Source organism: Rubrivirga marina, from assembly GCF_002283365.1.
GTDB classification, from domain to species: domain Bacteria; phylum Bacteroidota; class Rhodothermia; order Rhodothermales; family Rubricoccaceae; genus Rubrivirga; species Rubrivirga marina.
On record NZ_MQWD01000001.1, the window covers coordinates 236,634 to 292,508 of the forward strand.

52 protein-coding genes and 4 tRNA genes (2 of these 56 running past the window's edge) are annotated in these 55,875 nt (G+C 72.3%); 30 read left to right on the forward strand and 26 right to left on the reverse strand.

Annotation, left to right across the window (positions count from 1 at the left end; translation table 11 throughout):
• The 11 genes from BSZ37_RS22750 to BSZ37_RS00905 form a co-directional block, all read left to right on the forward strand.
• Positions 1–157, forward strand: partial view of a rhodanese-like domain-containing protein gene (locus BSZ37_RS22750; protein ID WP_425442612.1) — the 3' end only. Its footprint begins 269 nt before the window's first position; only the last 157 of its 426 coding nucleotides appear in the window; its start codon lies off the left edge, out of view; the stop codon is at positions 155–157.
• 27 nt (positions 158–184) lie between these two features.
• Positions 185–526, forward strand: a complete 342-nt coding sequence (locus BSZ37_RS00860; RefSeq protein ID WP_095508728.1) for a rhodanese-like domain-containing protein — start codon at positions 185–187, stop codon at positions 524–526.
• A gap of 12 nt (positions 527–538) precedes the next feature.
• Entirely contained in the window at positions 539–853 is a 315-nt protein-coding gene (locus BSZ37_RS00865; RefSeq protein WP_095508729.1) for a thioredoxin family protein, read from the forward strand.
• Positions 850–1,713, forward strand: a complete 864-nt coding sequence (locus BSZ37_RS00870; protein ID WP_095508730.1) for a sterol desaturase family protein — start codon at positions 850–852, stop codon at positions 1,711–1,713. The genes BSZ37_RS00865 and BSZ37_RS00870 overlap by 4 nt, the downstream gene beginning before the upstream one ends.
• Before the next feature lie 4 nt (positions 1,714–1,717).
• Positions 1,718–2,119, forward strand: coding sequence for a hypothetical protein (locus BSZ37_RS00875; protein ID WP_095508731.1), 402 nt, complete (start codon positions 1,718–1,720; stop codon positions 2,117–2,119).
• Positions 2,120–2,195: 76 nt separating this feature from the next.
• A complete protein-coding gene (locus BSZ37_RS00880; RefSeq protein WP_095508732.1) occupies positions 2,196–2,753 on the forward strand; it encodes a TlpA disulfide reductase family protein in 558 nt (185 codons plus the stop codon).
• Complete coding sequence (locus tag BSZ37_RS00885; protein WP_095508733.1) at positions 2,750–3,286, forward strand: TlpA family protein disulfide reductase; 537 nt, start codon at positions 2,750–2,752, stop codon at positions 3,284–3,286. The genes BSZ37_RS00880 and BSZ37_RS00885 overlap by 4 nt, the downstream gene beginning before the upstream one ends.
• A 2-nt stretch (positions 3,287–3,288) precedes the next feature.
• Positions 3,289–5,322, forward strand: coding sequence for a protein-disulfide reductase DsbD family protein (locus BSZ37_RS00890; RefSeq protein WP_095508734.1), 2,034 nt, complete (start codon positions 3,289–3,291; stop codon positions 5,320–5,322).
• A 46-nt stretch (positions 5,323–5,368) separates the two neighbouring features.
• On the forward strand, positions 5,369–5,821 hold the full coding sequence (locus BSZ37_RS00895) for a DsrE family protein (RefSeq protein WP_095508735.1): 453 nt from the start codon (positions 5,369–5,371) through the stop codon (positions 5,819–5,821).
• A gap of 29 nt (positions 5,822–5,850) precedes the next feature.
• Positions 5,851–6,285: a DoxX family membrane protein gene (locus tag BSZ37_RS00900; RefSeq protein WP_095508736.1), complete on the forward strand. Its 435-nt coding sequence runs from the start codon at positions 5,851–5,853 to the stop codon at positions 6,283–6,285.
• Positions 6,282–7,184, forward strand: a complete 903-nt coding sequence (locus BSZ37_RS00905) for a L,D-transpeptidase family protein (protein ID WP_095508737.1) — start codon at positions 6,282–6,284, stop codon at positions 7,182–7,184. Before BSZ37_RS00900 ends, BSZ37_RS00905 begins: the two co-directional genes overlap by 4 nt.
• A gap of 521 nt (positions 7,185–7,705) precedes the next feature.
• Here the strand turns inward: BSZ37_RS00905 and BSZ37_RS00910 are convergent.
• The 4 genes from BSZ37_RS00910 to BSZ37_RS00925 all read right to left on the reverse strand — a co-directional run bounded on the left by BSZ37_RS00910 (position 7,706) and on the right by BSZ37_RS00925 (position 10,194).
• A tRNA-Val gene (locus BSZ37_RS00910) sits at positions 7,706–7,779 on the reverse strand.
• 194 nt (positions 7,780–7,973) lie between these two features.
• Positions 7,974–8,549 carry an RNA polymerase sigma factor gene (locus tag BSZ37_RS00915; protein ID WP_179299778.1) on the reverse strand — a complete coding sequence of 192 codons (576 nt, stop codon included), beginning with the start codon at positions 8,547–8,549 and terminating at the stop codon, positions 7,974–7,976.
• Between the two features lie 214 nt (positions 8,550–8,763).
• Entirely contained in the window at positions 8,764–9,801 is a 1,038-nt protein-coding gene (gene holA / locus BSZ37_RS00920; RefSeq protein ID WP_095508739.1) for a DNA polymerase III subunit delta, read from the reverse strand.
• Between the two features lie 171 nt (positions 9,802–9,972).
• Entirely contained in the window at positions 9,973–10,194 is a 222-nt protein-coding gene (locus BSZ37_RS00925; protein WP_095508740.1) for a hypothetical protein, read from the reverse strand.
• A gap of 203 nt (positions 10,195–10,397) precedes the next feature.
• On the opposite strand from BSZ37_RS00925, the gene BSZ37_RS00930 reads away from it, so the two are divergent.
• From BSZ37_RS00930 to BSZ37_RS00965, 8 genes are all read left to right on the forward strand, one after another.
• A complete protein-coding gene (locus tag BSZ37_RS00930; protein ID WP_095508741.1) occupies positions 10,398–10,688 on the forward strand; it encodes an aquaporin in 291 nt (96 codons plus the stop codon).
• Between the two features lie 93 nt (positions 10,689–10,781).
• Entirely contained in the window at positions 10,782–11,723 is a 942-nt protein-coding gene (locus tag BSZ37_RS00935) for an aldo/keto reductase (protein ID WP_095508742.1), read from the forward strand.
• A gap of 126 nt (positions 11,724–11,849) precedes the next feature.
• Positions 11,850–13,835 (forward strand): acetate--CoA ligase, encoded by a 1,986-nt coding sequence (gene acs / locus BSZ37_RS00940; RefSeq protein ID WP_095508743.1) that lies wholly within the window; start codon positions 11,850–11,852, stop codon positions 13,833–13,835.
• A 133-nt stretch (positions 13,836–13,968) separates the two neighbouring features.
• Positions 13,969–14,745 carry an SDR family oxidoreductase gene (locus BSZ37_RS00945; protein ID WP_095508744.1) on the forward strand — a complete coding sequence of 259 codons (777 nt, stop codon included), beginning with the start codon at positions 13,969–13,971 and terminating at the stop codon, positions 14,743–14,745.
• 99 nt (positions 14,746–14,844) lie between these two features.
• Positions 14,845–15,126: a DUF4212 domain-containing protein gene (locus BSZ37_RS00950; protein ID WP_095508745.1), complete on the forward strand. Its 282-nt coding sequence runs from the start codon at positions 14,845–14,847 to the stop codon at positions 15,124–15,126.
• 1 nt (position 15,127) lies between these two features.
• Entirely contained in the window at positions 15,128–16,813 is a 1,686-nt protein-coding gene (locus tag BSZ37_RS00955; protein WP_095508746.1) for a sodium:solute symporter family protein, read from the forward strand.
• Complete coding sequence (locus tag BSZ37_RS00960; protein WP_095508747.1) at positions 16,813–17,874, forward strand: hypothetical protein; 1,062 nt, start codon at positions 16,813–16,815, stop codon at positions 17,872–17,874. The genes BSZ37_RS00955 and BSZ37_RS00960 overlap by 1 nt, the downstream gene beginning before the upstream one ends.
• Before the next feature lie 136 nt (positions 17,875–18,010).
• Positions 18,011–19,234, forward strand: coding sequence for a multidrug effflux MFS transporter (locus BSZ37_RS00965; RefSeq protein WP_179299411.1), 1,224 nt, complete (start codon positions 18,011–18,013; stop codon positions 19,232–19,234).
• Here BSZ37_RS00965 and BSZ37_RS00970 read toward each other — a convergent pair.
• Both BSZ37_RS00970 and BSZ37_RS00975 read right to left on the reverse strand, forming a co-directional pair.
• On the reverse strand, positions 19,224–20,036 hold the full coding sequence (locus BSZ37_RS00970) for a M48 family metallopeptidase (protein WP_095508749.1): 813 nt from the start codon (positions 20,034–20,036) through the stop codon (positions 19,224–19,226). The genes BSZ37_RS00965 and BSZ37_RS00970 overlap by 11 nt on opposite strands.
• Before the next feature lie 97 nt (positions 20,037–20,133).
• A complete protein-coding gene (locus BSZ37_RS00975; protein WP_095508750.1) occupies positions 20,134–21,138 on the reverse strand; it encodes an SDR family oxidoreductase in 1,005 nt (334 codons plus the stop codon).
• Between the two features lie 202 nt (positions 21,139–21,340).
• Here BSZ37_RS00975 and typA point away from each other — a divergent pair, with 202 nt between their 5' ends.
• The gene (typA, locus tag BSZ37_RS00980) at positions 21,341–23,188 is read left to right on the forward strand and encodes a translational GTPase TypA (RefSeq protein ID WP_095508751.1); all 1,848 of its coding nucleotides are present in this window, start codon (positions 21,341–21,343) and stop codon (positions 23,186–23,188) included.
• Between the two features lie 92 nt (positions 23,189–23,280).
• Positions 23,281–24,453: an esterase/lipase family protein gene (locus BSZ37_RS00985; protein WP_095508752.1), complete on the forward strand. Its 1,173-nt coding sequence runs from the start codon at positions 23,281–23,283 to the stop codon at positions 24,451–24,453.
• 32 nt (positions 24,454–24,485) lie between these two features.
• On the opposite strand, the gene BSZ37_RS00990 is transcribed toward BSZ37_RS00985, so the two are convergent.
• Complete coding sequence (locus BSZ37_RS00990; protein ID WP_095508753.1) at positions 24,486–24,845, reverse strand: hypothetical protein; 360 nt, start codon at positions 24,843–24,845, stop codon at positions 24,486–24,488.
• 45 nt (positions 24,846–24,890) lie between these two features.
• Positions 24,891–25,781: an alpha/beta hydrolase gene (locus BSZ37_RS00995; RefSeq protein ID WP_095508754.1), complete on the reverse strand. Its 891-nt coding sequence runs from the start codon at positions 25,779–25,781 to the stop codon at positions 24,891–24,893.
• Between the two features lie 108 nt (positions 25,782–25,889).
• On the opposite strand from BSZ37_RS00995, the gene BSZ37_RS01000 reads away from it, so the two are divergent.
• From BSZ37_RS01000 to BSZ37_RS01005, 3 genes are all read left to right on the forward strand, one after another.
• Positions 25,890–28,445, forward strand: coding sequence for a cation:proton antiporter (locus BSZ37_RS01000; protein ID WP_095508755.1), 2,556 nt, complete (start codon positions 25,890–25,892; stop codon positions 28,443–28,445).
• Positions 28,446–28,639: 194 nt separating this feature from the next.
• Entirely contained in the window at positions 28,640–28,786 is a 147-nt protein-coding gene (locus BSZ37_RS21730) for a hypothetical protein (protein ID WP_179299412.1), read from the forward strand.
• Positions 28,787–28,880: 94 nt separating this feature from the next.
• Positions 28,881–29,363 carry a VOC family protein gene (locus tag BSZ37_RS01005; protein WP_095508756.1) on the forward strand — a complete coding sequence of 161 codons (483 nt, stop codon included), beginning with the start codon at positions 28,881–28,883 and terminating at the stop codon, positions 29,361–29,363.
• Between the two features lie 32 nt (positions 29,364–29,395).
• On the opposite strand, the gene BSZ37_RS01010 is transcribed toward BSZ37_RS01005, so the two are convergent.
• From BSZ37_RS01010 to BSZ37_RS01020, 3 genes are all read right to left on the reverse strand, one after another.
• The gene (locus BSZ37_RS01010; RefSeq protein ID WP_095508757.1) at positions 29,396–30,127 is read right to left on the reverse strand and encodes a glycosyltransferase family 2 protein; all 732 of its coding nucleotides are present in this window, start codon (positions 30,125–30,127) and stop codon (positions 29,396–29,398) included.
• Between the two features lie 174 nt (positions 30,128–30,301).
• A complete protein-coding gene (locus tag BSZ37_RS01015) occupies positions 30,302–32,026 on the reverse strand; it encodes a dipeptidyl-peptidase 3 family protein (RefSeq protein WP_095508758.1) in 1,725 nt (574 codons plus the stop codon).
• A 110-nt stretch (positions 32,027–32,136) separates the two neighbouring features.
• A tRNA-Pro gene (locus BSZ37_RS01020) sits at positions 32,137–32,211 on the reverse strand.
• A 68-nt stretch (positions 32,212–32,279) separates the two neighbouring features.
• Here BSZ37_RS01020 and BSZ37_RS01025 point away from each other — a divergent pair.
• On the forward strand, positions 32,280–32,726 hold the full coding sequence (locus BSZ37_RS01025; protein WP_095508759.1) for a hypothetical protein: 447 nt from the start codon (positions 32,280–32,282) through the stop codon (positions 32,724–32,726).
• 101 nt (positions 32,727–32,827) lie between these two features.
• Here the strand turns inward: BSZ37_RS01025 and BSZ37_RS21735 are convergent, their stop codons facing one another.
• The 14 genes from BSZ37_RS21735 to clpX all read right to left on the reverse strand — a co-directional run bounded on the left by BSZ37_RS21735 (position 32,828) and on the right by clpX (position 51,485).
• Positions 32,828–33,004, reverse strand: coding sequence for a hypothetical protein (locus tag BSZ37_RS21735; RefSeq protein WP_179299413.1), 177 nt, complete (start codon positions 33,002–33,004; stop codon positions 32,828–32,830).
• Positions 33,005–33,066: 62 nt separating this feature from the next.
• Complete coding sequence (gene rpmG, locus BSZ37_RS01030) at positions 33,067–33,237, reverse strand: 50S ribosomal protein L33 (protein ID WP_095508760.1); 171 nt, start codon at positions 33,235–33,237, stop codon at positions 33,067–33,069.
• Positions 33,238–33,286: 49 nt separating this feature from the next.
• On the reverse strand, positions 33,287–33,526 hold the full coding sequence (rpmB, locus tag BSZ37_RS01035) for a 50S ribosomal protein L28 (protein WP_095508761.1): 240 nt from the start codon (positions 33,524–33,526) through the stop codon (positions 33,287–33,289).
• 251 nt (positions 33,527–33,777) lie between these two features.
• Complete coding sequence (locus BSZ37_RS21740; RefSeq protein ID WP_095508762.1) at positions 33,778–35,019, reverse strand: hypothetical protein; 1,242 nt, start codon at positions 35,017–35,019, stop codon at positions 33,778–33,780.
• Between the two features lie 146 nt (positions 35,020–35,165).
• Complete coding sequence (locus BSZ37_RS01045; protein ID WP_143537522.1) at positions 35,166–36,059, reverse strand: tetratricopeptide repeat protein; 894 nt, start codon at positions 36,057–36,059, stop codon at positions 35,166–35,168.
• A gap of 139 nt (positions 36,060–36,198) precedes the next feature.
• Positions 36,199–37,503 carry an FtsX-like permease family protein gene (locus BSZ37_RS01050; RefSeq protein ID WP_095508764.1) on the reverse strand — a complete coding sequence of 435 codons (1,305 nt, stop codon included), beginning with the start codon at positions 37,501–37,503 and terminating at the stop codon, positions 36,199–36,201.
• A gap of 52 nt (positions 37,504–37,555) precedes the next feature.
• Positions 37,556–38,713, reverse strand: coding sequence for an MlaD family protein (locus BSZ37_RS01055; RefSeq protein WP_095508765.1), 1,158 nt, complete (start codon positions 38,711–38,713; stop codon positions 37,556–37,558).
• Positions 38,714–38,777: 64 nt separating this feature from the next.
• Positions 38,778–39,749: an ABC transporter ATP-binding protein gene (locus tag BSZ37_RS01060; protein WP_095508766.1), complete on the reverse strand. Its 972-nt coding sequence runs from the start codon at positions 39,747–39,749 to the stop codon at positions 38,778–38,780.
• 69 nt (positions 39,750–39,818) lie between these two features.
• Positions 39,819–40,730, reverse strand: a complete 912-nt coding sequence (locus BSZ37_RS01065) for an MlaE family ABC transporter permease (protein ID WP_095508767.1) — start codon at positions 40,728–40,730, stop codon at positions 39,819–39,821.
• A 79-nt stretch (positions 40,731–40,809) separates the two neighbouring features.
• Positions 40,810–46,125, reverse strand: a complete 5,316-nt coding sequence (locus BSZ37_RS01070) for a translocation/assembly module TamB domain-containing protein (RefSeq protein WP_095508768.1) — start codon at positions 46,123–46,125, stop codon at positions 40,810–40,812.
• An 89-nt stretch (positions 46,126–46,214) separates the two neighbouring features.
• Positions 46,215–48,506 (reverse strand): BamA/OMP85 family outer membrane protein, encoded by a 2,292-nt coding sequence (locus BSZ37_RS21340; RefSeq protein WP_179299414.1) that lies wholly within the window; start codon positions 48,504–48,506, stop codon positions 46,215–46,217.
• A 47-nt stretch (positions 48,507–48,553) separates the two neighbouring features.
• Positions 48,554–49,708 (reverse strand): YihY/virulence factor BrkB family protein, encoded by a 1,155-nt coding sequence (locus BSZ37_RS01090; protein ID WP_095508771.1) that lies wholly within the window; start codon positions 49,706–49,708, stop codon positions 48,554–48,556.
• Positions 49,709–49,829: 121 nt separating this feature from the next.
• Positions 49,830–50,189, reverse strand: coding sequence for a nuclear transport factor 2 family protein (locus BSZ37_RS01095; RefSeq protein WP_095508772.1), 360 nt, complete (start codon positions 50,187–50,189; stop codon positions 49,830–49,832).
• 18 nt (positions 50,190–50,207) lie between these two features.
• Positions 50,208–51,485 (reverse strand): ATP-dependent Clp protease ATP-binding subunit ClpX, encoded by a 1,278-nt coding sequence (gene clpX, locus BSZ37_RS01100; protein WP_095508773.1) that lies wholly within the window; start codon positions 51,483–51,485, stop codon positions 50,208–50,210.
• A gap of 157 nt (positions 51,486–51,642) precedes the next feature.
• Between clpX and BSZ37_RS01105 the strand changes: the two genes are divergently transcribed.
• From BSZ37_RS01105 to BSZ37_RS01115, 3 genes are all read left to right on the forward strand, one after another.
• Positions 51,643–51,716: transfer RNA gene (locus BSZ37_RS01105), tRNA-Arg, on the forward strand.
• A gap of 21 nt (positions 51,717–51,737) precedes the next feature.
• On the forward strand, positions 51,738–52,073 hold the full coding sequence (locus BSZ37_RS01110) for a cupin domain-containing protein (RefSeq protein ID WP_095508774.1): 336 nt from the start codon (positions 51,738–51,740) through the stop codon (positions 52,071–52,073).
• Positions 52,074–52,720: 647 nt separating this feature from the next.
• Positions 52,721–52,791 (forward strand) — tRNA-Cys (locus BSZ37_RS01115).
• Between the two features lie 92 nt (positions 52,792–52,883).
• On the opposite strand, the gene BSZ37_RS01120 is transcribed toward BSZ37_RS01115, so the two are convergent.
• Positions 52,884–53,183: a hypothetical protein gene (locus BSZ37_RS01120; RefSeq protein ID WP_095508775.1), complete on the reverse strand. Its 300-nt coding sequence runs from the start codon at positions 53,181–53,183 to the stop codon at positions 52,884–52,886.
• A 156-nt stretch (positions 53,184–53,339) separates the two neighbouring features.
• Between BSZ37_RS01120 and BSZ37_RS01125 the strand changes: the two genes are divergently transcribed.
• Together BSZ37_RS01125 and BSZ37_RS01130 are read left to right on the forward strand one after the other, a co-directional pair.
• Complete coding sequence (locus BSZ37_RS01125) at positions 53,340–54,788, forward strand: M16 family metallopeptidase (RefSeq protein ID WP_095508776.1); 1,449 nt, start codon at positions 53,340–53,342, stop codon at positions 54,786–54,788.
• Between the two features lie 87 nt (positions 54,789–54,875).
• Positions 54,876–55,875, forward strand: partial view of a M16 family metallopeptidase gene (locus BSZ37_RS01130; RefSeq protein ID WP_095508777.1) — the 5' portion only. Its footprint extends 401 nt past the window's final position; only the first 1,000 of its 1,401 coding nucleotides appear in the window; its start codon is at positions 54,876–54,878; its stop codon lies off the right edge, out of view.

The following is a 55,875-nucleotide window of genomic DNA, read 5'->3' on the forward strand; positions in this document are numbered from 1 at the left end:
CCCCGCCCGCCCGGTCGTCGTGTACTGCCGGTCGGGGCAGCGTGCCGAGCGCGCGGCCCAGGTCCTGGCCGGCCTCGGCTTCGCCGACCTGTACAACGCGGGCGGCTACGAGGCGCTCGCCGCGGCCGGCCTCCCCGTGCGTCCCGGCGCCCGGTGACCCCCGCCTCCCCTGACTCCCCTTGCCATGTCCTTCCTCTCCCGACTCATGGGCTCCTCCTCTGACCTCTCACCCGCCGACTTCGTCGCCCAGCGCGACGCGTCCGCCCCCGTCCTCGACGTCCGCACGCCCGGTGAGTTCGCCGAGGGTCACCTCGCCGACGCCGTCAACGTGGACGTGATGGCCCCGGACTTCCGCCAGAAAGTGGAGGCCCTGGGCCTCCCCAACGAGGGGCCGGTCTACCTCTACTGCCGCTCGGGCAACCGCTCGGGCCAGGCGGCCGGGATCCTCCGCGAGATGGGTCACGAGGGCGCCGTCAACGTCGGTGGCTTCGACGCCCTCGCCCGCGCCGGTGCCGAGACGGCCTAGACCCCTCCCCCCATGGCCGACAAGTTCCAGACCGAGGTCCTCGACAAGAGCCACGACAAGCCCGTCGTGGTCGACTTCTGGGCCCCGTGGTGCGGGCCGTGCCGCGTGCTCGGGCCGACCATCGAGAAGCTCGCGCGCGTGAGCGGCGGGGCCTGGCGCCTCGTCAAGATCAACGCCGACGCGCACCCGGCGCTGACGCGGCGGTACGGCGTGCGGGGCATCCCGGCGGTCAAGCTGTTCGTCGACGGCGCCGTGGCGGCCGAGTTCACCGGCGCCCTCCCCGAGCCCGAGATCCGCCGTTGGCTCGACGCCCACCTCCCGGCGTGATCGACCTGGCCGCCCTCCAGACGACGCAGGCCGTCGCCGCTCTCGCCGGGCTGGCGGCCCTCCTGCTGCTCGAGAGCGCCCACCCGTTCTTCGAGCTGTTCCGGGCCCGCCGCGAGCGGAGCCGCCACCTCGTGCGCAACCTCGTGTTGGGGGCGATCAACAGCGTGATCGTGGCCGTCGTGTTCGCGGGCCTCTGGGTGGCCGCGGCGGTCTGGGCCGAGGCCCGGGGCCTCGGGCTCTTGAACGCCGTGGGGCTTCCGCCGTGGGCCCACGCGCTCGGGGCCGTCCTCGCCCTCGACGCGTGGACGTACGCGTGGCACCGGATGAACCACCGGGTCCCGTTCCTGTGGCGGTTCCACCGGGTCCACCACTCGGACGCCCAGATGGACGTGACGACCGCCAGCCGCTTCCACACGGGTGAGATCGTGCTGTCATCGCTCCTCCGCCTCCCGCTCATCGTGGCGCTCGGGGTCTACGCCTGGGAGCTGGTGCTGTACGAGACGCTGATGTTCGCCGTCGTCCAGTTCCACCACGCCAACGTGGCACTCCCTCCGCGCGTCGAGGCCGTCGTCAACAAGGTGATCGTGACGCCGACGATGCACAAGGTCCACCACAGCCGGTGGCAGCCCGAGACGGACTCGAACTACAGCGCCATGCTCTCGGTGTGGGACCGGCTGTTCCGGTCGTTCCGCCAGCGCGAGCGGCCCGACGAGATCCGCCTCGGCCTCGACGCCTGCGACGACGACGCCTTTCAGTCGGTGGCCGGCATGCTCCGGACGCCATTTGCTCACGCGACGCCCCCGGCTCCACCCCGCCGGACGCCTCACCGCAATAACCCTCACACCGGCGACGTAGCTTGACCCCGTGACGACGCCCCGCCCCCGCCCCGCCCGATCGGCCCGCGCCCTCGCGGCCCTGCTGGTCCCCCTGGTCGCGCTCCCCGCGCTGGCCGGGCTCGTGGTGTGCCAGGGGCCCGACGGGCCGACGACGTCGTGGGGCGAGCGCCCCTGCCCGAAGCGGCAGTCGGCGACGCCGGTGGCCGTGGCCGACGACGGCGCGCTCGTCGCGTGCGTCGTCGTCCCCGACGCCGACCCCGCGCCGCTCGCGACCGCGCCCGACCTCCGGGCGCCCGGGCCGCTGGCGGTGGCCGCCGTGGCGACGCACGTCCCCCGGCCAGCGGAGGCGCCGGTCGCCCTCCCGAGCGGGCCGCGGGGCCCGCCCCCCGGCGCCCTCCGCGCCCTCCGCACCGTCGTCCTGCGGGTCTAGACGGACCGACGCCGACCGCCCTCATGGGTGGCCGGCCGCTCGTGTTCGCCGTCTACCGACCCAACCCGCAGGACCCATGGACCGCTTTACCGTCACCGCGTCGGCCGTCGCCGGCGTGGGCCTCCTCGCCGTCGTCGCCGCCGCGGCGATGACGCCCGCCCCCTCTACCCCTCCGCCCCCCGTCGCCAGCGCACCGGCGCCCGACTTCGCCCTCGCGACCGCGTCCGGCGCCACGTTCCGGCTCTCCGAGCACCGCGGCGAGGTCGTCGTCCTCAACCTCTGGGCCACGTGGTGCCCCCCGTGCCGCCACGAGATCCCGGACTTCGTCGAGCTCTACGACGAGTACCGGGACGACGGGCTGACCGTCGTCGGCGTGTCGCTCGACGAGGACGGCTGGGACGCCGTCCGCCCGTTCGCCGAGGAGATGGGGGTGACGTACCCCGTCGCCGTCGACGACGGGACCGTCGACGGGCTCTACGGCCCGACCGTCTCGCTCCCGACGACGTTCGTGATCGACCGCGAGGGGAACGTGGCCCACTACGTCCCGGGGATGATCCTCCGCGACGACCTGGAGCCGCTCCTCCGGCCGCTCCTCGACGCCGACCCGACGCCGTCTGAGACCGCGTCGTCATGACCGCGCGCCGCCTCACGCCGGGGCGGCGGTGGCGGCGGGTCGGCGACGGGCTCCTCTGGGGCCTCGTCATCGTCATCGCCGTCGTCGCCGTCCGCCGGCTCGTCCCCGACCTCGACCTCCCCGACCTCGGGCCCGCGCCGGACGTGACGGTCGCCGCCCTCGACGGGACGCCCCACGGCCCGGCCGACTACCGCGGCCAGGTCGTCGTGCTCAACGTGTGGGCCACGTGGTGCCCGCCGTGCGTCGTCGAGACGCAGGGGTTCGTCGACCTCCAGGCCGAGTTCGCGGGCGACGTCCAGTTCCTCGGGCTCTCGCAGGACGAGGACCCCGGGGCCGTCCGCGCCTTCGCGGAGCGGCACGGGGTGGACTACCCGCTCCTCGTCGGGGCGCCGCTCGACGGGAGGCTGCCGCCGACGGCCGTCCTCCCCACGACCTACGTCATCGACCGCGACGGGCGGGTCCGGATGCGCCACGAGGGGCTCCTCCTCGAGCCTGCGCTCCGGTCGGCTCTCCGCGACCTCGTCTCCGAATAGCCATGCGACCCCTCCTCCTTCTGTCGGCGTTGGCGGCCCTCGCCACGGCGCCCTCCGCCCAGCCCGCCTTCATGGGCGGGGCCCCGCCGCCCGACCCCGACGACCTCGTGGTCTGGACCGGCCCGTCCGACCCCGTCCGCCTCGCGCGCGGCGGGACGGCGACGGCGACGCTCACGCTCTCGGTCGCCGAGGGCTGGCACGTCTACGCGCTCGACTCGCCGCTCGGCATCCCGCTCCGCGTCGAGGCCACCGTCCTCCCCCGGGGCGTCCGCGCCGTCGGCCTCCGCCAGTCGCCCCCGGTCGATGCCGTCGACCCGTCGCTCGGCGAGCCCGTCCGGTGGTTCGACGGGCCGGCCACGGTCGGTGTCGACCTCGCCGTGACGGCGGACGCTCCGCTGGGCGCGCACACCGCCTCGGTGGAGGTGCGGTACGGCGTGTGCGACGACCAGATCTGCCTGCCGCCGCAGACGCGGACGGTGGAGGTCTCCCTCGTCGTCGCGGGGGGGGCGTCGGCCGTGGCCTCCGGGCCGTCGGCCCCCGCGCCCCCGCCCGGCGACGCCCCCTCCGGGCCCGACCCGGCGGAGGCCGGGCTCGAGACGGGCCCCGTCGAAAAGGCTCCCGTCGAGATGGAGCCGGTCGATCCCGCGACCGCCGGGGTCCCCGAAGCGAGCGCCGCCGCGCCCGCCCGGGGCGGCGGCGGCGAGGGCCTCGCGGGGTTCTTCCTGCTCGCCGTCGGAGCCGGGCTGGCGGCGCTCCTGACCCCGTGCGTGTTCCCGCTCGTCCCGCTCACCGTCGGCGCGTTCTCGCACGACACGTCGCGGGGGCGGGCCCTCGGGCGGGCGCTCGGGTTCGGCGTGGCCGTCGTCGCCGTGTTCACCGCGCTCGGGGCCGCGGCGAGCGCGGTTCTCGGGGCGGCGGGGGCGCAGCGGGTGGCCGCCGACCCCGTCGTCAACCTCGTGCTCGGCGTCGCGTTCGTCGTCTTCGCCCTGTCGCTGCTTGGGCTCGTCGAGCTCCGGCTCCCGGCATCGTGGGCGAACCGCGTCGAGGGCGCCTCGCGGCGTCGGGGCGGCGTGCTCGGTACGCTGCTCGCGGCCGTGGCCCTCGCCGTCGTCTCGTTCTCGTGCACGGCCCCGTTCGTGGGCGGGCTGCTGGCGACGGCGGCGGCCGACGGCGGGGGCGCCGCGGCGTGGGCCCGGCCCCTCCTCGGGATGGCCGCGTTCTCGGCCGCCTTCGCGGCCCCGTTCGTCGTCCTCGCCGCGGCGCCCGGCCTCCTCTCGCGGCTCCCGCGCTCGGGGTCGTGGATGGCGACACTCAAGGGGACGCTCGGCTTCGTCGAGCTCGCCGCCGCCCTGAAGTTCCTGTCGAATGCCGACCTCGTGTGGGGCGTCGGGGTCCTCACACGGCCGGTCGTCGTCGCGCTGACGATGGCCGTGGCCGCACTCGCCGCGCTGTTCCTGCTAGGCCGGCTCCGCCTCGGCGAGCCCGCGGGCGAGCCCGCCCCGCGCGTCGGGGCCGGCCGGCTCCTCGGCGCCGTCGCCGCCCTCGGCGCCGTCCTCGTGCTGGCGCCGGGCCTGGGCGGCGGGGCGGTCCCCCTCGCCGACGCGCTCCTCCCGCCGCTCGTGCCGCCCGCCAGCGGGGCCGAGGCCGAGGGCCGGCTCGCCTGGCACACCGACGACCTCGACGCCGCACGCGCCGAGGCGGCCGCCGTCGGCGCCCCGCTCTTCGTCGACTTCACCGGCTACACCTGCACGAACTGCCGGGCCATGGAGGCCCGCGTGTTCCCGGCCCCCGAGGTCGCCCCGCTCCTCGGCGGCGACGTCGTCCGGGCCAAGCTGTTCACCGACGGCCGCCCGCACGGGCCGGTGTTCCAGGAGGTCCAGCGCAGGCTGACCGGGACCGTCGCCATGCCGACCTACGCCGTCCTCTCGCCCACGGGAGAGGTCGTCGGCGTGTGGAGCGGGATGGCCTCGCCCGACGAGTTCGCCTCCTTCCTCCGCACCGCCTTCGACGCCGCGGTCGGCCCCGCCGACGCCTGACGGACCGGACCAACACCCCCGACTCGCCCCCCTGACTCACCACCCCATGCCCCGCTTCCTCCTGCTCCTCCTCGTCATGGTCGCCGCCCCGGCGGCCCTCGCCCAGCCCGACACGACTGCCGCGCCCTCCGACCCCGTCGGACGGCCCACTTACGCCGCTCCTGAAGGCGTCGTCTTCCTCGTCCGCGAGCCCCAGCACGCGCGGGCGGCCATCCGGACCGCCGCCGAACTCCGCGAACGGCCGGCGTACGCCGAGGTCCCCGTCGAGCTCGTCGTCTGCGGCGGCGGGAGCCGGGCGCTCCTGGCCGACGCCCCGGACGCCGCCGCGCTGGTCGAGTCCGCCGCCGCCGGTGGCGTCCGGCTGCTTGCCTGCGGGATGTCGCTCGACAACCTCGGCATTGACCCGGCCGCCCTCGCGCCCGGCGTCGACGTCGTCCCGAACGGGCTCCTCTATGCCCTCGACCGTCAAGCCGAGGGGTTTCTCTCGGTCGAGCTCTAGCCCTTCATCCTTCTTCACACGCTCCCACCGTGACCACCCGTCCTCTCCCGGAGGCTGCCTTCCGCGTGCTCCTCAGCCTCATCTTCCTTGTCTCCGGCGCGACCCACCTCCTCCGGCCGGAGGCCGTCGCGGCCCGGCTCGACGGGGCCCCGTTCGCCCACGTCGCGACGGCCCTCGCGCCGTCAACGTCTCTCGTGCTGCTGGCCGGCGTCGCCCTCCTGGCCGGCGGCCTCGCCCTCCTCGTCGGGTACCGGACGCGGGCCGCCGCGCTCGGGCTCATCGCCGTCCTCGTCCCGATCACGCTGACGGTCCAACTCGCGCCGGAGGCCCTGGGGCCCCTCTTCAAGAACGTCGCCATCCTAGGCGGCCTCGTGTTCTTCGCGGCCCACGGCTCGGAGGGGTACAGCGCGGACCGGGCCCTCCGGCTCCGCCGCGCCCGCCGGCTCGTCCCCGCCCTGTCATGAACCGCCTCGGACTCTTCCTCGCTGTCGTCGCCGGGCTCGCGCCGGCCGCCGCGGCCCAGAGCTACGACCAGTCCGTGCTCGGTGCGCTCCTCGAGCGGGAGGGCCGTCTCCCGGACGCGCCGCCTGAGTACGCCGTGTGGCGCGTCGAGCACGAGACGGGCAACTCGGTCTACGCTCGGCACGACCTGTACCTCCGGGTCGGCGAGGGCGACGCGCGACGCGGCCGCCAGCGGCTCGTGCTCGCCCAACTCCTCGGCCAGCCCGCACCCACGGCCCTCGCCGTCGGGGACTCGCTCGTGCTCCCGGCCCGACCCGCCGACTTCGACCTCTCCCCACTCGCCTACGCGCCGTACCCCCGGACATGGTCCGGCGCGGCCGGCATCGACAAGGCCGTCGTCGTCGACAAGACGACGCAGACGTGGGCGGCCTACGAGGCCGGCCGACTCGTCCGGTGGGGCCCGGCCTCGACGGGCGCGGCCGAGACCCCGACGCCGTCCGGCCGGTTCACGATGAACTGGCGCGCGCTCGAGCGTTACTCGTCGGAGGCCCCGCCGGGCGAGGAGTGGTTCATGCGGTACGTCATGAACATCCACGCCGCTCGCGGCATCCACCTCCACCAGTACGACGTCGTGCCGACGGGACCACCCCAGGGCCACGGCTGCGTCCGGATGGTGACCTCCGACGCCGAGTGGCTCTACGAGTGGTCGAGCGGGTGGCAGACGACGGCTGGGGAGGGCGCGCTCGGGGGCCGGGTCACCGGCGAGGGTACGCTCGTCGTCGTCCAGGGCGACGAGCCCGAGGGCGCGCCTGAGCGGTTCGTGATGCGGCGGGATGCCCCCGTCCGCGTCGCCGTCCTCCTCCCGCCTGATCCGATGGCCGTCCCCCGTGGGGACCGATGATGGGGCGCCTCGTCCACGGAGCCCATGCCACCGACGCCTGCGACTGCCACGAGTGGCCTGCGGGTGGACGTCCAGCGGGGTGACGATCGCTGCGGCCTCGTGGAGCGGCGTCTCCGCCCGTGCCCGCCGCCGAGGTCCGACGGGGGCCAGGAACCGTCAATATGCGCCGTTATGGAGAGTGAGAAGCGGAAGGCGCATTCCTGTCACGCCTCTTTCTGAGCGGGCGCCAGGGTGTCGCCCGCTGGCGGGAATACCGGTCGGCTCCCCTCTCACCGTGCGTCCAGCGCACCCCGAGGGCCTCCGCGTCTGGGTCACCCGAGCCGGTCAGCCCCAGACGCGACTTCGAGTCCGAGGAGTCAAGATCCCCGTCTCCGCTCGATGGTCCCCCGTAGACCCGTCAGGCCACAACCGTTGGCGTAGCTCCACACTACCGAGCAAGCCTCGAGCGCCGATTGTTGTACCCATGTTGTACCCCTAAACCGCAAGTCCGGTCTCCTACAACAGGATACCGGGCTTCGGAGTGGGCCCTGTTGGATTTGAACCAACGACCTCTCGCGTGTGAGGCGAGCGCTCTAAACCCCTGAGCTAAGGGCCCGACAGGCGTCGAAAGTAGCCCGGGGCCGCGCAGCACGGCAAGGCGCCCGCGTGGAGAGACCGCGAGGACGACCGCCTCGGCGCGGAGTTCGCCCACCGACGTCTCGAGGCGGACGGACACGCACAAGGGCGACCCTCCGAAGAAGGCCGCCCTTGTGGTGGCTCGGGGCCACGAGGACCAGATCAGAGGAGCGCCTAGGCCTCTTCCGGCGTGTAGACCTCCTTGAGGATCCCCTGGAGCTTGGTCCGGCCGCGGTTGATCCGGCTCTTGACCGTGCCCATCGGGAGGCCCGTGATATCGGCGATCTCCTCGTAGGCCAGCTGTTGCACGTCGCGGAGGACGACGACCTCACGGAACTCCTCCGGGATCTGGGCGAGCGCGTCCTGGATGTACTTGTCCTGGATCGTGCCCTCGGCGTGCTTGTCCGGGAGGAACGTCTCGTCTGGGATCTCGACCTCGTACTCCTCGTCGTCGCGGTTCACCGACTGGAGGCTGTAGAGCCGACGGCGCTTCCGCTTGCGGTATTCGCTCCGCGCGAGGTTGCCGGCAATCGTGTAGAGCCACGTCGAGAACTTGGCAATTCGGCGGTAGCTGTGCCGGTTGCGGTAGACCCGGAGGAACGTCTCCTGGAGGAGGTCCTCGCACTCTTTGAGGTCGCCGAGAAACCGGTAGATGTAGTTCGTCAGCGGGTCGTGGTAACGACTGACGAGGATGTCGAACGCTTCGACCGTGCCCATCTGGAACTGGGACATCAGGTCCTCGTCGTTCATCTGCGACAGGACGCCGTGGTTCTTAGAGGCCGGGGTGACCGTCTTGTTGGCCTTGGCGAACGTCTGCTTTTTCAGGGTCGGCATATGCGAGGCGGAGAGAAGGGAGGTGGTGGGGGCGCCGGTTTGTCAGCGACCTAGAGATGCGCAAGGAGCGTGCCCGGGAAGGTTGTGACAACAGGGATCACGGCCCTTTCGTGGAATCCCCCGTGGCGCGCTAGGGAGTCGTCGCGGCGGCGCGGCGGAGGGCGAGCGTCAGGATGAGCCGCTCGTCGCGGTGGGAGCCGCCTTTGAGTTCCAGATCGGCCGCCAAGAGCGCCTCGAAGGCCCGGCGGAGGCCCCTCGGACCGTAGCGCTTGGCGGGTGGCACGTAGTCACGAAGGAAGAAGGGCGGCACGCCGATCTGTCCGGCCCACTCGCGTTCAGGCACACCCGCTTCGAGACAACCTGTCAGCTTCCACAGCTTCGTCATGTGCGACGAGAGGAGCGCGACGATCCGGATCGCCTCGCCGGCCCTGTTGCCGGCCTGGGCGAGGAGCGCGTCGGCGATGGCGAGCGCCTTGGGCACGTCGCCCCGGCCGAGGGCGGCCTGGAGTTCGAACGGGTTCTGCTCGGCCGAATGGCCCGCGGCCCGCAGCACGTCATCGCGCGTGACCCGCTTCCGGTCGCCGACGTACGTCACCAGCTTGTCGACCTCGGCGTCGAGGCCGCGGAGGTCGGAGCCCGACATCTCGGCGAGCATCGCGGCCGCGCCCGCCTCGGTCTCGACGCGGCGCGCCTTGAACCGCTTCTCGACCCAGCTCGGGAGCGCGGCCGGCTTGAGCGGCTCGAAGTTCGACCACACGGCGTTCTCGCGAAGCGCGCGGTACGGGTGGGCCGAGACGTTCGGCTTCGCGTTGCAGAGGAGGACCACGACGGCGTGCGGGTTGGTCGCCTCGGCGTAGCTCTTGAACAGCCCGTTGTCGGCCAGCTTCTCGAACCCGCGCACCACGACGAGCCGACGGGCGGCCATCATCGGGAACTGGGCGCACTGCGCGAGCACCTGCTGCGCCGTCGCCTCCGGCCCGAACACGACGTCGAGGTTGAAGTCGCGCTCGTGGGGCTCGACGGCGTGCTCGACGGCGAGTCGCTGGAGCTCGTCCATGAACCAGCCCTCCTCCCCGTAGAAGAAGTAGAGCGGGGCGAACTGGCCGTGCCGAAAGCCGGTCGCGAGGTCGTCGAACGAGGCGCCAGTCTTGGAGCGGCCTTTCGCCATGGGCGGTCGGGAGGGAGTCGAGAAGGTCGGCCGCGGGGGTGCCGAGGTCGTGACACCGAAGGTAGGCCGGGGCCGACGCCATCCGGGGACCTCGGCCGATCCTCAGGCACGATCTCACCGGACGCCCAGGCTCACCGGACGCTCAGGGACCGGACCTCCGCGAGCGCGCCCTCACCCGGCGGGCCGGTACGTGCAGCCGCACCGCCACCCGGGACCGACCTCGTGTGGGATGGGGCGGAGCGCCATCGCCTCGTCGACCGTCATCACGAACCCGTCGGTCTCGTGACACTCGGGTGCCGAGTCGGGCGCCTGACTCGCTCGCAAGCGGATCCGCTCGACGCCGGCCTCGGCCAGGATGAACAGCTGGTAGGCCTCGTTCTCCGACGGCGACATGCGGCCGGGCCGCGCGAACGCGCGGGGGTCGCGGGTCGCGGTCGTGGAGGAACGGAGGGGGTGTGAGGAGCTGTACACGTCCCTAGTAAACGGCACTCTGTCTCAGTTCTGGAACTGCCGGCCCTATTCGGTGCCCGCCCGTTCCCACTTGTCGGCGTGGACGCTCGGCCTAGCTTCGTGGCACGCCCTCTCCCCCTCCGAACTTGGCTGCCAAGACGATGATCGAGTTCCTCGGCACCTTCCTCGTCCTCACGATCGGGCTGACGGTCCTGATCGGGAGCACGTACGCGCCGTTCGCCATCGCGGCCGTGCTCATCGGGGCGATCTACATGGGCGGCCATGTTTCGGCGGCGCATTACAACCCGGCCGTCACGCTCGCCTACTGGCTGCGGGGCCGGCTGCCGGCCGTCGGGATCGTCCCATACGTGCTGGCCCAACCGGCCGGCGCGGCGCTGGCGGCGCTCGCCTTCCGGGTCCAGGTCCCCGAGGCGTAAGGGCCCGCCCGAAGAGCGGGCGGAGACGCGGATCGGGCGGAACGGTGCTTGTTGCGACAGGTAACGAGCCGCGACACTCCTCTCCCTCCCCTCATGGACACCCGCCGCATCGGCTCGCTCGAGGTCTCAACCGTCGGCCTCGGCTGCAACAACTTCGGCTGGCACATCGAGGAGTCCGCCTCCCAACGGGTCGTGGACACCGCCCTCGACGCCGGCATCACCCACTTCGACACCGCGGAGAGCTACGGCGAGGGCGCCTCGGAGGCGTTCCTGGGCCGCGCCCTCGGCGACCGTCGCGACGACGTCGTGATCGCCACCAAGTTCGGCCACCGCCCGGCCGACGGACCGACGGGGCAGGCCCGCCCCGGGACGGTCCGCACGTCGGCCGAGGCGAGCCTCCGCCGGCTCGGGACCGACCGCATCGACCTGTACTACCTCCACCGGCCCGACCCCGACACGCCCATCGCCGACACGCTCGGCGCCATGGCGCGACTGGTCGAGGAGGGGAAGGTCCGCGAGATCGCGTGCTCTGGGTTCTCCTCGAGTCAGCTCCGCGAGGCGGAGGCCGTCGCCCAAGACGTGCGCTTCGTCGCCGTCCAGAACGAGTTCAGCCTCCTCCACCGGGAGCCGACGCAGGACGGCGTGCTCGACACGTGCGATGTCCTGGGCCTCGCCTTCGTCCCCTACTTCCCCCTCAAGAGCGGCCTGCTCACCGGCAAGTACCGGGCAGGCGACGCCGACGCCGCCGACGGCCGGCTCACCGCCACCGAGGGCAAGTTCAAGGGCATGGGCGATGGGCTGCTGACCGACGACAACCTCGAGACGGTCGAGCGCTTGATCGCCTTCGCCGAGGAGCGCGGCCGCACGATCCTCGAGCTGGCGTTCTCGTGGCTCCTCGCCCACGACCCGGTGGCGTCGGTCATCGCCGGGGCGACGAAGCCGGAGCAGGTGCGTGCGAACGTCGGCGCCGCGGGCTGGCGGCTCTCGCAGGACGAGCTCGATGCCGTCGACGAGATCCTCGCTCAGCCGGCCTGACCTCGTCCGCCTCGGTGCCTCCGTCGGTGCGCCGAGGCGGGGGGCTCGGCCCGCAGGGTAAGGGCCTGCTGGCACCGCGGCGGGGACGGTGCGTAGGCTCCGGCCCCCGTCCACTGCCCCTCCCTCATGAGCGCCCCCGACCTCTACCCCGCCTCCGACGCCTTCCGCCAGAATGCCCGTGTCGGCTCGCGCGAGGCCTACGACGAGATGTACCGCCGGTCCGTCGAGGACAACGAGGGCTTCTGGGCCGAGCAGGCCGACCGCCTCGACTGGATCGAGCCCTTCGACACGGTCAAGGACGTGAGCTTCGACGCCGACGACCTCCACATCCGGTGGTACGTCGGTGGCAAGCTCAACGCGTGCTACAACGCCCTCGACCGCCACGTCGAGGAGGGACGGGGCGACCGCGTCGCGTTCTATTTCGAGCCTGACGATCCGAAGAAGGAAGAGCGCAGACAGATCACCTACGCCGAGGCACTGGCGGAGACCCAGCGGATGGCGAGCGTCCTGAAGGACCTCGGCGTCCAGAAAGGCGACCGCGTCACGATCTACATGCCGATGATCCCGGAGGCCGTCTACGCCATGCAGGCGTGCGCACGGATCGGGGCCATCTTCTCGGTCATCTTCGGCGGGTTCAGCCCGGAGGCCATCGCCGGCCGGATCCGCGACGCCGCGTCCGACTTCGTCATCACGGCCGACCAGGGGCGCCGAGGCGGCAAGACCATCGCCCTCAAGGCCAACGTCGACGCCGCCCTCAAGCGGCTGGGCGAAGACAGCGAGGTCCGCCACGTCCTCGTGGTCCGGAACACGGGCGGCAACGTGACCTGGGACGACCGTGACGTGTGGTACCACGAGGCCACCCGGTCCGCCTCGGGCGCGTGCCCGTGCGAGCCGATGGACGCCGAGGACCCCCTCTTCATCCTCTACACCTCGGGCTCGACCGGCACGCCGAAGGGCGTCGTCCACACCACCGCGGGCTACTGCGTCTACACGTCGCTCACGCACGAGATCACGTTCGACTGGCGAGAGGACGACGTCTTCTGGTGCTCCGCCGACGTCGGCTGGATCACCGGCCACAGCTACATCGCCTTCGGGCCGATGATCAACGGGGCGACGCAGGTCCTCTTCGAGGGCGTCCCCACGTTCCCCGACGCCGGCCGCGTGTGGGACGTCGTGGAGCAGTACGGGGTCACCCTCTTTTACACGGCGCCGACGCTCATCCGCGCGCTCATGGCGCAGGGCGACGACTTCGTGACGAGGCACGACCGGAGCAGCCTCCGCGTGCTCGGCACAGTCGGTGAGCCGATCAACCCCGAGGCGTGGCGGTGGTACCACGAGGTCGTCGGCGAGGGCCGGTGCCCGATCGTCGACACGTGGTGGCAGACGGAGACGGGCGGCCACATGCTGACGCCGCTCCCGGGCGCCATCGACCAGAAGCCGGGCGCCGCGACGGTCCCGTTCTTCGGCATCCAGCCGCAGGTGCTCGACGCCGAGGGCAAAGTCCTCGAAGGCGAGGCCGAGGGCCTGCTCGTCATCGCCGACAGCTGGCCGGGCCAGGCGCGGACGGTCTACGAGAACCACGAGCGGTTCAAGAACACGTACTTCACGGCCTACCCGGGCACCTACTTCACCGGCGACGGCTGCCGGCGCGACGCCGACGGCTACTACTGGATCACGGGCCGCGTCGACGACGTGATCAACGTGAGCGGCCACCGGATGGGGACGGCCGAGGTCGAGAGCGCGCTCGTGCTCCACGACGCGGTCGCCGAGGCCGCCGTGGTCGGCGTCCCGCACCCCATCAAGGGCCAGACGATCTACGCCTACGTCACGCTCGCCGCCGACGCGACGCCGAACGAGGACCTCCGCGCCGAGCTCCGCCAGCACGTCCGCAAGGTGATCGGGCCGATCGCGACGCCGGAGTTCCTCCAGTTCGCCATCGCCGGCCTGCCGAAGACGCGCTCGGGCAAGATCATGCGCCGGATCCTCCGCAAGGTGGCCACCGGCGAGCACGACAGCATCGGCGACACGTCGACGCTGGCCGACCCGGAGGTCGTGGACAAGCTGATCACCGGCCGCCGCGGCCGGCCCGAAGACGACGCGGCGTACGAGTAGAGGGAGGCGGGACGGCCGTCCCCCTCCCCCGCCTCGGTGCCACCGTCGGGAGACCGAGGCAGGACGAGCCGGCGACTAGTTGTTAGAACAGGAAACGAGGCCAAGGGGTCTCTGCCCCGTCCCCTCTGTCGCCATGCTCGCCGTCACCGGAGCCACCGGCCACCTCGCCGACCGGGGGGGCGTCGTCCGCGAAGGTGGCTACGGCTGGCCGGAGACACTCGGCCCGGCTCTCGACGGCGTCGACCGGCTGCTGCTCATCTCGGGGAACGAGACTGGAAGGCGGGTTGCCCAGCACCAGCTCGTGATCGACGCCGCCCAAGAGGCCGGCGTCGGGCTCGTCGCCTACACGAGCATCCTCCACGCCGACACGTCCGAGATCGGGCTGGCGGAGGAGCACCGCCAGACGGAGGCCCTGCTCGACGCCAGCGGGATCCCGCACGTCGTCCTCCGCAACGGGTGGTACACCGAGAACTACACGGGCTCGATCGGCGCGGCGCTCGAGCACGGCGCCGTCCTCGGCAGCGCGGGCGACGCCCGGATCTCCGCCGCCTCGCGGAAGGACTTCGCCGAGGCAGCCGCCGTGGTCCTCACCTCCGACGAGGACCAGGCGGGGCGGACCTACGAACTCGCCGGCCCGTCGTTCACCATGACGGAGTACGCCGCCGAGCTCACGCGGCAGTCCGGCACCCCGGTGAACTACGTCGACATGACGGAGGAGGGCTACCGCGACGCCCTGATCCAGGCGGGCCTGCCCGAGCCCGTCGCCGCCATGCTCGCGCAGTCGGACGCCGCCGCGCGCCAAGGCGCGTTGGAGGGATCGCCCGACGACCTCGAGGGGCTCCTCAATCGGACGCCGACGCCGATGCCGGACGTCGTGGCCGAGGCGCTGGCCGCGCGCGGCGACGGGTAGGCCCGCCTCGGCGTCGAGGCAGGGGGAGCTGGAGAGATAAGACGAGTCAGCGCAGCCGGTGCAAACGGCCGTAGACTCCGGCCTTCACCCTCCCTCCGCATGACCAAGGAGCAGCACTGGCAGGCCCAGATCCGCCGCATCGCGATCCTCCTCGCCGTCTGGGCCGTCGTCGCCTTCGGGATGTCCATCTTCGGCGCGCCGTTCCTCAACCGGTTCTCGTTCGGGGGCATCCCGTTCGGGTTCTGGATGGCGCAGCAGGGGTCGATCTACGTGTTCGTCGCCCTCATCTGGATCTACGCCCGCACGAGCGACAAGGCCGACGCCGAGGCGGGGCTGGCCGAGACCGACGCGACCACGGCCACCGGCGGCGAGGGACACTAGCATGGGGATCCAAGAGTGGACCTGGGTGACCGTCGGCCTGACGTTCGCCGCGTACCTCTACATCGGCTACCGGAGCCGCGTTGCCAACACGGAGGGGTTCTACGTCGCCGGCCAGGGCGTGCCGGCGATCGCCAACGGCGCGGCCACGGCGGCCGACTGGATGAGCGCGGCGTCGTTCATCTCGATGGCCGGGATCATCGCGTTCCAGGGGTACGACGGGAGCGTCTACCTCATGGGCTGGACCGGCGGCTACGTCCTGCTGGCCCTCCTCCTCGCCCCGTTCCTCCGCAAGTTCGGCCAGTACACCGTGCCCGACTTCGTGGCCGAGCGCTACGACTCCCAGACGGCACGCCTGGTGGCCGCCGTCGCCGCCATCTTCGTCTCGTTCACCTACGTCGCCGGGCAGATGGGCGGCGTCGGCGTCGCGTTCAGCCGGTTCCTCCAGGTCCCGTTCGAGTGGGGCGTCGTGATCGGGATGGCCATCGTGGCCTTCTTCGCCGTCCTCGGCGGGATGAAGGGGATCACGTACACGCAGGTGGCTCAGTACTGCGTGCTCATCGTGGCCTACACGATCCCGGCCGTCGCCATCGCCGTGACGCTCTTCGGCAACCCGATCCCGCAGGTCGCCATCGGCGAAGCGCTGCCGTTGCTGGACGGGCTCCAGACCGACCTCGGGCTCGACCCGTACAGCAGCCCGTTCGTCAACAACGACCTGCTCAACGTCGTCTGCATCACGCTCTGCCTGATGGTGGGCACGGCCGGGCTGCCGCACGTGATCGTCCGGTTCTACACCGTCAAGTCGGTCCGCGACGCGCGGTGGTCGGCGTTCTGGGCGCTCCTGTTCATCGCGCTCCTCTACACGACGGCGCCGGCGATCGCCATCTTCGCCAAGACGGCGATCCTGCAGCAGTACACGGACCTCGGGACGGCCGGCTTCCTCGACCAGGCTTGGGTCCAGAACTGGGCCGCGACCGGCCTGATCGACACCGGCGCCATCGCCGCCAGCGGCGACGTGTCGACGTTCCTTGGCGCCATCAACCGCGACATCATCGTGCTGGCGACGCCCGAGATCGCCGGCCTCGGCGCGTTCATCGTGGCCCTCGTGGCGGCCGGCGGGCTGGCGGCCGCGCTCTCGACGGCCTCGGGCCTGCTCCTCGTGATCTCGTCGTCGCTGGCGCACGACATCTACGGCAAGGTCCTCAACCCCGGCGCCGACGACGCCAAACGGCTCCGCGTAGGCCGCGCGATGATCTTCCTGGCCGTCCTCCTCGCCGGGCTCCTGGGGATCTACCCGCTCGGGTTCGTGGCCGAGGTCGTGGCGTTCGCGTTCGGCCTCGCGGCCGCCTCGTTCTTCCCGACGATCGTGCTCGGCATCTTCTGGAAGCGGGCCAACCGGCAGGGCGCGATCGCCGGGATGGCCGTCGGCCTCGCGTTCACGTTCGTCATGATCGTGCTGATGCGGGCGAGCGTCGTCGCGCCGAACACGTTCCCGGAGCCGATCATCGAGAGCTTCCTGGGCATCAAGGCGCAGGGGATCGGCGTGGTCGGGATGCTGCTCAACTTCGCGCTGACGGTCGGCGTGAGCCTGGCGACGGCGCCGCCGCCGGAGCGCGTCCAGCGGCTCGTCGAGCAGATCCGGTACCCCCGCGTGATGACCGAGGCGGAGTTGGACGGGCCGACGGCGTAGTGCCCGTCGCTCCGCTCGACCGGGTCGCCCGCCTCGGGTGTGCCCGGCACGCGCTCCTGATCGCCGGGCTGCTCGTGCTCGCGATCGGGATCGCCGTGGCCCGGAACTGGGGCGCCGTCTCGCGCGCCCTCGGCGACGCGTCGGCGATGGCGGAGGGCGCCGACGAGGCCCGCGCCCTGGAGACGCCGGACGACCTCCTCGACTGGATCCGCCGGCACCCCGACCGCGGCACGCTCGTCGTGTGGGATCTGAAGGCCGACTCGGCGGTGATGACTGTTGGGAACGCGGGCGCCCTCCGCCCCGCCGTCGCGCTCCCGCTCGTCGGGCCGATGGCCGACCTCCTCGTGCACGGCGACACGGCGGCGGTCCCGGCATCGGCGCTCCGCACACTGCCCGGCGTCGAGCGGCCGTCGTCCGACTCGGCGGCCGTCCCGTTCGCGACGCTAGCGCGTCGCGCCCTCCGGGGCGACCGTGCAGCCGGCGACGCGATCCTCCTCCGGGCCCGCACGGCCGAGGTGGCGTGGGAGGGCGGGGTCCCGCTCGACGGTCTGTTCGTCGCCTGGGCCCAGTCGGCGCGGGCCGACACGCTCGACACGTTCCTCGCCAGCGGCCAAGCGGATCGTGCGGCGTGGGCCCTCAGCCGCCGGCTCCGCACCGACGACGTCTTCCGCGACGCGACCGAGGCGGACCTCGCCGCGCACGGCCTCGGGCTCTCGCTCGACGCCCAGCGCCGGGCCGCAGCTGCGACGTTCCCCCGGCTCCGAGCCACCATCCTCACCCGCGAGGTGGCCGACCTGGCCCGCGGCGACTCGGCCGCGCTCGCGATCCTGACTGAGCCCGCCACCGACTCGCTGCACGCGCGCGGCGGTGCGCGCCTCGGCGTGTTCGGCGGCGGCTTCCCCGGTCTCCAGTCGACGGCCGGCGTCCTCACGCGAGCGGACGGCCGCGGCCGCGTCGTGGTCCTCCTGCTCGACGGCCTCCCGCACGCCGTCTTTTATCACCTCGCGCAGACCGGGCTCGATGTCGGCCTCGTGCTCGACCAGCTCGGCCTCGACGAGTAGGCCCGCCTCGGTCCGCCCGCGGAGGCCCCGAGGCGGAGGGCGTCGGAATCCTCCGTGCAGGAAGCGCTTTTGCGCTCCGGGCCCGGGAAGGACCCGAGGGCGAGAGCCGTTCGGCACACAAACGATGACGCTCCTGATGTCCGACGCCCTCCGCCGCCAGTCGCTCACGCTCACCGCGTTCCTGGCCGGCCTCTCCGCCCTCGCCTCGCTCTCCATCGACATGGGGCTGCCGGGGATCCCGGCGCTCGAAGCCGCGCTGCCGTCCGCCGCCGGGCAGGGCGCGCTGACGCTCAGCCTGTTCATGGTCGGGTTCGCGATCTCGCCGCTCGTGGCCGGGCCCTTCTCCGACCGCTTCGGGCGCCGGCAGTCGCTGCTCATCGGCCTCGTCGCGTTCACCGGGTCGGCCCTCGTCTGCGCCGCCGCGCCGACGTTCGAGACGCTCCTCGCGGCGCGGCTCGTGCAGGGCGCCGTGGCCGGGCTGTGCGTCACGCAGCCGCTCGCGATCGTCCGCGACCTGCTCGACGGACCGGACGCCCGGAAGCAGATCGCGCAGGTCGCCGTCGTCCTCGGCCTTTCCCCGCTGGCGGCCCCCGTGCTCGGCGGGGTCGTCCTCGCCTGGGGCGACTGGCGGACCATCTACTTCGTGCAGGCCGCCATCAGCGCGGCGCTGTTCGTGTGGACGCTCGTCGCCTTCCCGGAGTCGCTCCCGCTGCGCCGCCGCCAGCGGCTCGATGTCCGGCAGGTGTCTCGGAGCTACCGCGCCGTGTTCGGCAACCGGACGTTCCTGGGCTACGCGCTCGTCTACGCCGTCGGGTTCGGGGCCCTCTTCACCTACGTCGCCGGCTCGCCCGACGTGTTCATCGGCGAGTTCGGGCTGAGCGAGGGCGCCTACTCCGGCGCGTTCGCGCTGACGGCGTTCGGGCTCGTCCTCGGCTCGTTCCTCAACTCGCGGCTGACGACGACCCCGGGGCGACGCGTGCTCCAGGTCGGGCTGGCGGTCGGCCTCGCGTGCTCCGTGGTCGCGCTCGGGTTGGCCGCCACCGGCCACCTCTCGGCGGGCCTCCTCGTCGGGCTCGTGTTCGCCCTCATGATCGCGTTCGGGGCGATCTCGCCGACGGCCAACCACGAGGCCATCCAGCCGCTCCCGCACGTGGCCGGGGCCGCCTCGGGCTCCATCCGGAGCGTGCAGATGGTCATGGGCGCGAGCGCCAGCGCCGCGTTCACCGTGCTCGCTGGCGGCCTGTTTCCGGACCCTGTACTCGCGATGACCGTCCAGATGACGGTCCTTATGCTGGCGACGGTTGGCGTCTACGCCCTCCTCGTCCGCGGCACGCCCGAGGCGGACGGGGCTACGACGTGACCGCGGCCGGCACCTCGGCCCGGACCCGCTGACGGATCCCGTCGAACGCCTTTGGGTCCGTGGCCGGCGGGCCCGACGCCTCGACGCCCTCGGCGGCCTGGCGGGCGGCCTCGATCCGGTCCTCCTCGAGGGGGTGCGTCGCGAACCACCGCTCCAGCGGTCCGGGCGCGCGCTGGCGGAGCGCCGTGAGCGTCTCGAACATGGCCGCCATGCCGCCGGGGTCGTAGCCGGCCGCGGCGAGGTACTCGAGCCCGAGCCCGTCGGCCTCCTCCTCGTCGGACCGGGAGAACCGCGCGAGCGCGCTCTGCCCGACGAGTTCGGCCACGATCTGCCGGACCACGCCGGGGTCGTCGCCGAGGACGAGCCCGGCGACGAGCGACAGGCCGTAGGCCTTGACCATCCGCTCGGTCCCGTGGCGGGCCGCCCCGTGGGCGACTTCGTGGGCCACGACGCTCGCCAGCTCGTCCTGCGTCTCGGCCGCCGCGATGGTTCCGGCGTTGACGTAGACGTGGCCACCCGGGAGGGCGAACGCGTTGACGGCCGCGTCGTCGAGGACCGTGAACGTCCACTCGCGGTCGGCCAGCTCGGTCTGGGCGGCGAGGGCACCGCCGAGACGGTCGAGGTAGGCCTGCGCCGCCGCGTCCGGGAGCGGATCCGTCTGCGCCTCCACCTCGGCCGCCAGCTCGTCGCCGAGCGCCCACTCGTCGTCGAGCGAGACGAGGTTGACGTCGCCGCGGTTGACGCCCGAACAGGTGCAGCCCGGGACGACGGCGAAGGCGAGGACGAAGAGGAGGGCGCGCATGGGGTGACGGATGGGCCTCGCCTCTACGCGCTCGCGTTGCCAAGGCTTCCGCGGACCTGCCCGCCTCGGCGGCGTCCCCGAGGCGGGCGAAACCGGATCAGTTCCGGCGAGCCCAGGCGATCGCGACGCCGGCCGCGAGGGCCGCGCCGAGCGACGCCATCGGCCGCTGCTGGATCTGCGTCCACGCGCTCGACTTGAACACGTGGCCGTCGGCGTTGCCGCTCACGCGGACGGCCCCCGTCGGCGGCTCGTGGAGCGCGCCCTCGGTCGGGCCGGCGATGGGCTCGCCCTTCTGAAGGCCGAAGAACGCGCCTTCCATCAGCTTGTCGGTGAGGCGCGGGGCGACGCCGCCGAGGACCGCGACGACGCCGTCCTTCGCGCCGACCGTCACGTTCCGCTGCGGGTGCTCGGCCGCGTGGAGGATGGCCCGGGCCACGACCTCCGGCGCGTACGTCGGCGGCGGGAGCTTGGCCTCGCGGTCCATGTGGTTCGCCGCGTGCTCGGCGTACGGCGTGTTGATCGCGCTCGGCTTGACGAGCGTGACGCTCACCGGCACGCCCTCCTTCTCGAGCTCCATCCGGAGCGCGTCGGTGAACCCCTTGACGGCGTGCTTCGAGGCCGAGTAGTGGCCCTGAAGCGGGATCGCCCGGTCGCTCAGCACCGACCCCACGTTGATGAGCGCGCCCGACGAGCCTTTCTCACGGAAGTGCTTCGCCGCCGTCAGGCTCCCGTGGACGACGCCCCAGTAGTTCGTCTCGAACAGCTGGCGGGCGTCCTCCTCGGGGATGTCCTTGAGCTCTCCGTACACCGAGACGCCGGCGTTGTTGACCCACGTGTCGAACCCACCGAACGCCTCGTGGGCCGTGTCGTGGATGAGTTGGTGGACGGCCGCGTCGGCGACGTCGGCGGCGACGGTCTCGACGGTCGCGCCCTTGGCGCGGCACTGCGCGGCGGCCTCGTCGAGGTCGTCGGCGGAGCGGGCGGCGAGGACGAGGGTCGCGCCGCGCTCGGCGGCCAGGAGCGCCGTCGCGAGGCCGATCCCGGACGTGGCGCCGGTGATCACGATCGTCTGTTGGTCGAGGGGCTTGAGAGAGACGGACATGGGAGGGGTCGGTGGGAGGGGTGTCCGTTCGACGGTTCCGGCGGCGGGTCGTTCGTCGCCCACCGGCATCTCAGGGGACGCCCCGTGCCCGCAGAGCGCCTCTCGCGCGTCTTCGCCCCGAATCCCCCCGGCCTCGGCGGTGGCGTCACCGAGGCCGGCGGAGCTTGGCGGCTTGACTCCCTCGGCCCCTCGGCCCGACCGCATGCCTCAGATCCGCAACGTCGCCATCGTCGCCCACGTCGACCACGGCAAGACCACCCTCGTCGACAGCCTCCTCTGGCAGTCCGGCACCTTCCGCGACAACCAGGACATCGCCGAGCGGGTCATGGACTCGATGGACCTCGAGCGCGAGAAGGGGATCACCATCATGGCCAAGAACACGGCCGTGCGGTACACCCCCGACGCCGGCGCCCTCGCGGGCGAGGAGGTCAAGATCAACATCGTCGACACGCCGGGCCACGCGGACTTCGGCGGCGAGGTCGAGCGGACGCTCCGGATGGTCGACGGCATCATGCTGCTCGTCGACGCCGCCGAGGGCCCGCTCCCGCAGACGCGGTTCGTGCTGTCGAAGGCTCTCGCGCTTGGGCTCGAGCCGATCGTCGTCATCAACAAGATCGACCGGCAGGACGCCCGCCCCGAGGAGGTGCTCAACGAGGTCTACGACCTCTTTATCGACCTCGACGCGGACGAGCACCAGATCGAGTTCCCAGTCATCTACGCCGTCGCCCGTGACGGCCAGTGCACGACGGAGTTGGGCGGGGAGATGACCGACCTCCGGCCCATCTTCGACGCCATCGTCGACACGATCCCGGCGCCGAAGGGCGACCCCGACGCGCCGCTCCAGGTCCTCGTCACCGACGTGAAGCCGGACAACTTCCTCGGGCCGATCGCCATCGGCCGCGTCGTCAACGGGACGCTGAAGGTCAAGCAGCGCGTGCTCCTCTGCGGGCGCGAGGGCGCGCGGAAGCCGGCGCAGGTGACGCAGCTGTTCGTGAGCGAAGGGCTCGCCCGCGTCGAGGCCGAGAGCGCGCCCGCCGGCGAGATCATCTTGGCCGCCGGGCTCCAGGGCATCGGCCTCGGCGAGTCCGTGGCCGACGCCGACGACCCGAAGCCGCTCGCCGCCCTCTCCATCGACGAGCCGACGCTGTCCATGGAGTTCCGGATCAACGACAGCCCGTTCGTCGGGCGCGACGGGAAGTACGTGACGAGCCGCAACCTCCGCGACCGGCTCATGAAGGAGGGCGAGGCCAACCTCGCGCTCCGGATCGAGGAGACCGACTCGGCCGAGAAGTTCCTAGTCTTCGGCCGCGGCGAGCTCCAGATGGCCATCCTCATCGAGCAGATGCGGCGCGAGGGCTACGAGTTCGCGGTCGGCATGCCGCAGGTGATCACGAAGGAGGTCAACGGGAAGCTCCACGAGCCCTACGAGCGCGCGACGATCGACGTGGCCGAGGAGTTCATGGGCGTCGTGATCGAGACGCTCGGGACGCGGAAGGGCATGATGGTCGAGATGAAGAACAACGGCGGCGGGCGCGTCCGCCTCACGTTCGAGATCCCGGCGCGCGGGCTCATCGGCTACCGGACCGAGTTCCTCACGGACACCAAGGGCACCGGCCTCCTCACGCACATCTTCGACGGGTACCGCCCCTGGGCCGGCCCCATCACGCACCGCGCGACCGGCGCCATCGTGGCCGACCGCCAGGGCAAGGTGACGCCGTACACCGTCGTCAACCTCCAGGAGCGCGGCCAGCTGTTCGTGGGCCCGCAGGACGAAGTCTACAACGGGATGGTCGTCGGCGAGAACGCGCGCGACGAGGACATGGAGGTGAACGCGACGAAGGAGAAGAAGCTGACCAACATGCGGGCCTCGGGCTCGGACAACTTCGAGAAGCTCAACCCGCCCAAGCGGATGTCGCTCGAGGAGGCGATCGAGTTTATCCGCGAGGACGAGCTCATCGAGATCACGCCGAACGCGATGCGGATCCGGAAGCGCCACCTCGACCCGCACGAGCGGAAGCGCGCGGCGATGGCCCGCAAGCAGGAGGCGTAGCCCCCTCCGCCCGCCTCGGCGACGTCACCGAGGCGGGCGGGGACGCAACTCCGACGGCGCCGCGCCGTGCACGGGCACCCGCCGCGTCGCCCGTGCCCCCTCCCGTCTCCGATCTTCGCGGCGCCGCCCGGCTCGCCGCCCGCACCGTCGTCGGCGTGACCGACATCGTCGAGGCGGCGCACGCGACGATCACGCGACCCGTCGGCCGGCCGAGGCGGACGCGCGGGATCACGGGACTCGTCTACCGGATCGTGCGGGCCATGACGCGCGGGGTGGCGCGGCTGCTCGACCGCGGGCTCGCGACCGTCGAACCGTTCGTCGTCCCCGCCGACGCGCCGCCAGCGGCGCGCGAGGCGCTCGTGGCTGCGCTCAACGGCGCCTTCGGCGACGCACTCGACGCCGACGCCAACCCGCTCGCGACGACGACCCACCTCCGCCACGACGGCCGCCCGCTCGACCTCGGTGCCCTCCCTCCGTCGGTGGCGGTGCCGTCCGACGTGCTGCTCGTCCAGGTTCACGGCATCTGCATGCACGACGGGCAGTGGGGCACGGCCGCGCACGACCCCGGCGCCGTGCTGGCCGACGCGCTCGGCGCGACGCGGCTGGCGGTCCGCTACAACAGCGGGCGGCACGTCTCCGAGAACGGACGCGACGTCGCCGACCTCCTCGACCGGGCCGTGACGGCGTGGCCGGTGCCGGTCCGCCGCCTCGTGATCGTCGGGCACAGCATGGGCGGGCTCGTGGCCCGAAGCGCCTTCGAGGCCGCCCGCGCCGCCGGCCACGACTGGCCGACGCGCGACGTGGCGCTCGTCACCCTCGGGACGCCGCACCACGGGGCGCCGCTGGAGCGGATCGGCAACGCCGTCGACGCGCTCCTCGGCGCGACGCGGTGGGGCGCGCCCTACGCCCGCCTCGGGCAGGCGCGCAGCGCGGGCGTCACCGACCTCCGCTTCGGCAGCGTCCACCCCGACGACTGGGCCGAGCGGGACCGGTTCGAGCGCGCCCCCGACGCCCGCCGGCACGTCCCGCTCCCCGACAACGTGACGTGCTACTTCGTGGCCGCGACGACGGGCGACGGGCGCGGCGGCGTCCGCGACCAGACGCTCGGTGACGGCCTCGTCCCGCTCGACAGCGCGCTCGGCCGGCACGCGGACCCGGCTCGCACGCTCACGCCACACGATCGGTGGACGGCCCCTGGCCTCACGCACTTCGACCTTCTCCACCGCCCCGAGGTCACCGCGCGGCTCGTCGGCTGGCTGGCCTGACCGTCCCCGCCTCGGCGCCGAGGCGGCCGGGGTCAGCGGTGCGCGCGGAGCAGAACGTCGTCGCCGGACAGCGTCAGCAGGACGAGCGGGATGGCAGTGGCGGGTAAGAAAGCGACGTCGGCGGCGAGCGTGTCGGTGAGGAGGGCCTCACACAGGTCGCCGTTCGCGTCGTGGACGAACCAGACCTCCCAGCGCTCGCCGTCCGTCTGGCTCTGCCGCTCGAACGTGTGAGTCGCGCACCCACCGCCGTACTGGACGACCGCGCGGAGCGTGTCGCCGTCGAGCGTTGCCGACTCGACGCGGTACGGGTCGCCGAGGTCCGGCCGGTCGAGCCCGCCGACGTTGTCACAGGCGGCGAGAAGCAGAGCGGCGACGAGGACGAGGCGGGACATGGCGCAGAGGCGGATCGGCTCAAGCTATCCGCTCGCCCGGCATCCTCAAGGCGATTCGGCGCGCACCGCCTCCGCGCGGACGAGGGCGAGAAACGAGCGGTAGACGCGGGGGAAGTCGGCGTCGAACGGGACGCGGTTGTGGTCGGCGAAGGCGAACACGACGAGCCGCTTTCGGCCGGGCGGCAGCGGCGAGGCCGCGTACAGCTCCTCGCTCATCCACGCAGGAATCCGTCCGTCGAGTGCGCCCGCCAGTAGGAGCAACGGCGCCTCAATCTCGCGGACCGGCGCGAGGCTGCCCTCGCCCCGCAGCGCCTCGTCCACCCGGAGCCGGACGAACGGGCGGAGGACCGGGAACGCGTGGAGCCGCGCCCGCGCGTACGCCTCCGTCGTCGTCGCCGAGTTCTCGAGGACGACCCCGCCCGCCTTGCGGTGCGCGCCGACGTGGCTCGCCAGAAAGCTCCCCAGCGAGTGCCCGTGGACGACGACGCGCTCGGCCCCGACCTCGGCCGCGACGGCGTCGAACCACGCGAGCGCGTCGGCCTTGAGTGCCTCGACCGAGGCCTCGCCCCCGCTCCGCCCGTAGCCGCGGTGGTCGACCAGGACCACGTCGGCGCCGAGGCGGAGGATCGGGACCAGCTTCTTCATGCCGAGCCACGACATCCGGAAGCTGTTGCCGCCGAAGTAGAGGACGGTCGGCCGGGCGTCGTCGGGGGCCGCGTGGCGCGCGCGCAGGCCGGCGAGCGTCACGCCATCGGACGCTACGAGGGGGAACGTCTCGAGCGTCGTACCCGGGACGGCGTCGGCGACGGCCCCCGCGTCGAGCGCGAGGCCGCCCGCCTCGGCGTCGCGGCGGGGGTGGAGGACGTGGCTCGGCCCGACGTCGAGCGTGACGCAGCCGGAGACGAGGCCGCCGAGGACGAGGAGGAGGAGGCGCATGGGCCCACCCTAACGGGGCCGGCGCAGGCATCGCCTGATGCGGACGCACTACGCGGCGGCACCCGGCACGTGCTGGGTAGGTTCAGGCCGCCCCTCTCCCACCTGCCTGTGGACTTCCTGCCCGTCCCCGACCTCCCGGTCACCGACCCCGTCCTCATCGTGGCGATCACGATGGGGATCCTCCTCGTCGGGCCGCTGCTGTTCGAGCGGTTCCGGATCCCGGGGCTCGTCGGGCTCATCGCCCTCGGCGCCGTCGCCGGGCCGAGCGTGACCGGCCTGCTGGAACGCGACGCGACGTTCGTGCTGCTGGGCACGTTCGGCCTGCTGTACCTCATGTTCATGGCGGGCGTGACGCTCGACCTCGCCGAGTTCGCCCGCCAGCGGACGCGGGCGCTCGCCTTCGGCGCCCTCTCGTTCGCCATGCCGATGGCCCTCGCGCTGACGCTGGCGCCGTCGCTGCTCGGCTACGGGCTCCCGGCCGCGGCCCTCCTCGGCAGCATCGTCGGGAGCCACACGCTCCTGGCGCTGCCCCTCGCCGGCCGGCTCGGCGTGGCGAAGAACAGCGCGATCGTGGTCGCGACCGGGGCCACGCTCGTCACCGACCTCCTCTCGCTCCTGGTGCTGGCCGTCGTGCAGGGCATCGTCGGCGGCGACGCCGGACCGTCGTTCTGGCTGACGTTCGCGGGGAAGGCGGCCGTGTGGGCCGCGGCCGTGCTGTGGCTCCTGCCGAAAGCGGCGCGCGCGTTCTTCCGGCGCGTCCGCCGAGAGGACGACGCGGCGTTCGCGTTCCTGCTCGCCTCGGTGTTCCTCTCGGCGTGGGCGGCGTCGCTCGCCGGGCTGGCGCCGATCATCGGCGCGTTCCTCGCCGGCATCGCGCTCAACCGGCTGATCCCGAAGCAGAGCCCGCTCATGACGCGGCTCCGGTTCGTCGGCGACGCCATCCTCGTCCCGTTCTTCCTCGTGTCAGTCGGGCTTCTGGTGGACGTCCGCGTGCTGGGGTCGCTGCAAGTGTGGACCTACGCCCTCCTGTTCACGACGCTGGTCCTCGTCGGCAAGGGCGGGGCGGCGGTCTTGGGGGTCCCGTTCTTCGGGTTCTCCCGAGACGAGGCCGGGACGGTAGCCGGCCTCACGTTCCCCCAGGCCGCGGCGACGCTGGCCGTCACGCTCATCGGGTTCGACATCGGGCTGTTCTCGCAGACGGTCGTCAACGCCGTCGTCCTCGTCATCGTCCTGACGTGCCTCATCGGGCCGAGCCTCGTGCAGGCGTTCGGGCGGAAGGTCGCGCTCGCCGAGGCCGAGCAGCCGTACGAGCCGGCGGAGGCGCCGGAACGGATCCTCGTGCCGCTCGCCAACCCCGAGACGGCAGAGGACCTGATGGAGCTCGCGCTCCTCCTCCGGAGCCCGCAGAGCGAGGAGCCCGTCTACCCCATCGCCGTCGCTCGCGGCGGCCCCGACGAGGCGTCGAACGTGGCCGAGGCCGAACGACTCATGGAGAAGGCCGTGCTCCACGCGACGGCCGCCAGCGTGCCCGTCTCGCCGACCGTCCGGATCGACGACAACCCGGTCCGGGGGATCGTCCGCGGCGCGCGCGAGCTCAGGGCGTCGGAGATCGTGGCCGGGTGGAACGGCCAGCGGACGCCCGGCGCGCTCGTGTTCGGCCAGGTCATCGACGGGGTCCTCGAGGAGAGCCGGGCGATGGCGATCGTGGCCCGGCTCTCGGCGCCGCTCGCGGCGGCCCGACGGCTCGTCGTCGTCGTCCCGCCCCAGGTCTACCGCGAGTCCGGGTTCGGGCGGGCCGTCCGCGTGATGAAGGTCCTGGCGGCGCAGAAGGGGCTCCGGCTCCTCGTGATCACGACCGAAGCCGACGCCGACGAGGTCGAGGCCCGCTTCGCCGCGACGGGCCCGGAGGCGACGATCGAGGTGGAGCCCGTCGACGGGTGGTCGGTCCGCGTGCTCGACGAGGTCGTGCAGACGGGCGACGTGCTGGCGCTCGTGGGCGTCCGCCGCGGGACGGTCGCGTGGCGGCCGGCGCTCCAGCGGCTCCCGCGCGTGCTCGCCCGGCGCTACCCCGAGGTCGACCTCCTCTCGATCACGCTCTCCGAGGCCGACGTCGTGCCGATGCTGGCGGAGGCCGTCGATGGCGACGGCGTGGCCGACCTCAGCCTCCCGCCGTCCCACATCGCGCTCGACCTCACGCCCGACGCGCCCGAGCCGCTCCTCCGTCGGATCCTCCTCGGCGGCTTCCCCCACGAGCCGCGCACGGCCGCGGCCCTCGCCGCCCGCCTCGTGTCCGACGACTCCGACGACGCGCCGGAGATCATGCCGGGCGTCGTGTTCTACCACGCGCACGTCGCCGAGGTCGAGGTGCCGCAGACGTTCGTCGGCGTGTGTCCGAAGGGCGCCCGGGTCCCGCACGCCGGGCAGCCGGCCCGTGTCCTCGTGGTCTTGCTGGCGCCGGCGGCGATGGCGCCCGAGGCGTACCTCGGCCAGCTCGCCGTGACGGCCCAGCTCGTCCGCTCCGACGCGACGGTCGAGGCGCTCGTCGAGGCCGAGACGCCGGAGGCCGCCCGCGCGCTCCTCTTCGACACGCTCCGCGGCGACCTCGACCCGGGCGAGCCCGAGTCTCCCGAGACCGAGGTCCGCACCTCGGTCTCGGCCCACTGAGGCGCCGACCCGCGTCGGACGCGACCGGCCTCGGGCGTCGGACGCGACCCCGCTGGGGTCGGAATCTGCGAACGCGCGGCCGAGGGGCCGCCAAGACTCTGTGGAGCCGGTCAAGTTTGGGCCGCTGGTCCCGATACCTGACGTAACTCTTGTCACCCGAGTGGCGTCTCTTACCACGACTGCCGCCTAGACCGATGCCCCCACCCGCCGAAGCCCCCTACGAGATCGTCCCCGCCGGCCCGCAACTGCGGTCGGTCGCGTGGCCGCAGGTCGGCTTCCTGGCATTCGTGGTGCTCGCGGCGCTGTTCCCGCTCGGGCTGGCCCTCGTGCTGGCGGTCTAGCGAGGGGCTCGGGGTCGAGGGATCCCCGAGCGACGAGGAGGTTCGGAACCGTGGGGCCCGTGCGCTCATCCCGTAGGCCCCCTCCCCCCTCCTCATGCCCGCCCGCCTCGGCCACCTCCGCCTCGACGTCGCCGACCTCGACCGCCAGACGGAGTTCTACACGCGAGCCCTCGGCCTGACCGTCCGCGAGCGGGCGACCGACGAGCAGAGTCACTACGCGTTTCTCACCGACGCCCAGCCGATCCCCGGCGGTGACGACGACGGGATGCACCACCGGCTGGTGCTCCGGCAGGCCCGGGACGGATCACCGCCCGGCCCGACCGGCCGGTTCGACCACTTCGCCTGGGAGGTCGACGATGAGGCCGAACTGCTGGCGGTTGTCGAGCGGCTCCGCGAGATGGGGGTCGAGACGGACCTCCAGGACGCGCAGATCGCGTGGCAGTGCTATGTCGAGGACCCCGAGGGCACGCGGCTCGAGGTCTACTGCGACCGGCGGACGCGCCCCGACGGCGCCCCGCTCTGGCAGGGCCAGCAGGAGGATCTGGACGAGGCCCGGCTCCGAGAGGTGGCGGGCTGACCCCGGCCGCCTCGACGTCGAGGCGAGGCCACTCAGCCGCCCCGGTCCTCCGCCTCCTCGTCGTTCCAGTACCCCCAGCTCGACTCGCGGACGCGGTCGTCGCCGAGGCCGGTGAACAGCATGAGCGGGCGGATCCAGCCGTGGACCGTCTTGCGGAATCGGCCCTGTTCGAGCCGACGGTGATCCCGCTCGTACACCTTCAGGCCCTTCGCGTAGATCACGCGCCAGCCGGCCTTCCGCACGCTCCACAGCGCGTAGATGTCCTCGTTGGCCGTCAGCGCCGGGTCGAAGCCGCCGGCGTCGAGGAGCGCGCGGCGACGGTGGATCATGTTCGAGCCCGAGCCGGCCGGGATTGTCAGCCACGCCATCGCGCGGATGCCGAACGAGAACAGCTTGTAGTAGGTCTTGTAGTCGTCGTCGGCGGAGAGCTTGGCGCCCTGGACCGCGCCGACCTGCTGGCTCACCTTCAGCGCCTCCCACTCCCGCCAGTAGTCGTCACCGAACGACATGTCGGCGTCGGTGAAGAGCACCCACTCCGTCTCGGCCCGCTCCAGGCCGATCTGCCGCGCCTCGGGGATCGTGCCGGCGTCCTCGATGATCGTCGTCCGCTCGGGGCGGCGCCGGCGGATGATCTCGCGCGTGTCGTCCGTGCTCGCGTCGACGACGACGAGCGCGACGCGGTCATCGAGGCTGTCGAGGAACGGGCCGATGTTGCCGGCCTCGTCCTTCGTGGGAACGACGACGGTGAGGTCTTCGAGGCGCATGAGGATCGGTTCTGCCGCGTCCCCGCGTCACCCTGAAGCGGGAGCGCCGAAGGGTCTCGTGTCAGCGGACGCGGCGCTCGCGAACGAGCGGAACGGTCGAGTCCACCGAGATCCTTCGCTTAGGATGACAAGGGAGGAGGCCCCGGCGGCGACGGCCGCCCGCGGGGCCGGACGCTAGCGGGGGGAGCGGGATGCACCACCCGGGGCGGCGGGCTCGAGGCCGAGGACGTCCTCCCCCTGCTCGAACACGACGTCGACGGGGATGCCCGCCTCGGCGACGCGGTCGAGCGAGGCCGTGAGCGCCGGCGTCGTCCGGCCGTACTCGCGGACGAACGTGTCGACGGCGTCGTAGTCGCCGTCGCCCTGGAGCGTGAGGATCCGGCCGGCGAGGGCCTCGACGGCCTCCGACATCTGCTCCGGCACGACGCGCCAGACGGTCCCCTCCGGCGTCGACTCCGGCACGATGGCGCCCCTCTCCTCGAAGAAGTTGAGACGGACCAAGTTGGCCCGCCCGTGCGCCGAGGCGGCTCCGAACCGGATCGAGCGGAAGATCGAGGCCACGAACGTCACGTAGTGCTCCTCCAGCGAGGCCTCGTCCCACTCGCCGCGCTCGATCAACTGCTGGACCATGTAGAGCCCGAGCACGTCGGCCTTGCCCTCCTCCAGCGCCGAGTACCGGTCCTGCAGCGCTTCCCGGACCGTGCCCGCGCCGTCGATCGTGTTCTTGATGCCGAGCCCGTGGGCCACCTCGTGGAACATCGTGTTGCCGAAGAAGGCCTCGAACGTCACGAGGTCTCGCTGGTCCTCGGGGATCAGCACCTCGGCCATCGGCACGAGGATCCGGTCGAACTTGGCCCGCATCACGTTCTTGAGCTGGAGCCGGCGCGAGCCCTTCGCGAGCTGGACGGCCTCGTCGTTGGGCAGGTTGATCGCGATCGTCTTGGAGCCCGCGTTGGCCTCGCCGGCCACGAACGCGACGTCGTAGGCCCCGAGGTCGGCGTCGGTCCCGGGCGACTCGGTCTTGTATTCGTCCGGGACGGGCAGGCCGCGCTGGAGGGCTGGGAGGAGTCGGGCGTAGCCCGCCAGCCGCTCGCTCCACGCCATGTCCTTCACGAGGACGTAGGCCTCGGCGCCCGCCTTGTAGCCGGCGAGCCCGTCCTCGTACGTCTCGATCGGCCCGATGATGACGTCGAGCGGGTTCGTCCGCATGTCCATCCAGGCGAGATCGCTCGGCTGGTAGTCGTCGGTGAGGAGCGCGTCGGCGCGGAGGCGGAGGTAGCGGGCGAGGCTCGAGTCCTGGGCGAGGTCGGCGGCGGCACGGAGGTGGGCGGCGGCCCTCCCAAACTCGTCGGCGAACGCCTCGTGGTACGGCACGCCGACGAGCTGGCCGTTCTCGCGGCGGACGAGCGTGTACAGGCCGGTCAGATCGCGCTCCGGGTAGAGGTCGGCCGCCGCCATCAGCTCGTCCTTCGTGAGGTCGGGCGGGTAGAGGTTCGACCCCAGCGGCTTGGCGTCGACGCCCGGCAGGAACGGGGCGTTGCCGTCGAGCCGGTCCCACGGCCCGACGTTGATCGTGACGTAGCGCTGGGCGGCCTCGGAGAGCCCACTCATCAGCGAGTCGCGATCGCCGTACGCCTGCGTCCAGAACACGTCGTCCATGGCGCGGGCCGCGGCGATGAGGTGCGGGAGCATGGCCCGCGTCGAGTCGCTGAGGCCCGAGAGGTCGGCGTCGAGGCGGACCGTCGTGTACTGGCCAAGGAGGTCGCGGAGCGTCGAGTCCTCGGGCGAGGCGGCCTCGATCCCGTCCGTCGTCGCCGTCGGCGACGGGCCATCGACCTGGGCGCTCAACTCACACCCGGCGATGAGGATGGCGGCGAGCAGGCAGAGAAAGGGTTTCATGGGAGTCGGTTCGAGACCGCCCAAGATAGGGGGCGCCCCCACGCCCCTCCCCCACCGACGTCCCAGGCTGCCCCACCGGGCGCCGGGTTCGTCGGGCTCTTCACCGTGTGTCGGGGTGGCGGGATTCGAACCCGCGACCTCCTGCTCCCAAAGCAGGCACGCTAACCGGACTGCGCCACACCCCGAGGACCGCCGTGCGGCCGGACCGGAAGATACGCTCCGCCCTACCTTCTGGCGCCCCACGCCCCCACCCATGACCGACGCCCCCCCGTTCGCCCGTACGATCCGGATCCTCTGGCTCGGCATCTGCGGCGGCGCGTTCGCCATCATGGCCGTCATGGGCTGGCTGGCCGCGACGTCTGGCACCGCCCCGCTGGCCGACTCGCGCGACCTCGTGTTCTACGGCGTCGCGCTCGTCGCCGTCGCGGCCACGGCCGGCGCGTTCGCGCTCTTCCGCATGATGGAGGGCCGGCTGCTCCAGGCCGGCTCCGACGCAGAGGCCGCCGCGCTCATCCGCTCGTTCGGGATCCCGGCGCTGGCGACGGCCGAGCTGCCCGCCATCCTCGGCGCCGTCGGGGCGTTCCTCACGGGCGAGCTCCTCACGCTCGCCTTCGGCGCGACGCTGTTCGCCTTCGCCTGGCTCACGTGGCCCAGCGACGACCGCGTGGGCTACTGGCTGTCGCTGCGCCACCGCGGCTGACCCCGCCTCGGGCGACGCGCCACCGAGGCCGGCGGGAGCCCACAAAAAACGGAGCGGCCTCATGACGAGACCGCTCCGTAACGCTGTCGGCCGGGGCCGAGCTAGGCGGCCTGGGCCGACTTGAGCTCGTCCTGCACGTTGCCGGCCTCGACCATCTTGGACCGGAACTCGAACTGGCCGTTCTGCTTCTTCGAGGCCACGATGATCTTCGCCATCTGCTTGGCCTCGACGCCGGCACCGCGGTTCGTCCGCTGGTTCTTGGAAACCTTCTTCGCCATGGGTCTGGGGGTCTGGGAGGGGTCGGTCCTCTAACGGATCGGGCGCGGCGCTCGTGCCGTCGCTACTTGATCTCGCGGTGGAGCGTGTGCTTCCGGAGGACCGGGTTGTACTTCTTGAGCTCGAGCCGCGACGTCGTGTTGCGGCGGTTCTTCATCGTCGAGTAGCGCGAGGTGCCGGGCGCCTCGGTGCACTCGATCGTGATCTGGTGGCGGACGTCTTTGCCCTTGGCCATCGTCTCGGGGGTCTGTGCGCCCTACGGAGAGCGCGGATGCGGAAGAGGGTTAGACGAGGGACGTGCCCTTGGCGCGGGCCTCCTTCAGGACGGCCGAGATCCCCTTCTTGTTGATCGTCTTGAGCGTCTGGGTCGACACGCGGAGCGTGATCCAGCGATCCTCCTCGGGCACGTAGAACCGCTTCTTCTGCAGGTTCACGTTGAACCGACGCCGCACCTTGTTGTTCGAGTGCGAGACGTGGTTGCCGAACATCGGCTTCTTGCCGGTGAGCTGATCTTTGCGGGCCATCGGTCGGCGCGGCACTCCGCGCGGGAATCTCGGGGGAGGGTCCGACCGCGGCGCGAGGAGCGCACGGCGGCGGAGCCCATGAACCTACGGAGGGGGCGCCCGGGGGACCAACTGCCGAGGGGCCCGAACGTGTGAGTCTGGGGCGAAGAAGGGGAATGGGAGCGGGGAGACAGGAAACGGCGGAGCGCCCGAGCCCCCGCGACGACGGCCCGGACGCTCGGTCCGATCCCCATCTCCCCTTCCCCTCCTCCTTAGAACAGACCGAAACGGACCTGGACGACGTGGTTCCGGCGGCGGAGCTGGCCGAGCAGGCGGCCGTCCTCGACGCCATACGTCGCGTACTCCAGCCGCGCCACGCGCGTCACGAGCGCCGCGCCGGCCGACGGCATCCCCTGGCTCACGCCCCCGCGGAGCTCGAGAAACCGCCCGAGGCGGACGTGGGCGCCGGCCCGGAGCCCGGCCTGCATCGACTGGTCGAAGTCGGAGGTCGCGGCCGACGTGTAGTCGACGGCGAGGCCGCCGGCGGTGAGGCCCGGGACCTCCGGCAGCCGGTACGCCACGCCGACGCGGACGACCGGCGCCGTCTCGCGCCCGTCGAACCGGGCCTCGAGCGCGGCCACCTCGGTCATGTCGTCGGCCATCTCGTCCGTGCCCGACACCGCGATCGAGCGGTCAAACGCGTAGTCGATGCCACTCCCGACGTTCGAGACCTCGGCCCCGACGTCGAGGCCGCGGACGGCCACGTCGGTGGCGAAGAGGCCCGCCGCGAGGCGGACGGCGTCGCCGCGGAAGACGTAGAGCTTCTCGTCGTCGGGGTCGAGCGCGTCGACGGTCGCGGCCTTGGCCGTCACGCGGCGCTGGAGGACCGTGGCCGAGGCGCCCGCGCGGAGCCCGAACGGGAGCGCGGCGCCGAGCGGCGTCTTCGCCAGGTCCACGCCCGCCACGAGCGGCACGGCGAGGTCGGCCTGGCTGTAGAGGTCGACGTACGGGATGCCGGCGCCGCCGTCGCGGATCCGCCCGCGCGTGACCGACTGGCCGTACACGCCGACGCCGAACGCGGCCGGCCCGAACGACGCTCGCACCGACGGCGCGAGCACGCCGAGGTCGGCCGTCTTGGGCTGCGAGCCCACGCGAAGCGCCTCGTCATAGAGCGCCTCCAGCCGGTCGGGGTCCTCCTCCCGGATCGTCTCGATGCCCTCCTCGATGGCCGGGCTGAGCTCGTCGGTGTAGAAGTTGAGCGCCTCCGACACGTTGCCACCCGCGCCGGCCGTCACGCCGAGCACGTTGAGCGAGAACCCGCCCGTGGCGATGTGCGCCGGGTTCGAGAGGAACGGCGAGTCGAGCGTCGGCATCGCCGCGACGGCCCCGCCGGCGGCGAGGCTCGCGAGATCGGTCCCACCCGCGGGCGCCTCCCGCTTGGTCGTGACGTGGGGCTGAGCGAAGACGGGCGCGGCCAGCGCCAACGTGAGCGCGGCGAGGAGCAGACGGGTCATGGGTCCGGGGGGAGAGACCAGGGTGGTGGGCACGGGGCGGCGCACGCCGCCCGGTCCAGGGCCCGAAGGCCGACGTCGTGTGGACCGGGCGGCCGAGCGGCCGGCCCCGGGGGGTGCGTGGGACCCGGAGGCCCCACGCGGAGCCGTTAGAGCTCGCAGTACGTGGTGATGTCCTGCTCGAGCTCGGAGTAGACCTCAAGGGCCGTGTTGACGATCTCGGCGGCGACCGTCGCGCTGGCGCCGAGGATCGCGGCGCGCGTGTCGAGCGAGAGGATGGCCTCGCCGATGTCCTGGATGGCACTCTCGGACTTCGTGCGAGCCGCCTCCTCGTCGTCGGCGCAGATGCCGATCGAGCCGTCGGCGAGGCGATACCACGAGGTCTCGTCGGCGAGCTCCTCGGTGACCGTCACGTAGGCGTCGATGAACCGGGCGAGGGCACCGACTGCGAGGGCCTGCGCGGCCTGCTCGTCCGTGAGGCCCTGAGCCTTCAGGTCGAGGATCGCGCCGGCCTGGTCGTACACCAGCTCGCCGTCGACGACGGAGCCGCAGAGCGCGAAGTCCTCGACGGCGGCCGGGAGGACGCCCTCGAGCGTCGACGTCACCTCCTCGAGCACGTCAATGCTCACGACGAGCTCGTCGAAGCCCTCATACTCGGTCGGGTCGAACTGGACGGCCGTCGGGTCCTCGGCGTAGGCGCAGGTCCCCGCACCGCGGGCGGCGGCCGGCTGGGCCACGCGCTCCGAACCGGCGGTCGAGAGGTACTGGGCGATCCGGTCGATGTCGAACAGGTCGATCCCCTCGCGCTGGAGGAGCGTCGTCGAGAGCTCGACGCGGACGACGGCGTTCGTGGGCTCGGCCTCGAGGGCCTGGGTGAGGAGCGACACGGCCGAATCGTAGTCGCCCTGCTCACGGGCGAGGATCGCGTCGTCGATGGCGACGTCGACGCCCTCGTCGATCGAGAGCATCGGGCCGGTCTCGTCGCAGCCGGAGAGCGGGAGCAGAAGGACCGCCGCGAGGAGCGGCAAGAAGGAACGGGTCATGGCGGGAAGCGGGGGCGAGTCAGATTCTGTTGGGTCTATCGGCCACCCCCGGCCTGTCCGAAACCCTCTAACTGTCTCTTCTTGATACTCCCCGGCGGGATTGGAACCTCTAGGTTCCCCACACGACGGTCGAGCCCGATCAGGCGCCGGATTGGACCGCCCGCGCCGGATCGACCTGCGACGCCCGAACGGCGGGATACACGGCCGCCAGCGCGCACAGCCCCACAGCGATCACGACGACCAGCCCGACGTCGAACGGCCGGATCGCCACGGGGTACGCGTCGATCACGAACGAGCCGGCCTCGGCCAGCTTCACGACGCCGAACGCCTTTTGCACGAGCGACACCGTCAGCCCGACCGCGAGCCCGATCCCGGCCCCGACGCCGCCCACCAAGAGCCCCTCGATCAGAAAGATCCGGCGGACGTCGCGACGGCTGGCGCCCATCGCTTGGAGCGCGCCGAGGTCCCGCTGCTTCTCGATCACGATCATCGTCAGCGCCCCCACGATGTTGAAGGCGGCGACGACGATGATGAGCGCGAGGATGGCGCTGGCCGCCCACTTCTCGAGCTTCATCACGCTGTACAGCGAGCCCTGGAGGTCGTACCACGTGCTCACGGCGTACCGGCCGGGCGCGTCGGCGTCGAGGCGGTCTTGGAGGCGGGCGGCCACGGCGCCGGCGTCGTCGAGATCGGCGAGGCGGAGGTCGAGGCCGGAGGCGCGACCGGGCATCTGGAACAGCCGCTGGGCCTCCTGGAGCCCGACGAACACGTGGCTCTCGTCGTAGGTCGGCTCGAGCGAGAACGTCCCGCGCACCTCGAACGACCGCTGGTCGGGCAGGCCGAACGGGTACAGGCCGATGGCTCGCTCCAGCGCCGCGGCCGACAGGAGCGACACGCGGCTCCCACCGACGGCACCGGCCGAAGGCCCGCCCTCGAGGGCCACGCCGGGGTCCGCCGGCCGGACGCCCGTGCGCCCCGCCAGCGCCGCGCCCATCACGATCCCGACGCTCCCGTCGCGGCGGCCCAGGCTGAACGTGCCCTCGCGGATCGACCGCTCGACCTCGGCGTCGAGCGCGCTCGGCTCGACGCCGCGGACCGTCACGACCTGATTGAGGGTCCCGCCGTCCTCGGTCGTCAGGAGCGCCTTGCCCTCGACGTAGGGCGTCGCCGAGACGACGCCGGGCTCCAGCCGCGCGGTCTCGGCGAGGCCGTCGGCGTCGGCCAGCCCCTCCCCGCCCACGGCCTCGACACGGACGTGCGGGTCGTAGCTCACGAGGAGGTCGCGGACGACGTCGTAGAACCCGTTGAGCACGCTCAGCACCACGACGAGCGCGGCCACGCCGACGGCGACGCCGGCCACAGAGATGCCCGAGATCACCGAGATCAGCGTGAGCCGCCGCCGGCTGGCGAGGTACCGGCGTGCGATGAGGAAGCGGTAGTCCACGGGGTCGTCGTGCGTGCGGCGCGGGGACGCCCGCCTCGATGCCGAGGCGGAGCTACTCGCCGCCGGCCGCGGCCCCGACGGTCACGCCAGCAGGCGGGGTCGGACGGGCCGCGTTCGAGGCCTCGATCTCGCCGCGGATCCGCTCGATCTCGCGGAGCGCCTCCTGCACCTCGCGCTCCTGCTGCGACAGCCGCCGCTCGCGCTCCTGGAGGTCCTCCAGGATCTCGGCGATGGCTGCCTCGCGGACTTCGAACGGCGCCATCTCGTAGTAGCCGCGGTCCTCGAAGTAGCCCCGGAAGAGGAAGTTGTGCTTGAGGGCCTCCATGTTCTCCGAGAACCGGAACGCCCCGACGGCGCCCCACCCGGCCGCCTGATTCAACCGGTCCGTGATGGCGCGGATGTCGGACGAGACGGTCTGGAGTTGGGCCGCGCCCTCCTGGAGCTGCGCCGCCGTCGCGAGGAACGTCTCGTAGACCGCCGGCTCGTTGAGGAACCGCGCGACCGTCCCCTCGCCCTGGTACACCCGCCGCAGGATCTCGTTGACGCCGGCCGACGCCGTCTCCGCCGTCCCCACGAGCTGGTCGGCGCGGGCGGTGAGCGCGCGGAGCGTGTTCTGCGACTCGAGGACCGTCCCCTGGAAGGCGTCGGCCGTGGCCACGGTGCTCTCGTAGAGCCGCTCGTCGTAGAGGAACCGGCCCAGCGTGCCCTCGCCCGTGCGGACGTCGGCGAGCGTCTGGCTCAGGCCGACCGTGACGGAGTCGAACCGGGCGATCGAGGTGAACAGCCGGTCCGACACCTCGCTGAGGGCGAACGGGTCGACGCCCTGGATCTGGCCGTTGTCGGCGACCTGAGGCCGGCCCGGCGAGCCGTCCGTCAGCGACACGATCACGTTGCCCACGAGCCCGTCGGTCTGGATCAGCGCGCGGCTGTCCTCGCGGATGAGCGGTCGGGCCTCCTCGTTGACGGCCATCCGGACCGTGATCGGCGCGCCGGGCTCGTTCGGCAGGCGGACCGCCGTCACGCGCCCGACCTGGATGCCGTTGTAGAACACCGAGGCCCCGGTCTGGAGCCCGGCCACCTGGTTGAAGTTGGCCCGGACCGAGAAGGTGTCGGCGAACAGGCTGTTCTGGCTCCCGATCACGAACATGATCCCCACGGCCGAGAGGAGGCCGAGGAGGACGACGAGACCGAGGCGCGCTTGACGGGTCATGTGCGGAAGCTAAGGGGGGCCCGAACGTCGGACAGAGTACGGCAGTGCCCGAGGCCGAGATCGGCTAGGCCTGGCCGTACGCCTCGGTCCCCTGGAAGAACTCCTGGAGGACCGGGTGGTCGGAGCGGCGGACCTCGTCGAGCGTACCCGACGCGGCGATCACGCCGTCGTGGAGGAAGTGGGCCTTGTCGGTGATGATCTCGGCCGCGAGGAGGTCGTGCGTGATGGCGATCGACGAGATCCCGCGCGTGTCGCGGAGCTGGACGATGAGCTCCGACACGACGCGGACGCTCACCGGGTCGAGCCCGGTCGTCGGCTCGTCGTAGAGGATGATGTCGGGCCGGAGGATGAGGGTCCGCGCGAGGCCGATCCGCTTTTTCTGGCCGCCCGAGAGCTCGGCCGGGTACTGGTCGCGCGTCTGGGGGAGGTTCACGTCCTCCAGGCTCTCCATGATGAGGTCGTCCTTCTCGTCGCGGCGGAGCGTCGTGAGCCGGTCGAGGAAGAACCGCATGTTCTCGTAGACCGTCATCGAGTCGAAGAGGGCGCCGCCCTGGAAGAGGTAGCCCAGGCGGGTCCGCTTCCGGTCGCGCTGCTCGGGGGTCATGAGGTCCAGCCGCTCGCCCAGCACCCAGACCTCGCCCTTGTCCGGCTGGAGGAGCCCGACGACGTGCTTCGTGAGCACGCTCTTGCCCGTGCCGGAGCCGCCGAGGACGACGGCACTCGTCCCGCGCTCGACGGCGAGGTTCACGCCCTTCAAGATCGTCTTCGGCCCGAACCCCTTGTGCACGTCGCGGAGGTCGACGACGACGTTCTCCGGCGGCGGCGGCGAGTTGCCGGTGACCGGCCCGTCCTCGCCCACGATGTGGTCCGCCTCGGCGCCGAGGCCGTCCGGGTCGGCGGGGACGCCGGCCTCGGGCTTGCCGGGGGGCTCGTCGGCGGGCCCCGCCAGCCCGTCGTCGTCGAGCGGGTGCGGCCCCTCGGCGTCGGAGGCGTCCCGGTGACGGCGGGCGTCGGCGCGTTTGGAGAAGCGGGACATGGCGGATTGATTCAGGGTTCAGAGTTCGGAGTAGGAGCGGTGACCTCCGAACTCCCGACGCCGAACTCGTTACGCGGAGCCGGAGATGTCGCCGAAAAGGATGATCGAGGCGCGGACGACGACGACGTCGGCGAGGAGGATGAGGAGGCTGGAGATGACGACGGCCTGCATGGCGGCCCGGCCCACCTCGCGCGTCCCGCCGCGCACGTTGTAGCCGAGGTAGCAGCTCACGATGCCCACGATGAACCCGAACACGGACGTCTTCATCGTGTCGACGGCGACGTCGACGAAGCGGAGCGTGTCGAAGGCCGTCGCGATAAAGACGCGGACGTCCATGCCGTCGCTCAGCCACGCCTCGAGGTAGCCCCCCGTCAGGGCCAGCATGTCCGTCAGGATCGTCATGATGGGGAACATGATGACGCAGGCGAGCACGCGCGTGACCACGAGGTAGTCGAACGGCTTGAGCGCCGCGACCTCGAGCGCGTCGATCTGCTCGGTCACCTTCATCGACCCGAGCTCCGCGCCCATGCCCGCCCCGAGGCGGCCGGCCAGGACGAGGCTCGTGAGGACCGGCCCGATCTCCTTGATCACGGACAGCGAGAGCATCGACGGGAGGAAGCTCTCGGCGCCGAACCGGGCCAGCGTCCCGCGGCTCTGCATCGCGAGCACGATCCCGATCGAGAAGCCCACGACGCCCGTCAGCGTGAGGCTCTTCGTCCCCACCTCGTCCATCTGCGTGAGGAGCTCCTTGAACTCGAATGGGCGCCGCCAGAACCGCGAGAAGAACCGGCCGATGAACGCGAACAGACCGCCGGCCTCGGCGAAGAAGGACTCGCCGAAGACCGTCTTCTCGCGCGCCGCCTCCTTCTGCTCCTCGACCTTCCGCTCGACGGCCTTCTCCTGGAGGATCTTCTCGCTCTGCCGCGAGCGGCGCGAGGCGCGGAGGCGCTGGGTGAGCGAGTCGGTGGGCAGGGGCTCCATGCGGGGAAGCTAGCGTCCGAGAGGGCGCGGGGTCACGTGGGGCGGTGTCGCGAGCCGCACGCGCCGTCCGCCGCGCGCGCTACCACGACGTCTCGTAGTTGAGCCCCGCGCCGACGCCGCGCTGGCCGCTGTACTCGGTCTGCGCCGAGAGCCAGCGGAGGAGCTCGTAGTCGAGCGAGAACAGGATGGGGAGGCGGTTCTCGCTCTGCGAGTTGTCGCCGAGCGGGACGATGAACCCGCCCGTCCAGAACAGCCGGCTCGAGAGGTAGTCGCCGAACTTGATGACGATGTCGCCGCCCTCGTAGTCGATCTGGGCCATCTCGAGCCCGAGCGTCCGGCTGGCGAGGCCCTCGGCGAAGCCCGAGACGGTCCCGAGCGCGAGGCCCGTGCCGGCGCCCGCGAGCGCGCCCGTCCCCACGAACTCGTCGGCGAGCCGGCCCGTCGCGATGAGCGAGACGATGTCGGCGGCCTCCATGGTCGGCGTCGAGCTCAGGCGGATCGATGGGTTCTCGTCGAGCTGGCCCTGCGCCGAGAGCGTGATGACGGCCGACGACTGGCCCGAGATCGAGCCCGGCAACCGGATGTCGAGCGTGGCCGCGAGGTCGACGATGGCCGCGAGCGGGTCGCCGTTGAACGTGATCGACCCGTTCTCGAGATCGAACTGGCGGTTGAGCGTCTGGACCGAGCCGCGCACGAGGTCGATCCGGCCGAAGAGCTGGCTCGACTCGGCGTACGACCGCTTCCGGGCGTCGACGTCGCCCCGGAACTCGATGTCGAACGGGAGGCCGGCCTCGCTCCGCAGCCACACGTTCTGCTCGATCTCGACCGTGAGCGCGTAGTCGAGCGCGTCGACGAACCGGCTCTGGGCCGTGTCGCGGGCCGTGACGACGCGGCCGAACCGGGACTCGACCTCGCGGATCTGGGCGTCGGTGAGCGTGACCGACTCGAGCTCGGGCGGGACGAGCTCGTCGGTGAGGTAGATGTCGCCCTGGGCGAGGACGACGGAGCCCCGGAGGACGGGCCGGTCGAGCGTGCCCGTCAGTCGGAGCGGCGTCGACCCGCGGTCGATCACGAGGCCGTCGTACGTCCGCGTGTCCATCGCGAGGAAGTCGCGCGGCGTGATGGTCAGGTCGAACTCGCCGACGGACAGCTCGCGGAAGCGGACGTTGCCGGTGACGTCGAGGGCCGTCCGGCCGCTCTCGTCGAGGATCCGGACGTCCTCCAGCACGATCCGGTCGTTCTGGAACGTGAGGTCGGCCGTGATCGGTTCGTAGACGCGGCCCGTGGCGACGACGCCGAGGCGACCGCCCTGGAGCGTGGCGACGCCGTCGAGCTGCGGGTTGGCCTGCGTCCCGACGATCGTGAGGTCGAGCCGGAGCGTCCCGCCGAGCGCGTTGTAGGCCCGGTCGTCGAGGAACGGCCGCGCCCAGTCGATGGGGAAGGCGCGGGCGCGGGCGCGGAGGTCGACGCGCTCGTCGGCGTCGCCGCCCTCGCTCTGCGGCCCGTCGGCCAGCGAGAACGCGAACGGGACCGTCCCGTCGACGGTCAGCGTCTCGCCGCCCTCGTGCGTGAGCACGGCGTCGAGGCCGAGGCGGCCGTCGGCGTAGGCCACGTCGGCGGCGAGGGCGCCGACGGGCTCGCCGTTCGAGGTCAGGTCGGCGAGGGAGACGCGGCCGTCGATGCGGGGCGCCGTCGCCGGGCCCGTGAGGTCGAGCGTGGCCGTGAGGTCGCCGCCGAGCGCGCCGAGGTTGACGAACTCGGTCAGGGCGTCGATCGGGACGTCCTCGACGGTCACGACGAAGTTCTGCTCGCCGTTGAAGTCGATGGTCCCGTCGGCCGCGATCTGCTGGCCCCCGGACTCCGAGGCGAGGATGAGCCCGCGGACGTCGATGAGGCCCTCGGCGACGGCGATCTCGGTCGGCTGGAGAAGCTGCCAGGTCTTGTCGTCGAGCCGGAACCGCCCGCGCTCGATGAGCACGCCGTCGGACTGCGGGTCGATCCGCGCGAACACGTCGAGGTCACGGCGCTCGTCGACCGTCACCGTAGCGTCGACAGTGAACGTCCCGTCGTCGGCGGCGACGGTGGCGCGGCCCTCCTCGACGCGGTACGTCGGGCCGGAGAGGACGTCGAACGTGGTGCGGACCTCGCCGTCGAGGGCGCCGAGGCCGAGCGAGTCGGCGAGCGCCCGGTTCCACGACATGTCGACCGAGGCGTCGAAGCCGGTCACGGCGATCTCGTCGACGACGACCTGGCGCGCCTCGGCGGAGCCGAGGAGCCGGAGCGGCTCGCCGGGCTGGGCCGACGCGTTGAGCACGAACGACCCGCGCTCGAGCCCGAGCGTCCGGTCCGTCTGGGCCGCCAGCGGGGCGAGGCTCTCGACGGTCCCCTCGAGCCGGAAGTCGGACGCCGCGCGGTCGTTGAAGAGGGCCAGCGTGCCGCCGCCGGTCGCCTGCGCGAGGTCGCTCTCGAACCGGAGCGTGTCGACGCTCACGACGCCGTCGGCGAGGGCGAACCGCGTGGTGAGCGACTCGAGCATGACCGGCCCGAGTGTCGACTCACGGCCGGTGAGCGAGCCCCGGAGCGTCATCGTCTCGGGGTCGGTCCCGCGACCCTCCAGGTCGAACCCGAGCGTGAGGCGGAGCGGCTGGTCGGGCGGGAGGTCGAGGAGCGTGCCGGCGTCGAGCGCCTCGGTCCGCCCGCGGAGCGCGTACGTCGGCGTCTCGTCGAAGGGCCGGCCCTCGAAGGAGGCCACGATCCGCCCGCCCTCGGCCACGCCCTCGTCGCGCGGCGGCGTGAGGAGCGTGACGTCCAGCGACCCCCGGAGGGCGCCGTCGGCCAGCGTGAACTCGACGCGGCCGTCCTCGAGCTCGGCGTCGTTGATGCGCGACGGACGGAGCGTGACGACCCCCGACCCGTTCGCGGTCGGGAGGTCGGCGATGCCACGGATTTCGCCGGTGAAGCAGCCCGTGAGGTCGGTCCGAGGGTTCGAGGCCGAGAGGTCCGACAGGTCGAGGTCGCGGAAGCACGTCCCGTCGAAGGCGTAGCTGGGGTTCGCGTCGAACGGCCGGCCCGAGAGCGCGAGGTCGAACGCGCCTTCCGGCGTCGTGATCGGCCCGTTGACCGTCAGGAACCCGTCGTCGAGCGTGACCGCGAGGTCGGCCGAGTCGACGAGCCGCTCGCCGTACGACGACGGCGCGGTGATGGCGACCTGGGCGTCGAGCGAGAGCGTGGCCGGGTCGAGGCCGGCGCCGCTCGCGACGTAGGTGCCCGTGAGGTCGCTGTAGCGCTCGGGGATGCCCTGGACCTCGGCGAGGTCGAGGTTCTGGAACGTGCCGCTGAGCTCGTAGGCGAGCGGCTGGGCGAACGGTCGCGCGGTGCCGGTCGCCGTCGCCTGCCCGCCCGGGCCGAAGTCGAGCGCCGCGTCGAGCGTGGCGACGCCGCCGCGGAGCTGGACATCGAGGTCGGCCGCGGCGAGCTCGAACTCGCCGTAGCGCGAGCTCTGGAGCTGGGCCGTGAGGTCGATGGGCGCGCTCGTCACGTCGACGCCCTCGCCGGAGAGCGTGAACGAGCCCGTGAGGTCGCTCTCCTGGCTCGGGTTGCCGGTGAGCGCGGCGAGGTTGAGCCCGGTGGCCTGCCCGTCGACGATGTCGTAGGCGAGCGGGTCGCCGAGGCGGAGGGTGCCGAGCGCGGCGATCCGCCCCTCGTCGCCGGCGAGCGTCGCGTCGGCGTCGAAATCGGCCACGCCGCGATCCACGTCGGCGTCGAGCTGGAGGTTCGAGAACTGGAGGCGGCGGTCCGTCAGGCCGATGTCGGCGCGGGTGAGGTCGAGCGCGAGCGTGCCCGAGAACGCGTCGAGCGAGGCCCCGCGTCCGATGAGCGCGAACTCGCCGGCGAACTCGTCGGTCCGTCCGGAGCCCGGGAGGAGCACGCCGAGGTCGACGTTCTGGGCGGTTCCGGCGACCTGGTAGGTCGGGACCTCGTCGAACGGACGCGCGCGGCCCTCGGCCGCCAGCGACGCGCCGGGGAGCGCGCCCTCGAGGTCGAACGAGACGCGGCCCGCGGCGAACGACCCGTCGAGGCGGAGCCGGTCGATCGTCCGGTCGCCGACGCGGCTCTCGCGGAGCGACACGGCGAACGGCCCGCTGAGCGTCTCGAGCGTCGTGCCCTGGAGGTTCAGCCGAAGGTCGCCGGTGACCTCGGCCGACGGGACGCGGTCGCCGAGGAGCGCCGAGGGGTCGAACCGCTGCAGCGTGCCCTCAGCGCGGTACCGGACCGGCCCGCTGTTCGGCTCGCGCGAGAACTCGCCGTCGACGTTGATGGTGGCGTCGTCGAGGGCGCCCGAGAGCGACGCCGTGAGGACGTCGCCGTCGGAGTCGGCGCGGAGCCGGAGGCGGGGGGCCCCGTAGACCTCGACGCCTGCGAACGCGCGGACGTCCTCAAGGTCCAGCGGCGACGCCTCGACGAGGGCGTCGAACACGGGAAGCGTCCCGTCGCCCGCGAACTGGAGCCGCGCCTCGCCGACGACGCTCGTGCCGGCCTCGCTGCGGATCATGAGCTCGTCGAGGGCGAGGTCGCGCTTCGAGAACCGACCCGACGCCGAAAGGTCGGCCTCGGCCCGGTCGAACGGGGCGATGGCATGGAGCGAGAGGGCGTCGATGGCGCCCGAAAGGCTGTCGCCGCGCTGGCGGAAATTCTCGACGACGGCCCGGAGCTCGCGGACGGAGTGGACCGAGTCGCGGCCGTCTTCGCGGTACCAGATCACGTCGGCCGCACCGCGACGGACGGCCAACTCGTCGAGCCGGATGGCGATGCCCGCCCGCTGCTCCTCCTCGTCGGCCGGCTTGAACAGGCCGGTCACGTTGAACGAGCTGTCGGCCCGTTGGCGGACGTAGAGGTGCGGCCCGCCGATGTAGAGCCGGCTGGCCGAGAACGTCCGCCGGAGGAGCGTCGTCAGGTTGTAGTCGACCATGACGGTGTCGACCGTGACCACGGTCTCCCCGCCTCGGCGGACCTCCAGGCCGGTCAGACGAGCGCCCGTCAGGAAGTTGCCGGCGAGGCCCTCGGCCGAGACCTCGGCGTCGTCGGCGAACACGTTGGCGATCTGGCCCACGACGAGCCCACGCGCGAACTCCCGCCCGGGGCCCGTCTGGAGAAAGATGAGGACGCCGACGAGCACGACCGCCACGAACGCGATCGCGCTCGCCAGCCCGACGCTCACGCGCTTCGCCGCGCGCCGCTTCCGTCCGCGGACGGGGCCCGGTGCGGGCCCCTCGCTCCCAGACCCGCCGTCGCCCGACGGCACGGCGTCGGGCCCGCGCACGCCCTCCCCCGTCGCTTCGCCCCGGGGGGCGGCGCCGTCGCCGAGGTGGTCGGTGCGGGTGGGGTCGGTGGACACGAGGGGGCGTGAACGCGAGAGCGGGATGGAAGGTCTGCGGGCCGAGCGAACCTCAGGAGAACGTCAGGGTCCGGCCTACTCCTCGGCCTCTAGAACGTCTGTCCGATGGAGATGTAGAGCTGGGCCCGCCCGAGGATCTGGCGGGCGGAGATGGCCTCGGGGTCGAAGTCGGTCCCGTTGAGCCGCGCGTCGATGTAGCCGCGTGCGTCCCCGCTGCTCGGGTCGTCGATCTCGGCGCCGCCGAAACAGACGGGGTCGCTGGCGTAGATCGAGTCGCCGCAGTAGACGCGGGCCGGCTGGCGGAGGTCGAGGTACGACGGGTTGACCTTCACCCCGATCCCGATCGAGACGAACCCGACCGGGGTGAGGTACTGGATCCCGGCGCCGACGCCGACGCGGAGGCCGCCCTCGTTCTCGAGGATCTCGGCGAGCGTCGTGTCGGCCGGGGCGCCGCCGGCGCGGAGGAGGTCCTCGGCCGGGGCCGAGCTCGGCGCGCCGACGTAGCCCGCGTCCGTGAACACGTTGACGCCCCACTGCGGGCCGAGCGCGCTGAGGGGCAGGTTGAGTTGGACGCTCCCCGCCATCTTGTACCGCCCGCCCACGCCGACGTAGTTCACGTCGCGCGAACTCGTGATGAGCGACGGGTCCGGCGTCACGCCCGGCGTCTCCACGGGCGGCGTGATGGAGAACGTCTTGGGCCCGAGCCGGGCCGCCGCCCACCCGCGCACGTCGGACGTCCCTCCGGAGTAGAAGAGCTGGTCGCGGAAGAGGACGTAGTCGCCCACGTCATCCGGCGTGGTCCCGCCGAGCGGGAGGAGCCCGCCGAAGATGCCGCGCAGCACGACGCCCGAGCGCCGGCCGCGCAGCGGGATCGTGGCCGTCGCCGCGAGCCGGGCGCGGCCGTAGGCCACGTCGCCTCCGGCGGCCGAGAGCGACGGCCGGAGGACGTAGCCGCGCGTCGGCTGGAGCGGGTCGTCGAGCGTGCCGTAGACGAGGTCGAGGCCGAGCACGCCGGTCGTGGCCTCGAGCGTGTCGGGGAGGAACGGGCCCGGCGGGAGCGCGAACTGCCCCGCGTCGAGGAGCCGGATGCCGAGCCCGCGTGAGAGGTCGCGGCGGCGGCCCGTGACCGAGAGCGCCGCCGTCTTGAGCGGGGCGAGGGTCAGGAGCAGCGTGTTGGCGACCTCGGCCGTCGCACTCGACTCGATCTCGTCGTCGCGGACGCGGTACGACGGCTGGAGCGTGTACGAGAGTCGCCGGTCGAAGACGTACGGCTGGCGGAACGGGACCGACACGCGGAGGTCGCGGATGGGACCGCCCGAGACCGACGTCGCGCCCGTCCCGCCGAGCCCGGAGAGGATCCCCGTCCGCCACTCGATGTCGACGCCGAGTTGGCGGGCGCCCTCGAACGCGTTCCGGTGCGTGGCCGAGGCCCGGAGCGTGACGCCGCCGTCGGTGAAGTAGCCCGTGAACGCCGAGAGGACCCGGCTCGGCCCGCGCCGCACGCGGACGACGACCGGCACCGTCGTGTCGCCCCGGACCGCCTCGGGCGCGATGTCGACGAGGGCGAGCTCGAACAGGCCGAGGCCGAACACCTCGCGCTGGCCCTCGGCGAGCGCGCTCGCGTCGAACAGGTCGCCCGTCTCGAACGGGAGCTCACGCGTGACGACGTTGCGGGCCAGCGACTCGTTGCCCTCGACCTGGATCTCGCCCACCCGCGCCCGCGGCCCCACGTTGACCTTCACGCGGACGTCGGCCCGGAGGCCGGTCGTGTCGGGGAACTGCTCGGCGCCGGCGTCCGCCCAGGCGTAGCCGCGGTTGCGGAGCCACGAGATCGTCTGGCTCTGGAGCTCGACGAGGGCGAAGTTGTCGAGCCGGTCGCCCGTCCGGACGGCTGGGTTCCGCTGGAAGGTCGCCCAGTCCTCCCGGATCTCGAGCGCCAGCACCGAGGCCACGTCGCTCTGGCCCGGCCCCGCGAACGAGACCTCGCCCACGAGGAGCGGCGGCCCCTCGTCGATCACGAACGTCACCCCGACCGTGTTGTCCGTCGTGTCGAGCGCGACCTCGTAGTCGACCTCGGCGAGGGGGAACCCGCTGCTCTCGTAGTACCGAGTGAGGCGGACGACGTCCTTCGCCGTCTCGATCGGGTCGAACGGGTACGGGACGTCGCTCCCGCGCGGGATGAGGCCGAAGATCGGCCCCGGCGGCGCCGTCGTCGCGACCTGGAGCTTGAGGTTCTCGATGAGCAGCGTCTGCCCGTCGACGAACTCGAAGCCCAGCGAGCCCACCGTCGTCTCGTCGTCGACGAGCGTGAGGGGGACCTGGGCACGCGCGCCGGCGAGGGCACCGAGGACGAGGAGAAGGGCGAGGAGACGGGCGGTCACGCGGGGGCGGAGGGGAAGCGGACAAGCTACCGACCGCCAGGATCGGCTCACGAGGACGCGGGCACCGGGCCACCGTCGCGAACCGCCCCTTCGGGCAGCGCGTCGCCGCCGGGCGCGGCCCCGGACACCTCCGCCGCGGCCGACGGTTCCGCCCGGGCCACGTTCCCCACCGACTCGTGGACCGACTCGTGGACGGCCTCGGCCGCCTCGGCCTCGACGCGCTCGCGGTGCTTCCGGAACTCGCCGGGCTTCCGCGACCACATCTTCCGCAGCCGCGACTTCCGCGGCCGCACGCGGCGCTCGTGGAGCGCGGCCACGACGGCGCCGGCCACGAGGATCAGCCCCGAGAGGTACACCCAGAACACGAACGCCAGGATCAGCCCGAACGCCCCCCCGAGGCCGCCGAGCCCCTCGCCCGACTGGGCGTACCGGTCGAAGTCGGCGACGTACGTCGCGTAGTAGGCGAACCCGTTCTTGGCCAGCTCGAACAGGATCGCCGCGACGGCCGCCCCCGCCAGCGCGCTCCGCTTCGGCGGCTTGGGCCGCGGTACGAAGTAGTACAGCTGGGCCAGCATCCCGACCGTGAGGACGTATGGGACGAGGAACGTGACGGCCTGGAGCAGCCCGCCCGTGGCGGTCCCCACGAAGCCCGGGTCGAGGCCGGCGCGGGCCGCCAGGTCGCCGCTCCGCGCGCTCAGGAACCGGGCGGCCGTCGTGATCCCGAACGAGAGGAGGAACAGGCTCCCGACCTGGGCCACCATCCGGAGGTCGAAGGCGTAGCCGCCGAGGATCGAGCGCATCTGGTGCCGGCTCTCCCCCATCGCCGCGCCGACCACGTAGCGCAGCGTCGCGAACATGGTGATGACCGTCGCGATGAAGAAGATCGCACCGAACGTCGTGATGGCCCCCGAGGCCTCCTGGAGCTGGAGCACGAGCTCGACGAGCCCGTCGCTCTGGGTCGGCGGGAGGAACCCTCGGAGGAACTGGGCCACGGTCGTGAACGCGTCCTCCTGCCGGAGCACCCGGCCGAAGATGCCGACCGCGAGGAGGATCAGCGGGAGGAGCGTGACGAGCGTCTTGAACGCGATGGCCTGCGCCCACAGGAACACGGGGTCCGTGGTGAACACCTTGAGCAGGCCCCGCCCGTAGTACTGGGGGACCGTCAGGGCCTGTTTGGCGTGGTAGGCTGCCGCGCGGAGCATCGGAGGCAGAGTACGATGGGCCGTCCCCGGAGGTCCACAGGGAGCGCCCCACGCCCCGTTCAGGAGGCGTCCTCCTACGATCCGTGCTTGGCCGCCTCGACGTCGAGGCCGGGACGGTCGCCTACTCCGTCGGGAGCGGGAGACCCTGCTGGCGGAGGAACGACAGCCTGTCGAAGTACCCGCGCTGGAACGCGATCCGCCCGCCGACGACGTGGAAGAAGCCACAGCCGCGGAGGCCGAGCGGGTCGCGCCACTCCAGGATCGCCCACTCGCCGTCCTCGAACAGGTGCTCCACGAGGCACGTCATGTCGGCCTCGGCGAACTCGCGGACGAACATCGCGCGGATCGCCTCACGCCCCTCGACCGGGTCCGCCACGACCTGGTGGTTCACGGCGTCGGGCGCGTAGAGCGCCGCGATGGCGTCGACGTCGGCGGCGTTGAACGCCTCGACCCACCGCTCGATGACCGCGCGGGGGCTCACGCCGACGCCGTCTGTTGGCTACGCCGACGCCTTGCGTTCCTCATAGATCGGCGGGGTGCCGTCGGTGATGGTCGCGGCCGTGATCCGGCAGACGGCACCGGCGTGGGCCTCGGGCGCGTCGAACATGAGGTCGAGGAGGGCGCCCTCCATCACCGACCGGAGCCCGCGCGCGCCGGTCTCGAGCGCGACGGCCCGCTCGACGACCGCGTCGAGGGCGTCGTCGTCGAGCAGGAGGTCGATGCCGTCCATCGCGAACAGCTTCTGGTACTGCCGCACGAGCGCGTTCTTGGGGTCCGTCAGGATCCGCCGGAGGTCGTCCGGGGTGAGCGCGTCGAGCGCCGTGAGGACCGGGAGCCGGCCGATGAGCTCGGGGATGAGCCCGTAGCGGAGGAGGTCGTCGGGCTCGGCGTGGCGGAAGAGCGTCGGGTCCTTGGGGTCGACGGCCGACGGCCCGTTGTGCTGGAACCCGATCTGGCCGTGCGAGAGCCGCCGCGCGATCTGGGGCGCGAGCCCGTCGAAGGCGCCGCCGCAGATGAACAGGACGTTCTTCGTGTCGAACTGGACGAGCGACTGCTCGGGGTGCTTCCGCCCGCCCTTCGGCGGGACGCCCGCGACGGTGCCCTCGAGCATCTTGAGGAGCGCCTGCTGGACGCCCTCGCCCGACACGTCGCGCGTGATGGACGCGTTGTCGCCCTTGCGCGAGAGCTTGTCGACCTCGTCGACGTAGATGATCCCGCGCTCGGCCCGCTCGACGTCGTAGTCGGCCGCCTGGAGCAAGTGCGAGAGGATCGACTCGACGTCCTCGCCGACGTAGCCGGCCTCGGTGAGCGCCGTGGCGTCGGCGATGGAGAACGGGACGTCGAGGATCTTGGCGAGCGTCCGCGCGAGGAGCGTCTTGCCGGTCCCGGACGGCCCGAGCAGGAGGATGTTCGACTTCTCGAGTTCGACGTCGTCGTAGGCGTGGAGGTACTCCTCGGCCTCGATCCGCTTGTAGTGGTTGTAGACGGCGACGGAGAGCGCGCGCTTGGCGAGGTCCTGGCCGATGACGTGCTCGTCGAGGGCCGCCTTGATCTCGCGGGGCGTCATCCGGCGCGGCCGGCCGGCCGGCGTGCGGCGGCCCGTGCCCGCGGTGCCGGGCGGGACGTACGCCTGAAGGTCGCCCCGCACGATGCCCGAGGCGTCGTGGATGCAGCGGTCGCAGATGTAGACGTCGGGCCCGGCCACCATCGAGGTGACCTCGTGGGCCGTGCGGCTGCAGAACGAGCAGCGGATGACGTCGTCGCCGCCGGGGGGCATGCGCGTGCGGGTGAGAACGGGACGCGGCAATCTAGGGCCACCGGCGAGGACGCTCGGCCCTCCCGGCCGTTTGTCCGAGATGCCCTGACGCGCGGGACGGCCGACGGGCTCCCCGAGGTGGGCAGAGCGGGGCGCCGGCGGGCTAGTTTGCGAGCACGCCCCGGTAGCTTAATTGGATAAAGCGACGGCCTTCTAAGCCGTTGAGTCCAGGTTCGAGTCCTGGCCGGGGTGCTCGTCTCCCCCGGCCCCTTGATGGACTCGCCGCCCTTCGCGGACGCCTCCGCCCTTCCCTGGCAGCCCGTCGCCCCCGGCGTGGAGCGGCAGGTCCTCGCCCATGACGACGGGCTCATGTTGGTCCGCGTGCGGTTCGAGGCCGGCGCCGTCGGCACGGTCCACCCGCATCCCCACCGGCAGGTGAGCTACGTCGAGACGGGCGTCTTCGAGGTCGAGGTTGGAGACGAGCGCCGGGTGCTCCGGGCCGGCGACGGCTTCGTCGTGGCGCCCGACGTCCTGCACGGCGTCGTCGCGCACGAGGCCGGCGTGTTGCTCGACGTCTTCAGTCCGGCGCGTGAGGAGTTTTTGGACTAGAGACCGCCCGCCTCGGTGAGTGGGTCGGCGACCCGGCGATCCGACTGGCGCCCGGACGGGCGTTCCCAGCCACTACCGACGGGACCGGAGAAGGAGAACGAAGGCGACGAGCCCGATGAGGAGGAGACCGAGGGCGAGGTCGAGCACGAGCGGGGTGGTCCGAGAGCCAAGCGACGTGCGCCCAGCCATCGACGGGGGCGAGCGACGGGCCGCATGTGCCTTTAGGGTAGGGAAGCCGCCTCCCCTCCGGCATGGGAGGCACGCACTACAGGAAGCGGGCGTGGTGGCTGGGCTCGGGCTTCCCCCCAGTTCGACTTTGCGGCGCAACGTCTAGGTTGGTCAGGAGTTACGCCAATCCCTGGCCTCCGTATCCATGCGAACCCACACGGACGAGACCGTGACGATGACGCCCGGCCGCGTGGCGCTCGTCGTCGCCCTCATTCTTCTCGCCCTCGCGTTCGGCCTCCTTGGTTGACGGCGTCTCGTCGGGCTCGGCCGTCCGGCGAGGCGGCGTTGGCGTAGACTCCGCGTCTTCCTTGGCGTCTGGACTTGGCCGTCGCCACTCTTGATCGCCGTGTCGACTCTGGCCGGGCCTGCGCACGGATCTCATCGACACGTGGGGCGGGCCTCCGTAGATTGGGCGTCGCGGTGCCGTGGCCGAGGGGTTAGGCACAGGTCTGCAAAACCTGGTACACCGGTTCAAATCCGGTCGGCACCTCCCGCGACGCGCCCCGCCGACCTCCGTCGGCGGGGCGCTCGTGTCTCGGCCCGCCTCGGCGCCGAGGCGGGGGTGGCCGCCTCGGCCCGGCCTCAGCCCGCGAGCTCCTCCAGCCCGTCCTTGATGGCCGACGTGGACCCCACGACCTCGGCCTTCCCCCGGACCGCCCCGGCCAGGAACCGCACCACGTACCACGGGATCGCGCCGACGCCGAACACGGAGATCCGCCCGCCGCCCGTCTTCGCATTCGAGCCGCTCCTCGCGGAGCCCACCGTCTCGGCACATTGCCGGGCGACGGCGTAGAGCCGCGATTGCTCGCTGAGGTCGAAGTGACCGACCGTGCGGAGCTCGCGGGCGAAGTCGGATTGGGAGACGATGCGGGTGCCGGCCATGGGGGCACAGGGGAGTGAGGCTGGTCACAGGGTAAACCGCAGGGCGGATATTCCACAAGTCCCGCCCCGATGCCGAGGCGGGCAGGGCCAAGTGACGGACCCCGGGCGCGAGTGCGGCATTGGACTCCGTTCCTGCAGCTCTCCCCGACCCTCCGCATGCGCTTCGCTCCGCTGGCGGCCTTCGCCGCCCTCCTGTTCGCCGCCGGCTGCTCGAGCGGCACCGAGTTCCTCCAAACCCCCCAGGCCCCGGCCTCAACCGAGCCCGAGTTCGACCCGCTCACCGAGGCCGAGCTGGCCGAGACCGAGGCCAACGAGTTCTCCGTCCCGGTCGTCTACGACACGCTCGCCAACGGGCTCAAGGTCGTCATCTCCGAGGACCCCTCGGCACCCACGGCCGTCGTCGCCGTCTACTACAACATCGGATTCCGGATCGAGCCCCGCGACCGGACCGGGTTCGCCCACCTCTTCGAGCACATGATGTTCCAGGGCTCGGAGCACCTCGGCAAGAACGAGTTCATCGGGCTCGTCCAGCGCAACGGCGGCGTCCTCAACGGCTCGACGCGGTTCGACTTCACGAACTACTTCGAGATCGTCCCGGCCAACACGCTCGAGACGATGCTCTGGGCCGAGGCCGACCGGATGCGCGGGCTCCAGGTGACGCAGGAGAACCTGACCAACCAGCAGGGCGTGGTCTCCAACGAGGTCCGCGTCAACGTCATCAACCAGCCGTATGGCGGGTTCCCGTGGCTCGACCTCCCGCAGGAGGCCAACGAGAACTGGTACAACGCCCACAACTTCTACGGCGAGCTCAGCGACCTCGAGGCGGCCACGCTCGACGACGTCCAGGACTTTTTCGACACGTACTACGCACCGAACAACGCCGTCGTGGTCGTCGTCGGCGACGTCGACCCGGACCAGACGATGGGCTGGATCGAGCAGTACTTCGGCGGGATCGAGCGGGCCGACGTGCCGCCCATCCCGGATCTCCGCGAGCCGCCGCAGACCGAAGAGAAGCGGGCCTCCAAGGTCGACTCGCTCGCCACGCGGCCGGCCCTCGCCTTCGCCTACCATATGCCGCCGCGCAACTCGGAGGCGTACTACGCGATGGGGCTGATCCAGCAGATCCTCCTCGAGGGCGACGACTCCCGTCTCCACCAGTCGCTGGTCACCGAGAACGGCGTGACGTCGGACGTGAGCGGCGGGATCAACTGGCCGCTCGGCAACATGTACAACTACAACGGGCCGATGCTGTGGTCGGCCTGGCTCGTCCACGACCCGGAGACGGCGCCCGACTCGATCCTCGCGCTCATCGACGCGGAGGTCGAGCAACTCCGTGAGGAGGCCGTCGCCCCAGACGTCCTGGAGCGCGCGAAGGTCAAGCTCCGGAGCGACCTCTACGACACGATCGGCGGGACGTACGGCTTCGGCCGGGCCGACCTCCTGGCGTCGTTCGCGCTCTTCGACGACGACCCGGCCCGGATCAACACGCTCGTGGACCGCTTCGAGCGCGTGACGCCGGGTCTGATCCGCCGGACCGCCCGCGAGTGGCTCCGCCCCGAGAACCGGACCGTCATCACGCTCGAGGCCGCCGGCGGCGGCTTGTAGGCGCGGCCCCGTCCGCCTCGGCGTCCCCGCGGACTCCCCGAGGCGGGCCGCCGTGTCCCCACTCCCGCCCCGCCGCCCCTGACTCCCATGCTTCGCACTCTCCTCTTCTCCGCTCTCCTGGCCCTCGCCGGCCCCGCCCTCGCCCAGGGCTTTCCCTCGACGCCGCCCGAGCCCGGGCCGCCACTCCCGTTCGAGATCCCCGAGGGCACGACGTTCGCGCTCGACAACGGCGTCGACGTCACGCTCGTCCCCTACGGCAGCCTCCCGAAGGCCGACGTCTACGCCGTCGTCCGCGTGGGGAACGTGGACGAGGCGCCCGACGAGACCGGCCGCGCCGACCTCCTGACGTCGCTCCTCACCGAGGGCACCACGAGCCGCTCGGCCGAGCAGATCGCGCGCGAGGCCGCCGAGATGGGCGGCTCCGTCTCGGCCGGCGCCGGGCTCGACCAGACGTTCGTGACCGGCCGCGTGCTGAGCGAGTTCACGCCCGACCTCGTCCGCCTCGTCGGCGACGTCCTCCGCAACCCGGCCTTCCCTGAGGACGCGTTCGAGCGCGTCCAGCGCGACGCGCTCCGCGGGGCCGCCGTGGCCCGCTCGCAGCCGGGCACGCTCGCGCAGGCCGCCTTCTACGAGACGCTCTATGGCGACCACCCGTACGCCCAGGTCATCCTCCCCGACACCGAGGACATCGAGGCGGCCACGGTCGACGGCGTCCGCCAGTTCTACGAGGCGAACGTCGGTCCGCAGCGGACGCGGCTCTACGTCGTCGGCCAGTTCGACGAGGACGCCGTCGAGGCGGCCGTGCGCGAGGCGTTCGGCGACTGGTCGGGTGGCCCGGGCATGAGCCAGCCGACGCCGCCCGAGGCCCAGTCCGGCCGTCGCGTCGTGCTCGTCGACCAGCCCGGCGCCGCGCAGTCGAACGTCTACGTCGGCCTCCCGACGATCGACCCTTCGGCCGAGGACTACGTCGCGCTCCAGGTCACGAACGCGCTCCTCGGCGGCTCCTTCGGCTCGCGCATCACGCGCAACATCCGCGAGGACAAGGGCTACACCTACAGCCCGGGCTCGTCGGTCTCGGCCCGCTACC

What these genes read in the sequence shown, in the direction of transcription:
- BSZ37_RS00935 (WP_095508742.1), top strand. Translation starts at nt 10,782, where the DNA reads ATGGACACCCGCCGCATCGGCTCGCTCGAGGTCTCAACCGTCGGCCTC.
- BSZ37_RS00965 (WP_179299411.1), top strand. Translation starts at nt 18,011, where the DNA reads ATGTCCGACGCCCTCCGCCGCCAGTCGCTCACGCTCACCGCGTTCCTG.
- BSZ37_RS01025 (WP_095508759.1), top strand. Translation starts at nt 32,280, where the DNA reads ATGACCGACGCCCCCCCGTTCGCCCGTACGATCCGGATCCTCTGGCTC.
- BSZ37_RS00885 (WP_095508733.1), top strand. Translation starts at nt 2,750, where the DNA reads ATGACCGCGCGCCGCCTCACGCCGGGGCGGCGGTGGCGGCGGGTCGGC.
- BSZ37_RS21740 (WP_095508762.1), bottom strand. Translation starts at nt 35,019, where the DNA reads ATGACCCGTCTGCTCCTCGCCGCGCTCACGTTGGCGCTGGCCGCGCCC.
- clpX (WP_095508773.1), bottom strand. Translation starts at nt 51,485, where the DNA reads ATGCCCCCCGGCGGCGACGACGTCATCCGCTGCTCGTTCTGCAGCCGC.
- BSZ37_RS01110 (WP_095508774.1), top strand. Translation starts at nt 51,738, where the DNA reads ATGGACTCGCCGCCCTTCGCGGACGCCTCCGCCCTTCCCTGGCAGCCC.
- BSZ37_RS01120 (WP_095508775.1), bottom strand. Translation starts at nt 53,183, where the DNA reads ATGGCCGGCACCCGCATCGTCTCCCAATCCGACTTCGCCCGCGAGCTC.
- BSZ37_RS01015 (WP_095508758.1), bottom strand. Translation starts at nt 32,026, where the DNA reads ATGAAACCCTTTCTCTGCCTGCTCGCCGCCATCCTCATCGCCGGGTGT.
- BSZ37_RS01060 (WP_095508766.1), bottom strand. Translation starts at nt 39,749, where the DNA reads ATGTCCCGCTTCTCCAAACGCGCCGACGCCCGCCGTCACCGGGACGCC.
- BSZ37_RS00860 (WP_095508728.1), top strand. Translation starts at nt 185, where the DNA reads ATGTCCTTCCTCTCCCGACTCATGGGCTCCTCCTCTGACCTCTCACCC.
- BSZ37_RS01005 (WP_095508756.1), top strand. Translation starts at nt 28,881, where the DNA reads ATGCCCGCCCGCCTCGGCCACCTCCGCCTCGACGTCGCCGACCTCGAC.
- BSZ37_RS00890 (WP_095508734.1), top strand. Translation starts at nt 3,289, where the DNA reads ATGCGACCCCTCCTCCTTCTGTCGGCGTTGGCGGCCCTCGCCACGGCG.
- BSZ37_RS00995 (WP_095508754.1), bottom strand. Translation starts at nt 25,781, where the DNA reads ATGCGCCTCCTCCTCCTCGTCCTCGGCGGCCTCGTCTCCGGCTGCGTC.
- BSZ37_RS01045 (WP_143537522.1), bottom strand. Translation starts at nt 36,059, where the DNA reads ATGACCCGTTCCTTCTTGCCGCTCCTCGCGGCGGTCCTTCTGCTCCCG.
- BSZ37_RS00975 (WP_095508750.1), bottom strand. Translation starts at nt 21,138, where the DNA reads ATGTCCGTCTCTCTCAAGCCCCTCGACCAACAGACGATCGTGATCACC.
- BSZ37_RS01090 (WP_095508771.1), bottom strand. Translation starts at nt 49,708, where the DNA reads ATGCTCCGCGCGGCAGCCTACCACGCCAAACAGGCCCTGACGGTCCCC.
- BSZ37_RS00905 (WP_095508737.1), top strand. Translation starts at nt 6,282, where the DNA reads ATGAACCGCCTCGGACTCTTCCTCGCTGTCGTCGCCGGGCTCGCGCCG.
- BSZ37_RS00945 (WP_095508744.1), top strand. Translation starts at nt 13,969, where the DNA reads ATGCTCGCCGTCACCGGAGCCACCGGCCACCTCGCCGACCGGGGGGGC.
- BSZ37_RS00915 (WP_179299778.1), bottom strand. Translation starts at nt 8,549, where the DNA reads ATGAACGACGAGGACCTGATGTCCCAGTTCCAGATGGGCACGGTCGAA.
- BSZ37_RS00865 (WP_095508729.1), top strand. Translation starts at nt 539, where the DNA reads ATGGCCGACAAGTTCCAGACCGAGGTCCTCGACAAGAGCCACGACAAG.
- rpmB (WP_095508761.1), bottom strand. Translation starts at nt 33,526, where the DNA reads ATGGCCCGCAAAGATCAGCTCACCGGCAAGAAGCCGATGTTCGGCAAC.
- rpmG (WP_095508760.1), bottom strand. Translation starts at nt 33,237, where the DNA reads ATGGCCAAGGGCAAAGACGTCCGCCACCAGATCACGATCGAGTGCACC.
- acs (WP_095508743.1), top strand. Translation starts at nt 11,850, where the DNA reads ATGAGCGCCCCCGACCTCTACCCCGCCTCCGACGCCTTCCGCCAGAAT.
- BSZ37_RS00880 (WP_095508732.1), top strand. Translation starts at nt 2,196, where the DNA reads ATGGACCGCTTTACCGTCACCGCGTCGGCCGTCGCCGGCGTGGGCCTC.
- BSZ37_RS21730 (WP_179299412.1), top strand. Translation starts at nt 28,640, where the DNA reads ATGCCCCCACCCGCCGAAGCCCCCTACGAGATCGTCCCCGCCGGCCCG.
- BSZ37_RS01125 (WP_095508776.1), top strand. Translation starts at nt 53,340, where the DNA reads ATGCGCTTCGCTCCGCTGGCGGCCTTCGCCGCCCTCCTGTTCGCCGCC.
- BSZ37_RS01055 (WP_095508765.1), bottom strand. Translation starts at nt 38,713, where the DNA reads ATGACCCGTCAAGCGCGCCTCGGTCTCGTCGTCCTCCTCGGCCTCCTC.
- BSZ37_RS00955 (WP_095508746.1), top strand. Translation starts at nt 15,128, where the DNA reads ATGGGGATCCAAGAGTGGACCTGGGTGACCGTCGGCCTGACGTTCGCC.
- typA (WP_095508751.1), top strand. Translation starts at nt 21,341, where the DNA reads ATGCCTCAGATCCGCAACGTCGCCATCGTCGCCCACGTCGACCACGGC.
- BSZ37_RS00925 (WP_095508740.1), bottom strand. Translation starts at nt 10,194, where the DNA reads ATGTCGCCGTCGGAGAACGAGGCCTACCAGCTGTTCATCCTGGCCGAG.
- holA (WP_095508739.1), bottom strand. Translation starts at nt 9,801, where the DNA reads ATGGCGAAAGGCCGCTCCAAGACTGGCGCCTCGTTCGACGACCTCGCG.
- BSZ37_RS00950 (WP_095508745.1), top strand. Translation starts at nt 14,845, where the DNA reads ATGACCAAGGAGCAGCACTGGCAGGCCCAGATCCGCCGCATCGCGATC.
- BSZ37_RS21735 (WP_179299413.1), bottom strand. Translation starts at nt 33,004, where the DNA reads ATGGCGAAGAAGGTTTCCAAGAACCAGCGGACGAACCGCGGTGCCGGC.
- BSZ37_RS00895 (WP_095508735.1), top strand. Translation starts at nt 5,369, where the DNA reads ATGCCCCGCTTCCTCCTGCTCCTCCTCGTCATGGTCGCCGCCCCGGCG.
- BSZ37_RS00990 (WP_095508753.1), bottom strand. Translation starts at nt 24,845, where the DNA reads ATGTCCCGCCTCGTCCTCGTCGCCGCTCTGCTTCTCGCCGCCTGTGAC.
- BSZ37_RS01065 (WP_095508767.1), bottom strand. Translation starts at nt 40,730, where the DNA reads ATGGAGCCCCTGCCCACCGACTCGCTCACCCAGCGCCTCCGCGCCTCG.
- BSZ37_RS00970 (WP_095508749.1), bottom strand. Translation starts at nt 20,036, where the DNA reads ATGCGCGCCCTCCTCTTCGTCCTCGCCTTCGCCGTCGTCCCGGGCTGC.
- BSZ37_RS01010 (WP_095508757.1), bottom strand. Translation starts at nt 30,127, where the DNA reads ATGCGCCTCGAAGACCTCACCGTCGTCGTTCCCACGAAGGACGAGGCC.